Annotated in this window: 39 protein-coding genes, 2 pseudogenes, 1 riboswitch and 1 other annotated feature (1 of these 43 running past the window's edge); of the genes and pseudogenes, 21 read left to right on the top strand and 20 right to left on the bottom strand. The window is 59.1% G+C overall.

Annotated elements, in window-relative coordinates; translation table 11 throughout:
- Nucleotides 1-270 precede the first annotated feature (270 nt).
- Together BN1800_RS19480 and BN1800_RS19475 are read left to right on the top strand one after the other, a co-directional pair.
- Entirely contained in the window at nucleotides 271-510 is a 240-nt protein-coding gene (locus BN1800_RS19480) for a hypothetical protein (RefSeq protein ID WP_027513886.1), read from the top strand.
- Between the two features lie 257 nt (nucleotides 511-767).
- Entirely contained in the window at nucleotides 768-977 is a 210-nt protein-coding gene (locus BN1800_RS19475; protein ID WP_027513887.1) for a cold-shock protein, read from the top strand.
- A 121-nt stretch (nucleotides 978-1,098) separates the two neighbouring features.
- Here the strand turns inward: BN1800_RS19475 and BN1800_RS19470 are convergent.
- Together BN1800_RS19470 and BN1800_RS19465 are read right to left on the bottom strand one after the other, a co-directional pair.
- Nucleotides 1,099-1,464, bottom strand: a pseudogene (locus tag BN1800_RS19470) (SPW repeat protein).
- Nucleotides 1,461-1,955: a YciE/YciF ferroxidase family protein gene (locus BN1800_RS19465; protein ID WP_087000271.1), complete on the bottom strand. Its 495-nt coding sequence runs from the start codon at nucleotides 1,953-1,955 to the stop codon at nucleotides 1,461-1,463. Before BN1800_RS19465 ends, BN1800_RS19470 begins: the two are co-directional and overlap by 4 nt.
- Before the next feature lie 379 nt (nucleotides 1,956-2,334).
- Here BN1800_RS19465 and BN1800_RS19460 point away from each other — a divergent pair, with 379 nt between their 5' ends.
- Nucleotides 2,335-3,453, top strand: coding sequence for an MBL fold metallo-hydrolase (locus BN1800_RS19460; RefSeq protein ID WP_087000269.1), 1,119 nt, complete (start codon nucleotides 2,335-2,337; stop codon nucleotides 3,451-3,453).
- 113 nt (nucleotides 3,454-3,566) lie between these two features.
- Here BN1800_RS19460 and BN1800_RS43950 read toward each other — a convergent pair.
- The 4 genes and pseudogenes from BN1800_RS43950 to BN1800_RS19435 form a co-directional block, all read right to left on the bottom strand.
- Nucleotides 3,567-3,808, bottom strand: a pseudogene (locus BN1800_RS43950) (AbrB/MazE/SpoVT family DNA-binding domain-containing protein).
- 115 nt (nucleotides 3,809-3,923) lie between these two features.
- Nucleotides 3,924-4,130 (bottom strand): cold-shock protein, encoded by a 207-nt coding sequence (locus BN1800_RS19450; RefSeq protein ID WP_027511051.1) that lies wholly within the window; start codon nucleotides 4,128-4,130, stop codon nucleotides 3,924-3,926.
- A 921-nt stretch (nucleotides 4,131-5,051) separates the two neighbouring features.
- Nucleotides 5,052-5,492 carry a helix-turn-helix domain-containing protein gene (locus tag BN1800_RS19440; RefSeq protein WP_051336689.1) on the bottom strand — a complete coding sequence of 147 codons (441 nt, stop codon included), beginning with the start codon at nucleotides 5,490-5,492 and terminating at the stop codon, nucleotides 5,052-5,054.
- 222 nt (nucleotides 5,493-5,714) lie between these two features.
- Nucleotides 5,715-5,939 (bottom strand): hypothetical protein, encoded by a 225-nt coding sequence (locus tag BN1800_RS19435; protein ID WP_027511572.1) that lies wholly within the window; start codon nucleotides 5,937-5,939, stop codon nucleotides 5,715-5,717.
- 321 nt (nucleotides 5,940-6,260) lie between these two features.
- Here BN1800_RS19435 and BN1800_RS19430 point away from each other — a divergent pair, with 321 nt between their 5' ends.
- Nucleotides 6,261-6,731 (top strand): NUDIX hydrolase, encoded by a 471-nt coding sequence (locus BN1800_RS19430; protein ID WP_087000267.1) that lies wholly within the window; start codon nucleotides 6,261-6,263, stop codon nucleotides 6,729-6,731.
- 533 nt (nucleotides 6,732-7,264) lie between these two features.
- Nucleotides 7,265-7,320 (top strand) — a sequence feature (sul1 is cis-regulatory element that is thought to sense ions involved in sulfur or methionine metabolism; They are found in Alphaproteobacteria).
- A gap of 67 nt (nucleotides 7,321-7,387) precedes the next feature.
- Nucleotides 7,388-8,875: a SulP family inorganic anion transporter gene (locus tag BN1800_RS19425; RefSeq protein WP_087000265.1), complete on the top strand. Its 1,488-nt coding sequence runs from the start codon at nucleotides 7,388-7,390 to the stop codon at nucleotides 8,873-8,875.
- Between the two features lie 232 nt (nucleotides 8,876-9,107).
- Here the strand turns inward: BN1800_RS19425 and greA are convergent, their stop codons facing one another.
- Both greA and BN1800_RS19415 read right to left on the bottom strand, forming a co-directional pair.
- Nucleotides 9,108-9,590, bottom strand: a complete 483-nt coding sequence (gene greA, locus BN1800_RS19420) for a transcription elongation factor GreA (protein ID WP_027511570.1) — start codon at nucleotides 9,588-9,590, stop codon at nucleotides 9,108-9,110.
- Nucleotides 9,591-9,738: 148 nt separating this feature from the next.
- Entirely contained in the window at nucleotides 9,739-10,680 is a 942-nt protein-coding gene (locus BN1800_RS19415; RefSeq protein ID WP_087000302.1) for an MYG1 family protein, read from the bottom strand.
- 234 nt (nucleotides 10,681-10,914) lie between these two features.
- Between BN1800_RS19415 and BN1800_RS19410 the strand changes: the two genes are divergently transcribed.
- From BN1800_RS19410 to BN1800_RS19395, 4 genes are all read left to right on the top strand, one after another.
- Nucleotides 10,915-12,132, top strand: a complete 1,218-nt coding sequence (locus BN1800_RS19410; RefSeq protein WP_179213828.1) for a metallochaperone AztD — start codon at nucleotides 10,915-10,917, stop codon at nucleotides 12,130-12,132.
- 41 nt (nucleotides 12,133-12,173) lie between these two features.
- A riboswitch (cobalamin riboswitch) is annotated at nucleotides 12,174-12,407 on the top strand.
- 249 nt (nucleotides 12,408-12,656) lie between these two features.
- Nucleotides 12,657-13,697: an ABC transporter substrate-binding protein gene (locus BN1800_RS19405; RefSeq protein ID WP_087000263.1), complete on the top strand. Its 1,041-nt coding sequence runs from the start codon at nucleotides 12,657-12,659 to the stop codon at nucleotides 13,695-13,697.
- 11 nt (nucleotides 13,698-13,708) lie between these two features.
- Nucleotides 13,709-14,734 (top strand): FecCD family ABC transporter permease, encoded by a 1,026-nt coding sequence (locus BN1800_RS19400; protein ID WP_087000297.1) that lies wholly within the window; start codon nucleotides 13,709-13,711, stop codon nucleotides 14,732-14,734.
- The gene (locus BN1800_RS19395) at nucleotides 14,731-15,495 is read left to right on the top strand and encodes an ABC transporter ATP-binding protein (RefSeq protein ID WP_087000261.1); all 765 of its coding nucleotides are present in this window, start codon (nucleotides 14,731-14,733) and stop codon (nucleotides 15,493-15,495) included. Before BN1800_RS19400 ends, BN1800_RS19395 begins: the two co-directional genes overlap by 4 nt.
- A 672-nt stretch (nucleotides 15,496-16,167) precedes the next feature.
- Here the strand turns inward: BN1800_RS19395 and repC are convergent.
- The 4 genes from repC to BN1800_RS19375 all read right to left on the bottom strand — a co-directional run bounded on the left by repC (nucleotide 16,168) and on the right by BN1800_RS19375 (nucleotide 20,786).
- Nucleotides 16,168-17,427 carry a plasmid replication protein RepC gene (gene repC, locus BN1800_RS19390; RefSeq protein ID WP_087000259.1) on the bottom strand — a complete coding sequence of 420 codons (1,260 nt, stop codon included), beginning with the start codon at nucleotides 17,425-17,427 and terminating at the stop codon, nucleotides 16,168-16,170.
- Between the two features lie 149 nt (nucleotides 17,428-17,576).
- A complete protein-coding gene (repB, locus tag BN1800_RS19385; protein ID WP_087000256.1) occupies nucleotides 17,577-18,623 on the bottom strand; it encodes a plasmid partitioning protein RepB in 1,047 nt (348 codons plus the stop codon).
- Nucleotides 18,624-18,674: 51 nt separating this feature from the next.
- Nucleotides 18,675-19,889, bottom strand: coding sequence for a plasmid partitioning protein RepA (repA, locus tag BN1800_RS19380; RefSeq protein ID WP_087000253.1), 1,215 nt, complete (start codon nucleotides 19,887-19,889; stop codon nucleotides 18,675-18,677).
- A gap of 288 nt (nucleotides 19,890-20,177) precedes the next feature.
- The gene (locus tag BN1800_RS19375; protein ID WP_244564558.1) at nucleotides 20,178-20,786 is read right to left on the bottom strand and encodes a TetR/AcrR family transcriptional regulator; all 609 of its coding nucleotides are present in this window, start codon (nucleotides 20,784-20,786) and stop codon (nucleotides 20,178-20,180) included.
- Between the two features lie 255 nt (nucleotides 20,787-21,041).
- Between BN1800_RS19375 and BN1800_RS19370 the strand changes: the two genes are divergently transcribed.
- From BN1800_RS19370 to BN1800_RS19360, 3 genes are read left to right on the top strand one after another with little or no spacing between them, the layout of a single operon-like run.
- The gene (locus tag BN1800_RS19370; RefSeq protein WP_087000252.1) at nucleotides 21,042-21,518 is read left to right on the top strand and encodes a (2Fe-2S)-binding protein; all 477 of its coding nucleotides are present in this window, start codon (nucleotides 21,042-21,044) and stop codon (nucleotides 21,516-21,518) included.
- On the top strand, nucleotides 21,515-22,498 hold the full coding sequence (locus tag BN1800_RS19365) for an FAD binding domain-containing protein (RefSeq protein ID WP_087000250.1): 984 nt from the start codon (nucleotides 21,515-21,517) through the stop codon (nucleotides 22,496-22,498). The genes BN1800_RS19370 and BN1800_RS19365 overlap by 4 nt, the downstream gene beginning before the upstream one ends.
- On the top strand, nucleotides 22,495-24,789 hold the full coding sequence (locus BN1800_RS19360) for a xanthine dehydrogenase family protein molybdopterin-binding subunit (protein ID WP_087000248.1): 2,295 nt from the start codon (nucleotides 22,495-22,497) through the stop codon (nucleotides 24,787-24,789). The genes BN1800_RS19365 and BN1800_RS19360 overlap by 4 nt, the downstream gene beginning before the upstream one ends.
- Before the next feature lie 80 nt (nucleotides 24,790-24,869).
- Here BN1800_RS19360 and BN1800_RS19355 read toward each other — a convergent pair whose 3' ends face one another.
- Nucleotides 24,870-25,331: a helix-turn-helix domain-containing protein gene (locus BN1800_RS19355; RefSeq protein WP_087000246.1), complete on the bottom strand. Its 462-nt coding sequence runs from the start codon at nucleotides 25,329-25,331 to the stop codon at nucleotides 24,870-24,872.
- A 318-nt stretch (nucleotides 25,332-25,649) separates the two neighbouring features.
- Between BN1800_RS19355 and BN1800_RS19350 the strand changes: the two genes are divergently transcribed.
- Nucleotides 25,650-26,852: an MFS transporter gene (locus tag BN1800_RS19350; RefSeq protein ID WP_087000244.1), complete on the top strand. Its 1,203-nt coding sequence runs from the start codon at nucleotides 25,650-25,652 to the stop codon at nucleotides 26,850-26,852.
- Nucleotides 26,853-27,328: 476 nt separating this feature from the next.
- Here the strand turns inward: BN1800_RS19350 and BN1800_RS42525 are convergent, their stop codons facing one another.
- Nucleotides 27,329-27,577: a VOC family protein gene (locus tag BN1800_RS42525; RefSeq protein WP_244564563.1), complete on the bottom strand. Its 249-nt coding sequence runs from the start codon at nucleotides 27,575-27,577 to the stop codon at nucleotides 27,329-27,331.
- Complete coding sequence (locus BN1800_RS42520; RefSeq protein WP_280173963.1) at nucleotides 27,550-27,798, bottom strand: VOC family protein; 249 nt, start codon at nucleotides 27,796-27,798, stop codon at nucleotides 27,550-27,552. Before BN1800_RS42520 ends, BN1800_RS42525 begins: the two co-directional genes overlap by 28 nt.
- 88 nt (nucleotides 27,799-27,886) lie before the next feature.
- Here BN1800_RS42520 and BN1800_RS19335 point away from each other — a divergent pair, with 88 nt between their 5' ends.
- Nucleotides 27,887-28,420, top strand: coding sequence for a VOC family protein (locus BN1800_RS19335; RefSeq protein ID WP_087000240.1), 534 nt, complete (start codon nucleotides 27,887-27,889; stop codon nucleotides 28,418-28,420).
- Nucleotides 28,421-28,541: 121 nt separating this feature from the next.
- Here BN1800_RS19335 and BN1800_RS19330 read toward each other — a convergent pair whose 3' ends face one another.
- The 3 genes from BN1800_RS19330 to BN1800_RS43945 all read right to left on the bottom strand — a co-directional run bounded on the left by BN1800_RS19330 (nucleotide 28,542) and on the right by BN1800_RS43945 (nucleotide 31,337).
- Complete coding sequence (locus BN1800_RS19330) at nucleotides 28,542-29,024, bottom strand: GNAT family N-acetyltransferase (RefSeq protein ID WP_087000293.1); 483 nt, start codon at nucleotides 29,022-29,024, stop codon at nucleotides 28,542-28,544.
- 50 nt (nucleotides 29,025-29,074) lie between these two features.
- The gene (locus BN1800_RS19325; RefSeq protein WP_087000239.1) at nucleotides 29,075-30,802 is read right to left on the bottom strand and encodes an adenylate/guanylate cyclase domain-containing protein; all 1,728 of its coding nucleotides are present in this window, start codon (nucleotides 30,800-30,802) and stop codon (nucleotides 29,075-29,077) included.
- Nucleotides 30,803-31,214: 412 nt separating this feature from the next.
- A complete protein-coding gene (locus BN1800_RS43945) occupies nucleotides 31,215-31,337 on the bottom strand; it encodes a hypothetical protein (protein WP_425299046.1) in 123 nt (40 codons plus the stop codon).
- 421 nt (nucleotides 31,338-31,758) lie between these two features.
- Here BN1800_RS43945 and scpA point away from each other — a divergent pair, with 421 nt between their 5' ends.
- On the top strand, nucleotides 31,759-33,897 hold the full coding sequence (scpA, locus tag BN1800_RS19310) for a methylmalonyl-CoA mutase (protein ID WP_027511553.1): 2,139 nt from the start codon (nucleotides 31,759-31,761) through the stop codon (nucleotides 33,895-33,897).
- Nucleotides 33,898-33,941: 44 nt separating this feature from the next.
- Nucleotides 33,942-34,679 carry an MBL fold metallo-hydrolase gene (locus BN1800_RS19305; RefSeq protein ID WP_087000291.1) on the top strand — a complete coding sequence of 246 codons (738 nt, stop codon included), beginning with the start codon at nucleotides 33,942-33,944 and terminating at the stop codon, nucleotides 34,677-34,679.
- A 70-nt stretch (nucleotides 34,680-34,749) separates the two neighbouring features.
- Here BN1800_RS19305 and BN1800_RS19300 read toward each other — a convergent pair whose 3' ends face one another.
- Together BN1800_RS19300 and BN1800_RS19295 are read right to left on the bottom strand one after the other, a co-directional pair.
- The gene (locus BN1800_RS19300; protein WP_087000237.1) at nucleotides 34,750-35,907 is read right to left on the bottom strand and encodes a fumarylacetoacetate hydrolase family protein; all 1,158 of its coding nucleotides are present in this window, start codon (nucleotides 35,905-35,907) and stop codon (nucleotides 34,750-34,752) included.
- 139 nt (nucleotides 35,908-36,046) lie between these two features.
- On the bottom strand, nucleotides 36,047-36,691 hold the full coding sequence (locus tag BN1800_RS19295) for a ThuA domain-containing protein (protein WP_087000235.1): 645 nt from the start codon (nucleotides 36,689-36,691) through the stop codon (nucleotides 36,047-36,049).
- Nucleotides 36,692-36,866: 175 nt separating this feature from the next.
- Between BN1800_RS19295 and BN1800_RS19290 the strand changes: the two genes are divergently transcribed.
- The 5 genes from BN1800_RS19290 to BN1800_RS19270 form a co-directional block, all read left to right on the top strand.
- Nucleotides 36,867-37,304 carry a VOC family protein gene (locus BN1800_RS19290; protein ID WP_087000233.1) on the top strand — a complete coding sequence of 146 codons (438 nt, stop codon included), beginning with the start codon at nucleotides 36,867-36,869 and terminating at the stop codon, nucleotides 37,302-37,304.
- 124 nt (nucleotides 37,305-37,428) lie between these two features.
- Nucleotides 37,429-37,683: a DUF2934 domain-containing protein gene (locus tag BN1800_RS19285; RefSeq protein WP_027511548.1), complete on the top strand. Its 255-nt coding sequence runs from the start codon at nucleotides 37,429-37,431 to the stop codon at nucleotides 37,681-37,683.
- Between the two features lie 86 nt (nucleotides 37,684-37,769).
- Nucleotides 37,770-39,167 (top strand): c-type cytochrome, encoded by a 1,398-nt coding sequence (locus BN1800_RS19280; protein WP_087000232.1) that lies wholly within the window; start codon nucleotides 37,770-37,772, stop codon nucleotides 39,165-39,167.
- Nucleotides 39,164-39,655, top strand: a complete 492-nt coding sequence (locus tag BN1800_RS19275) for a (2Fe-2S)-binding protein (protein WP_087000230.1) — start codon at nucleotides 39,164-39,166, stop codon at nucleotides 39,653-39,655. The genes BN1800_RS19280 and BN1800_RS19275 overlap by 4 nt, the downstream gene beginning before the upstream one ends.
- Nucleotides 39,652-40,896 carry the 5' portion of a xanthine dehydrogenase family protein molybdopterin-binding subunit gene (locus tag BN1800_RS19270; protein WP_425299045.1) on the top strand. 999 nt of this gene lie beyond the right edge of the window, so the window shows 1,245 of its 2,244 coding nt (coding positions 1-1,245); the start codon lies at nucleotides 39,652-39,654; its stop codon lies off the right edge, out of view. The genes BN1800_RS19275 and BN1800_RS19270 overlap by 4 nt, the downstream gene beginning before the upstream one ends.

Below are 40,896 nucleotides of genomic sequence, written 5' to 3'. Positions count from 1 at the left end.
GCCTGCTCCCCGTCGGGGTAGATGCGGAATTTGTACGCCATGCGCTCTTTCATCGCAGACGACGCTACCGCGTTCACTTTATGTTCGCAAGCCGCCGACGGCGGAATGATGAACGGTTCCCGGATGTTGCCAGGAAGATGCCGTCCCGACCGCGCCTTACCCTCACCCGAAGGAAAAGGTTTGCGGCGCGAGTGTGATCAAACGGTAAATGAATCGCTTGACTCGATTCACCAATGGGAACATTTAAAGAACGAAATGAGAGGCACAACCATGTCAATTGCAGAGAAGTTCATCATCCTGCCTTATAAGAAGAACCGCGGGAACCTCGTGCCGGGGGAGATGCGCCAGGCTTCAAACGGTCAATCGGCTGAGAAGATTGCTGCCTCGATGGCTGTTCGCTTCGTCGGGGTCGCTGCCTATGCCGTGATGGTCGATGACGAGACTGGCGACATGACGTCGCCCCGCTTGCTTGCAAGGTATGGCGAAATAGCCGAGCTAAACGCTGCTTAGAGGTGATGTTGCTTCCCGAGCTGCGGACCTCTTCGTTTCAGATGAACACGCCCAGCCGTGGTGGGGCCGCTATAGCGCTTCCATGATGGCCTTTATGCAAACACAGTTCTCGCATAGGTGGACGATATCGAACTTGCCTGTTGAGCTTTGTTTTTGGCGCCCTTTGCGTTCAAGGCGATCTTTCCTCTCAAAATCGATCATCCGTCGTCGGCAATGTGGCCGAGCGACTAGTTCTATGCGATTGAAAGGAAATCGTTATGACAAGCGGAATCGTTAAATTTTTTAATTCGGCCAAGGGCTTCGGCTTCATTCAGCCAAGCGATGGATCAACGGACGTTTTCGTCCACATCTCTGCCGTGGAGCGCTCCGGCATGTCTGATCTAAGGGAAGGCCAGAAGGTCACCTTTGACATCGTGCGCGATAGCAAAAGCGGCAAAAATGCCGCCGAGAACCTTCTCGCCGAGTAAGCAACGGGAGATAAGTTCGTATCCACCGGATGCGCAAAGGCCCGCTGCTGTCGCAGTGGGCCTTTTCATTTCAGGACGCCGAATGCCAGCGTCTTTGGTTGTCGGCTAGGGCTGAGCCGCGCTACGCGGACTGTGTCGGCGGGTTCTGATGTATCAACCAGAGTTCCATCGCCGCAAGGACGGCGACGAGAACACCGATAATCAATGCACGGTCATGGCTGTGGTCGCTTGAAGGCCGAGCAGCCAGGGAGAGACGAGAGCCACAGTCCCACGATGAGATTGACCCACTCCTCCCAGACGGCATATGCCGCAAGCGCGGCGATCGAAAACACGACAATGACGATGCCGCTGGCAAATGCGTTCAGCGATTGCGGGCCTGCCGCAAAGGCGAAATCCACGGAGAGACGAACAGGATCGCTCCAAGGATCAGGTTGGCTACGTCGCAGAGCTTGGCGTTTGTCCACTGGTTGCTGCGCGGTTCGGTCAGGCGGCCACCGCGTGCGGGTTTATTTCGCGTTTGGCCAGTTGCGTCAGGAGAAGGTCCGTCTGCTTCTCTTCTTCAAGGCTCGTGTGCAGCGTTTGCTGATCGTCGCGCAGGTTCAACTGCCCGGCGAGAGCCGCAGCCGTACCGTATGCCGCGATCTCGTAATGTTCGAGCCTCTGGGCTGAGGCGATGAGACCCGCGTCACGAAGGTCGTTGCCCTTCAGCATGGTGACCATTTTTTCGGTTTCGCCGATCAGCGCCTGCATGGCCTGGTCGGTATGCGCCGTCGGGTCAGCTCCATGTTTTTGCAGGAGCGACACGAGACGTTCTTTCTGGACCTCTGTTTGTTCGCGGTGGCGGACGAGCGCCTCCTTCAAGGCCGGATGCGACGCCACCTCGGCCATTTGCAGCAACGATTCGGCGAGTTGCGCTTCGGTGCTTACAAGTTCCTGAAGTTCGGCAAGATACATGTCCTTGAAATTGCTGATCTGCATCGCAATGATCCTTTCGCCGGCCCGACTGGATTGTCTTAGCCCTTTAAACCGCATCAGAGGCTGAAGGTTCCGATAAAATTCCGAGGCAGGCGCGCGCACTCCAACATCGTCCAGTCGGAAGCTCGCCCGGCCCCAAATTGAGATCGAGGCGAACCGCTTCAGAGAACGCTCCGCTGCATGCCTGCAATCTCATCAGGGAACTTTTCTTAATGGATGCGGTTACGGATATCACCGAGAGAATGCCGCCTCGTCGCCCCGCTAACCGACAGCGGACTCCGCGAGGTGACGGACCAAGTCAGGTACCCGTCTCCGAATTGCTGGGTCCGTCCGTCCCGCCGGGTTCGGAGCCTTTCGGGTCGATGTTGCCGGTTTCAAAGCCATGGGCAGCGTCGAGACGAAAGTCATAAATCAGACGACGCCGAGGCTACCGAGTTCGCAAACGCTAAAGCAAGGTGCGTGCGGGAGACACGCACGCGAGCAACGAGGTCAAGATGAAGTTACGAAGTTGGTCCTGATGGTGCAGCCGCGTTTGGTGAATGACGTGTTCGGCGATCCCGGGCTGCTGCTCGACTTCAGCTTCGGGAAGCGTGCCCTTCTTTTTGATCTCGGTGATCTCACCAGCCTGTCAACTCGAGAAATCTTGCGCGTGCAGCACGTCTTCGTCTCACATATGCACATGGATCATTTTATTGGCTTCGACCATCTTCTACGCCTGTTTCTGCATCGCGACGCCGCTTTGACGATCTTCGGACCACTAGGCATCATCGATGCCGTCCAAGCCAAGCTTCGGGCCTATACTTGGAACCTCCTCGACGAAACTTCGCCCGATTTCATCATCCGCGCCGTCGAGTGGAACGCAGGCAATGCCGTCAAACAGCAAAGCTTCAAGTCACGTTGGCGTTTCGCGCCCGGCATTCCCTCCGATCTGCCAATCTCCTCGCACATTCTTTACGACGAGCCTAACTTTCACGTCGAAGCGGCGCGTCTAGATCACGGAATTCCATCCCTTGCCTTCGCGTTTCAGGAACGGCTCCGTGTCAATGTTCATAAGGTAGACTTGGAAAGGTGCCGGCTGCCCGTCGGGCCATGGCTGACGGAGGCCAAGCGGCTGGTGCGTGGGCGCGCTGATCCTCAAACGGCCATCTCCATTGACGGCGAACGGCAAGTTATCCTGTCAGATTTGCTAGCCTCTGGAGCGCTTGTCACGGCGCCCGGAATGCGGGTCGTCTATGCCACCGACTTTGCCTTCACACCGGCGAATGTGAATAAAATCGCAAGGCTTGCAAGAAACGCGGACTATCTCTTCATCGAAAGCGTCTTTCTTGAACAGGACATGCGCCTCGCGGAGTCCAAACGGCATTTGACAGCCCGCCAGGCTGGGCAGATCGCTGCTGCCGCAAAAGCGGCACGCCGGATCCCGATGCATTTTTCTCCGCGCTATCTCGGGCGCGAAGCGGAGCTACAAGCAGAGTTCGAGACAGCAGCCAGAGGCGAGTGAACGAGCCCGGACGCTCCCCGTCTCTCTCACCGCTTCAAGTCGTGCAATCGACCAATCCACCCACTCCGGGCCATCGGTGGCAACGTCTCAGAGGATATTGGTATCGATGAGGGTCAAGCGTCGCCACGTGTCAAGGCCATGATGGCGTCGGTGCCCGGGCACCTTACCCCATGGCTGCGCAACTGCGCAAACCGGCTTACAGGCTGCTTCTTGTCCGCTCGCACCACGACAATGCTGCCATCGGCGGCAGAGCGGAAATCAACCTTACTTCCGGGAACGAGCCGCAGCAGATCGCGGACAGGTTTCGGAACTTGCCCTTTGTTGTCACTGTCGTCGTATTGCGTTCCTCGGTAATGCCCGATGTTCGCAAGGTGTTACTCTGCCAGAGCGAAACCAACAAGGTGCCCAAGACATTGGCAACGAAAGGGCCGGGCGAACCCGGCCTTCCGGCTGTCGCATCGAAATCAGGCTCAAGCCTGCAGATTGTCCGCCGACATCTTGCCGGACTTGCGATCCTTCACCAGCTCATAGGTAATCTTCTGGCCGTCGTTCAGGCCACGCATGCCAGCCCGCTCGACCGCAGAAATGTGGACGAAGACGTCAGCGCTTCCGTCGTCCGGCTGGATGAAACCAAAGCCCTTCGTTGCATTGAACCATTTTACCGTACCGGTCGCCATATCGTCTTCCTTTGATCATTTAACCCTGCCGCACTTTCGTCCGGCAAATCGCATTTTGCGCCGACATAAATAGACGTTTCTGAATATGAGGCAAAGGCAAAATCCGGGTGGCGGCGTAGCGACAATGCTCACGACGCCCTTTTTATCCAGCCTCCCCCCATTTCAGGCGCATCAGCGCCATCAGCATTCGTCCGAGTGAAAACGCGCCACGCCGCGCCTTGGCTGTCCGATCCCCCAAATGGCCGCCGGCAGAGTTTATAGCCGAATTGTCTCACGAATGTGCAACCTAAGCGAAAAAGCACGTGCAACCAAAATGAGCATGGCCGTTATGGCCTTGAATAGACCTAAGACGGCGTCTTGCCGTAAATTCCGGTAAGGCAGCCGCGAAACGTATCCAGGGATGCGAGGGAACAGAATTTCTTCGGCTCGAGTCCGTCAGTATCAGCCGCGCAACAGCGGAAATTTGCTAATGAAATTCAACGAGGCAGATCGACGTCGAGGCCACTTACCGGGGTCAGCCACATTGCCGATGCTGGCAGTCCGGACACAGCTCGAACGTCTCGCTTAGCTCGCCGGTCCCCGTTTTGACGAGATCTCCACGTGCAAGGTTCTCACTGGTCAATCCTCCTCAGTTCGAAGCGGATGTCTCAACCAGCACGCTCACGGACAACGTTCCGGGCGGAAACATCACCAGTGGATATTTACCGGCCGTTATCCTTACGATTTCATTGAGGTGGCGCGACTCACCGACAGCAATCAACGTTGTCAGGCCGTGGGACCCCTACTGCGGCAAAAGAGACCCGGTGCGGCCGCAGGAAGCTGCCGCCGGGTCTCTGTCGCTGCGACGGCGGCCTGGCGGGTGCCTATGCAGCCGGCAATTAGCATCACCTCACGAGCGATCGAGGCGGTATGGGCGGCTCGTCATTCGTCGAGCTCGAGATCCTCATCGTCACCGCTTCCGGCCGCCGCCTGCAACAAGGCAACGATGCTGGCTTGAAGCTTTGGCGACGCGCGCTGGAAAACGCCAAGAAGCTTCTGTCCCCGCTTTGTCATCGCGAGATCGACCTGCCGTTCAAGCGCCTGATTTGGCGCGACGTCCGCTTTTCCTACGTCGTCGAAGAAAAACGTAATGGGCAGGCCAAAGATCAACGAGATGTTATGCAGTGTCGCAGCACTGATCCGGTTCGACCCTTTTTCGTATTTTTGGATTTGTTGGAAAGTCACCCCGAGCTGTTCCGCAACTATCGTCTGAGACAAGCCCGCATTAGCACGTGCGAGCCTGAGACGAGCTCCGATCACCGCATCCACGTCCGTTGTTCTGCGCGGATTGTGGGCCAGATGTACAGTATTCACGTTTTCCATATCGCTTCGTCGTTCCTTTCGGGGCTGTGCTTGCAAAGGACGGCGTTACATCGGTCTCAACCACGCAACACCGGATTAATCCTGAAGGCAAACGCGACACCAACACCCCGCAGAGTACCCAGTTCGTTAACCGCACGCGAGGCACTGATAAAGCACGACCGTCGTCCAAGCCAGCATATTGGCACCAAACGCGGATCCTAGTCCACTAGGCCCACTTTCCCATCAGTTGCTATTGGCTGCGATCCAGCGACGTGTCGGCTTGGTTGCCAGATAAACAATATAGCTTTCTGCTGCATCAGCGAGATGGAGAGCCACCTCCTCCTCGCGCCATCCTGCCGCCACGGCGCAGCGCACGACATCGGTAAGGGCTTCATAGCAGATCGCATCACAATCGCGCGAGCGTTCGAGCTGTTCGACACTGTATTGAGGAGGCCTGATGTTCGTCATGGCATCACCTTGTCACAGCCAATCAATCTTGCAAGCCCAAGGTGGCGTTAAGCTTAGCCGGTAAGGTTAAAGCGCAGGCGGGCGGCGCGATGCATCCGATGTTATCATCGGTGCGTTTCGGCAAGTTCATGATGCCATTGGAATGAGATGACCACGCGCATTATCGTGGCTGCCTGAGGAGACCAGTTGGACGACCTTACGAAGCGGAGCGGGAACATCGCCGCCGTTTTCGCAAAGGAGGAGCACACATTGGAACCTGTTGGGCAAGATCGGATTGAGGTTGCCATGGAGATGAGGCGGCAGCACAGCTAGGAGGCCAGGATGGCAAAGCGCAGTGCCGGTTTGTTAATATACCGCCAGGTCGATGGCCATCATGAAGTCTTGCTGGTTCATCCGGGAGGACCGTTCTGGATCAAGAAGGACGACGGCGCCTGGTCGATACCGAAGGGTCTGATTAATGAGGGAGAAGATGAGTTGATGGCAGCTCGGCGCGAGGTCAAGGAAGAGCTCGGTGTGGACATCGATGGATGCTTCGCTCGTCTCGGAGAGTACAAACAGCCTGGCGGCAAAATCGTGATCGCCTGGGCGGTCGAGGCCGACGTCTGCATCGATGTGAAAACAATCACCAGCAACACATTCCACATCGAATGGCCACCCAGATCGGGAACCATGAGGTCGTTTCCGGAAGTGGACAGGGCGAACTGGTTTTCGCTGCCGCAGGCCGAGCAGAAGATACTCAAAAACCAGCGGGCTATCCTCACTGATTTCTCACTGAGGCCAGATCCAAGATGATTTTCACCGGCGGCCGTCAAACGGCGCCCGGCGAAGCGGTGGAATTTACCTTGACCCAAGGCCGCCCGACCGGACGTGCCGAATGAGCGGCCATGATGTATGCTGAGGCCGTTGGTGTTTCAGGATTGTATGGTTTCGGACGCAACCATCGCGTTTCTTGGAATGCTAGACACGGATCGTGCAGCAGGGCAAGCTCATCCCATTGCCCCCTTTCATCTGCTGCGATCGCCTCACGTGCCTGCGCGAACAAGATCCAACCGCGGCCGATCCGGAAAGCGATGCCGCTGGCCTTCCCAACTCGAAATTCCGGCTTGGCAGATCATCCGGCACAGAACCGGTTTCAAGCCGGGCCGACCAGCGACGCAGATAGCCAGGTGTCGTCGCGGCGATAAGCGACATCCCCATCAGGTCGTGTTCCTCGAATTTCTCGTTGAAGCCCCGCTCAGTACGGCAACGTCAAACTTCCGAGAAGCACGGCTTCGCTGGCAGCATATTGCAAGGCAGCACGACTTCTGGCTATACGGGAGCATTCGCACGGACCCGGTGAAACTCCGGGTGGCTCTTCTGGCCGCCTATCCGCCAGACAACGCAACAACATCCTGATGTTGAACCGGCCCATATCGTCCGGTTAGTCCTGAACTTTTGCGGAATTCTCAATGAAAAGTCTCTCTTTTTACCGCCAGGAATGGTTCTCCAACATTCGCGGCGATATTCTTTCCGGCATCGTCGTCGCCCTGGCGCTCATCCCGGAAGCGATCGGTTTCTCTGTGATCGCAGGCGTTGATCCCAAAGTCGGCTTGTTCGCCTCCTTTGCAATCGCGTGTGTCTGTGCGTTTACGGGCGGTCGTCCGGGCATGATCTCCGCCGCGACAGCCGCCACCGCAGTCGTGATGGTGTCGCTGGTGAAAGAACATGGCATCCAATACCTCTTTGCCGCAACCATGCTCATGGGCGTACTCCAGATCATCGCAGGATTTCTGCAGCTCGGCCGTCTGATGCGGTTCGTGTCGCGCTCGGTCATCACTGGCTTCGTGAATGCCCTGGCTATCCTGATCTTCATGGCCCAGCTTCCAGAGCTGATCAACGTGCCCGTTCAGACTTATTGGATGATCGCTGCCGGACTCGCCATCATTTATCTATTTCCTCGTCTCACCAAAGCAATTCCCTCGCCGCTGGTGGCTATCGTCGCACTGACCGTTGCCGCTTGGTGGACCGGCATGGATCTGCGGACCGTCGGCGACCTTGGCGAACTGCCATCCTCATTTCCGACCCTCGCACTGCCGCAAGTGCCGTTTGCGCTGGAGACACTGCAGGTCATCCTGCCATACTCGATCACGCTCGCAGCCGTCGGGCTCCTCGAATCACTGTTGACGGCGCAGATCGTCGACGACATGACCGATACGGCCAGCAACAAGAGCCAGGAATGCATTGGACAGGGTACGGGCAACATCGCGTCCGCCCTGATCGGAGGCATGGGCGGTTGCGCGATGATCGGCCAATCGGTGATCAACGTCAGTTCGGGCGGTCGCGGAAGGCTCTCAACTTTCGTCGCCGGGGCATTTCTGCTCTTCTTGATCCTTGTGCTCGACGACCTCGTTAGGATCATTCCCATGGCGGCATTGGTGGCTGTGATGATCATGGTGTCTATCGGCACGTTCTCCTGGCGTTCAATCCTCGACCTGCGTCGCAATCCGCTCCCGTCGTCCGTTGTTATGCTGGTGACCGTTGTCACGGTGGTGTCCACCCAAGACCTCGCAAAAGGCGTCGTCTTGGGTGCGCTCCTGTCGGGTGTCTTCTTTGCTGGGAAGGTCGCAAGGATGTTTCGGGTTACCAAGACCACTAGCATGGACGGGCAGGAACGAACCTATGCTGTGGATGGACAGATATTCTTCGCATCCACCGAAAGCTTCGTTGCAGCCTTCGACTTCACCGATTCGGTGCGCAAGGTCGTCATCGACGTCAGTCTTGCCCACCTCTGGGATATCACCTCAGTGGCGGCGCTCGACAAGGTGGTCCTCAGGTATCGTCGAAGTGGCGTCGATGTTTCCGTCGTAGGTTTCAATCAGGCAAGCGCGACCATGGTCGACCGCTTTGCTATCCACGACAAGGCAGATGCGAGACCGGCCGCCCTCACTCCGTATTAAAACATGGGATGGCGCAGGTCTGCGGCCAGCGTTCCAATGCCGGTGGCATGTCAACCTTGGCTGATTGCATGGCACACCAACCAATCGAATATCGACCTTGGGCCGACTGGAGAAGGTGCGCGAGCATGCCTCCGCGACGAGAGAATGATCGATGCCCGACATCTCATATGGCCAGAAGCTGTTCGAGAAACGCTTGCAGAGCCGTCGCGTTCGCAGCGGCGAGATGTGCGCTCTAAGAAATCGCAATGATCTCGAGTTCTTGATCGCCCACGCTGACGATATCCCCAACCGCTTTGCCCCTGAGTGTCCCTGCGACCGGCGATACGAAGGACATCGATCCGGCCTTGGGATCCGCTTCGTCCTCTCCCACGATGCGATAGGTCTGGACGCGCCCGTCGTCACGGCTGAAGGTCACCGTGCTCCCAAAGGCAACCGTATCTGTTGAAGCCGGGTCGGGGACAAGTTGAGCCGTGCGAACTCTTTCCGAAAAGTAGCGCAGATCACGCAATGGGTTGGCTGATTGCCGTCGCCGTTCATTCACGTCTTCGATCGTGCTTGCGCCATCGTAGGCCTCGCGAGCTTGTTGAAGCTGCAACTCAAGAGCCCTCAACCCCGCTTCCGTAACAAGGTTCGGATGCGGTGAAATCGGACGGTCTGGCAAGAGGGTTTCCGAAGCCGTTTCGAAACTCTCTTCCTTGGTGAAAGCAACGGCCAATCTTGAACTCCGTCTAAGTGCGATGGGCTCTTGCAGCGCATGGGGCGATTGCCCACGGTGGTCGAAACATAGCATACACCGACAATGATCGGACCGCCAATCTTACCCATCGCTTTCCGGGCGTCCAAGCGACTAAAACGGCTCCGCTTTAGACGACTATCGATTTCTGCCCGATGGTAGCATCCTTTACCGCCAACTCCGCCATGGCGAGTGCGGCCTCACGGGTCTTGGCGGCGGCGATGAAGCGGCCGTTATGGCAAAAACTCGCACCATCGACGCCGCAAGCCGCCTCCAGATCACCGTTCGTCAGCCCAGCCCAGGCTGCAGGCAGATTTGCGCGCAGCTCAAAGCCTTCGTCCTCGCGTCGGATGCCCGTCAGGCACCAATCCTTTTCGCGCGGGTGAACGACAAACAGCAGGTGATCGGCGCCTGCCTTCATGATCGCGGGACGGAAGGGCATTCCCACTGGAAGTTCCAGAATGCGTCCTTGGCCCGTATTCTCGATTGCCTGATGGACAAGCGCCTCTGCCCGCAATTTTGCAGCACTTTGGGCTATCCTTGCCTCCACGAAACTCCGGGCGATGGCCAGCGCGGAGTGGAATCCGCGGTCTTCCGCCTCCGGGTCTGTCTCATCGAAAACGGGTTTCAAGGTTTCCAGCAACGCGGGCAGCGTCAACCCTGCCAGTGGTCCCGCAACGGATGGACTAACCGCGCCATTGTCCACCAGATCGACCGGCAGCACGAAGCTGGCATCGAAAGAGGCATGTATGGTCTCGATATGCGCTTCGGGAAGGCCCGAGGCATTAAGATAGTCACGGCCATAATGCTTCCAGATCAATCCGAACGAACTATACGGTCGGCCGTCCTCGCGCACCGGCGCGCCACGCTGATGGTGGTCGAAGATCTGCGCTGCTGCGTCATACGCGCCGCCCACATCGTAGATGATGCGGTCCACGCCGGGCGTGATCCATTCCGGCGCCCTGCTGCGGATGAGACGGGCCTGCGGGAAGAGCCGGGTCAGGATGACGCTGGACATTAGTTCGTCGGCATGGAAGCCACCGGAATGGGTGACGAGGAAACCTGGGATCATGCCGGAATATACCTTTTTGTTGCTTGGAGAGTCCGCTTGAAGCTGGCACCAGATAGTCATTGTTGGATGCCATCTCAACCGCATTCGCTCATTTGAATGCGTTGATGAGTTCATTTGAGAACCGCATCGGACCGTCTGGCTTCAGGAGCTTCCTGATTTCAGCTTCGGAGGCTGGACACTTTTTCAAAACATCCCTATTAACGTAATGTTATTACATATCAACGGAGATTTTCCATGATGCCCAGATTGACGATGGCCGGAGGGTTTGCAGTAGCAAGTATCCTGATGAACCCGGCTTTTGCTGAAGAGGAAAAGCAGACGTGGCGCTTGTTCGTCGCCGATCATACGGCTCCCATAGCGCGGTCATTCGACCTCATGACAGGAGAACGGATCGGCGAGTTTCGGTTGAAGGGCTATGCGGCACTTGCAGCCAGCAGTTCTGGCCAGACCATCTTCGCCATCCAATCGGAGGCCGATACCGTCGAAATGATCAAATCCGGTGTGGCGCTTTCTGATCATGGCGAGCATCGCGATCTGGAAACGTCCGAAGCTGCGCTGCTGCCAACCGCACTCGACGGAAAACGGCCGGTTCACGCCGTCATGCGTGGCGACGACGTGGTATTGTTCTACGACCGCGAAGGCAAAGCCAAGCTCGTTTCCGAAGAAGGCATCCTCGAAGGCAAGCCGTCCGAAAAGCTCATAGACGCGACGGCACCTCACCATGGTGTCGCCGTGCCCATGGGGCGGAATATGCTCGTCTCGGTTCCGGATACCACCCAGGAAACCAAAGCGGATGAACTGCCGCCACGGCTGGGATTGCGTGTTCTGGATGAAAGCGGTGCACAGGTCGGCGACGTCGCACCCTGCACGGCGCTGCACGGAGAAGCCTTCTCCGCAAAGCTCGTTGCCTTCGGCTGCGAGGAAGGTGTCCTGATTGCGCGTCCCGGCAAAGAGCAGACCGTGCAACTTAAGATGCTGGAATATGGCGACAAGCTGCCGAAGGGAAAAGTGACGACCTTGCTTGGCAGCAAGGCGATGCAATTCTTCCTGGGAAACTATGGCGAGGACAAGATTGTGCTGATCGATCCAGACAGCACCGAACCCTACCGCCTAGTAGACCTGCCGACCCGGCGCATCGATTTCGCGCTCGATCCTGCGCGGGTTAAGAACGCCTATGTGTTGACCGAAGACGGGCAACTGCATCTCGTCGACATCCTGAGCGGCGAAATCACGACATCGACAACCGTTACCGAGCCATACAGCAAGGATGGGCACTGGCGCGATCCGCGCCCCAGGCGTGCGGTAGCTGGCGATCAGATCGCTATCAGTGATCCTCGCCATAGCCTCGTCCGGATCATCGATATTGCGACCATGAAAAAGGTTCGAGCCATTCCGGTTGAGGGTCAGCCATTCAGCGTCGTCGCCGTCGGCGGATCGGGCGCCGTCCATTAATCGCTTTTGCCTTGGCGCAGCTTGACGCGGCCGTCGCGCTCGGCATAACTGAGCGGGACGGTTCCCCGAGGAAGACTCCAAGGGGATTAATAGGGAACACGGTGCGGACGACCCAGAAGGGACCAAGACCGTGGCTGCCCCCGCAACTGTAAGCGGATTGCCGATCATCCTCGTGGCGCCAAGCGCCATGCCACTGTGGGCTCGTTCCCATGGGAAGGCAGATGGTCCGGCGCATATCCGCGAGCCAGGAGACCTGCCGTCAAAGAGAGATCCAATTGAACGGGCGGGGTTGCCCGGAACAGGAGACGAGATGATTTCTTTTGACGCCGCCATCAGGCGCAGGCCCTTCCGCACAAGACGGAACGGATCGCTCTTTTCAATACAACGCAATCGCTAAGACGGACACCAGTCATTCCGGCGGCACGCCCGCAGACATGGCCGGTGAACACCTACGCGTTTCCCATCAGCATCGGAGCGATCGCGGCACCGCGCCGACGCCTCCCCAATTCTTCGTGAGCATTTCCATGTCAAACAATTTAGACTTTCGGCGATATCTACTGCACTTCGCTTTTGCGGCACTGGCGGTCTGCGGTATTTCTGCGTCCGCTTTCGCCGCGCCCACCGCCTACCCTTTGACGATTACAAATTGCGGACGATCCGTCACTTTTGAGAAAGCACCGGAGAGAGTGGTATCGGTCGGGCAAGCGATGACCGAAATCCTGTTATCGCTCGGCCTTGCGGATCGCATCACCGGCACGGCGGTCTGGTTCAGCCCCGTGCTGAAGCCGTTCGAAGCCGAAAACAACAAGATCAAGCGTCTTGCCGACAATGATCCGAGCTTTGAGTCGGTGGTCGAAACCGATCCTGAACTTGTTACTGCCGAGTTCGAGTGGCATGTCGGCCCGAGCGGTTCCGTCGGAACCTACGACCAGTTCTCGAAGGTTGGAATCAACAGCTATGTCGCGCCGGCCGATTGCGCGGCCAAGGACAATGCCACCGGCGGCGATGGCGTCCGCAAGGAGATGCTGAAGACGGAGGTGATCTATCGGGAGATCGCCGAGCTGGCCGCGATCTTTAACGTTCAGGACCGCGGCGAGGCGCTGATCGCAAGGCTGAAGGAACGCGAGGCAAAAGCGATCGCCTCCGTTGCCCGTGTCAAGGTTAAGGACATTCCCGTCATCTTCTGGTTCTCCAGCAAAGAAATCAACGGCGAAGCCTTCATGGCCGGCCGCAACGGAGCGCCGGCCTATATTATGCAAGCCCTTGGGGCGAAGAATGTGATCACCACCAACGAGGAATGGCCGTTGGTCGGCTGGGAAACAGTCGCAGGCCTCGATCCTGCGATCATCGTCATCGCCGGCATGGATCGGCGCCGCTATGCCGCCGACGATCCGGCCGTCAAGCTGGAGTTTCTTAAAACCGATCCTGTCGCAAGCAAGATCGACGCCGTTGAAAGAAAGCACCTCGTCGTGATGGACTCGCAAGCAATGAGCCCGTCGATCCGCCTTGTCGACGGGATCGAGACGCTCGCGGAAGCCATTCGGCAGTTTGGACTGGTTCAGTGACCACCGGCGCCATGCAACGCAACGGGCGGGGCGGCTTTGCCGCCTTGTTCCTGCTATCGCTAGCTGCTCTGATGCTGGCGATAAGCCTCGCCGTGTCGATCGGCGAAATCGTCATTCCGTTGCAGACGATTGCGGAAGCGATTGCCAATCGCATCTTCGGTGCCTCCTTCGCGATCAAGCCGGTTCATGAAGGTGTCATCTGGGACTATCGACTGAGCCGTGCCCTGGTCGCTGCAAGCTCCGGCGCGGCTCTTGCCGTAACGGGCTCCATTCTGCAGGCCCTGCTCCGCAATCCGCTTGCCGAACCTTATGTGCTTGGCATTTCGGCGGGTGCCTCGACCGGCGCGGTCGCCGTTATGATCCTCAACCTCGGCTCAGGCGTACTGACGCTTTCGGCCGGTGCCTTTCTCGGTGCAGTGGCAGCCTTCGGTCTCGTCTCCCTTTTGGCCGCAGGCGCAGGAGGCGGCACCGATCGGATCATCCTGGCAGGTGTAGCCGGTTCGCAGCTCTTCAATGCGCTGACATCCTACATTGTCACGACCTCGGCCAACGCCGAGCAGGCAAGGGGTGTGATGTTCTGGCTGCTCGGCAGTCTCGGCGGCGTGCGCTGGCCGGACGTTTTTCTCGTGGCCCCCGTCGCCGGCGGCGGCTTTGTCATCTGCATGTTTCATGCGCGTGCGCTCGACGCTTTCACTTTCGGAACGGATTCTGCCGCAGCGCTCGGCATTCCGGTCAATCGCGTGCGCCTCATCCTCGTTGGGCTGACGGCCGTGATGACCGCTGCCGTTGTCAGCATCGTCGGCTCAATCGGCTTCGTCGGCCTCGTTATTCCGCACGCGGCCCGGTTTCTGGTCGGCCCCGCGCACCGGCGGATACTGCCGGCAACAGCGTTGATCGGCGCGATCTTCATGGTGCTTGCCGATATCGTCTCGCGCACGATCATCCCGCAGCAGGTGCTTCCGATCGGCGTAGTCACTGCGCTTTTCGGTGCTCCTGCCTTCGCCTTCATCCTCTACAAGGCAAGGAGGCCGGTATGAGCATATCGATCCAGAATGTCTGCTGGTCCGCCGGCGACACAATGATCGTCGACGGCGTGAGCCTTAATGTCGCGGCAGGCAAGACGCTTGGTCTGCTCGGGCCCAATGGCTCAGGCAAGTCAAGCCTGTTGCGTCTCATCTGCCGGCTGCGGCAGGTCAAAAGCGGCGTCATCAAACTTGGCGAGAGCGATATCAGCACGATGGCGCGTCCCGAGATTGCCCGGCGTCTCGCGCTGGTCGAACAGCAAGCGACAACCGATGCGGAAATCACGGTGAAGGATGTTGTCCGCTTAGGGCGAACGCCGCATCGGGGGCCCCTCTCCCCGTGGGATGCGAGGCACGAGGCCGCCGTCAATGCTGCACTGGGACAGGTCGGCATGACCAGCAAGGCCACGCAGCTATGGCGGACGCTGTCAGGTGGCGAGCGCCAGCGCACGCACATCGCTCGCGCGCTTGCGCAAACGCCGACGGAACTGCTGCTCGACGAACCGACCAATCATCTCGATATTCAGCATCAGTTGGAGCTGCTGGATCTCGTCACGAGACTGCCGGTCACCAGCGTCATCGCATTGCATGATCTCAATCTGGCGGCAATGTTCTGCGACAGCCTGGCCGTCCTGCAGGGTGGTCGTGTGGTCGCCGTCGGTCCGCCCGAGACGGTTCTCACTGAGACGCTTGTTCGCGATGTATTCGGAGTTCGGGCTCGCATTGAAAAGTCCGCGGTGCACGGCCGGCATCACATTCAGTATTTTGTCGGTTAGGAACGTCTGACTTCAAATCAGACATCAGCGAGTAGTGGCCGCGCGAAGAGGAGCCGTTGGGTCGATTTATGGCAACGAGCCGGAAGACTCGGGGCACTCGCCAGGCTGGTGCTGCCGCGTCCCCTCTCAGGTTTTGCCGGAAGCGTGTCAACACGTTGCTGTTTTGCGGTTCTCCGCAATTCAACGAGACCTTTCCTTGACCAAATGCCCCTGTTTCTCTATCATGATGACATGATTTCCGGGAGGTCAGATCAAATTTATCGGATCTCTAACAGTTTGTTATCATAGACCATTCGACGTCTAACGGAAATAATCTCCCTCTTCCTTTCAGTCACTGCAGATGGGTCGTTTACAGGCCGCGTAAGGTAGCATATCGCGGCATTGAACCGGTGATGCGCGTCCTGAGGGTTCCTTGCTTACCAAAGCCACTAACTTCGATCCGATCTTGAGCGCTCGCGGTACGCACGCGATGTGAGTCACAAAAAACCCATGACACAGCAAGCGTCCGTGTATGTCGGAGGACTGATCTGTTCCATTGAACCGGCCATAGTTCCTCCAGACAACGATGTCTTGCCGGAGTTTGACAATCGGCCAGTTCGTGGCGGGTGGCCTAGGAATGCTGTACCGTTAATGTTTCGGGGGCTGGCTAGTGGCGAGTTTACTGCAGTCAACTCAGTGCGGGGCATCATGTTCCCTTGCCCTTGCCAGGGCCGATAACATCGATCCGATCGCAAACTCGCCACGTTGGGCACGCCGTGTCAGGTCGCGTAAGTAGCCCCCGGCTGAATTGATCGTCCCAGCCCGTTCTAAAATACAGGCGAGAACGGCCGACGCTATTTGCGGGCCCATGACGCGGTAGGCGTTCTTGTAGGCGGAAGGACTGATCTGCAACATTGAGCTGACGACAGTTCCCGCGGCAATGAGGTCCTGCCAGGATCCGACAGTTCCGGCAGGACCGTAATTGCGCACCTCCGGGCATGCCTGCAGGACGAGGGAGAGTGGAAATATCGTGGATGCCGCGTTGGTTCCTGTTGCGTAGCGGGTGAGTTCAGTGCGGCTGACGTTTGCGGAGTTGGCCAACGGCGAGTTTACTGCGGTCAACTCAGGGACGTTTGTTTCGACAGCAGCTTCAGAATCAAGATTAGATTCAGATTCTGTTATCTGTATGTGCCGCTCATTTTGTGAGTCATTGCCGCTCAAAGTTTGAGTTTTAATCTGTAATTCCAGTCGCTTGAGGATTTTATCCCGCAACGTTTCCAGAAGATGCAAGGTGGATGCAATCGCATGGGGGGCCGCGGCACGGGGTAATTGGTTCAGGATATCGTGAAAGCGGCCGTTGACCGCTTGCCAGTCTCCCGGAAGCTCTTCGCTGATCGCTGCGTGGACAAGCTTTGAGATGTCGCGGCGGGTGAGCGTGAGCCGTTCCTTGAGTGTTTGGATGTAGAGACGGTCGGCGGCGACTTTTGCTGCCAGGCGTTCGATTTCTGCGGCGCGGGCAAGCAGGGGCGCGAGCGAGAATCCGTAAGCGTCGTTGATCTCGCCATTGCGGGTCTTACGAGCGTAGCGCTTTCCGTTGGGACTGTCCTTGCGGATCACGAGACCGGCAGCGACGAGTGCCGCCATATGCCGGCGGATCGTCTGCTCGGCCATCCCGTGGCAGCGGAGTGAAAGCTGCGCGTTGGAGGGGAACACTACGAGATTTTCACCCGCAGCAAGCTCGCTTTTTGGGTAGAAGCTCAAAAGCGCGTTCAATACCGTAAGGGCCCTGTCGGATATATCGAGCAGGGGCTTGGCTTCACAAAGCGCGCGATAGATTTTCCATTTATCGGTTGAGGCGCCTGCCTCGATTTTTTGGCTGTTGACTTGACTTGCGAGCATGCCAAGTGTCATCGGCCGCCGCCCAAAAGGCGTCGTCACACTTCCGCTTTCCATTTTCTTCGCCTTCTTCAAGGCAAAAGATATCAGCTCACCGAAAATAGGTGCCGGAGACTCTTGACTATGTTGTGCGGAAATGTGATTCTCTGGGTGTCTAGATCAGAGAGGGCTTCCGCTACGGCAACGTTCGGGGGCCTTTTCTTTTGCTATTGATCTCCGTTCTTTCCGATATTCCTGCTGTTCTCGAACGCCTCGTAGAGACGATCCAGGTTGTCCGCGATATAGGTGCCGAAGGCCGATGCCTTCCCTGCCCTCAGCGCGATAGTGAATTGTTTTCCGTCGTCCTTGATCTTCGCCTTTACGGAGCCATCTCTCAGCTGCCACTGGCTCACTGCCGAGGTGGGCATTGTGGTCTGGGCAGTTGAGGCGGGCTTCTTGCTGAAGAAAGCGACGAGCATCTCGAAGCGGGCATCCGGCTCGGCGGCTTCGAAGGCCGGTGTCTCGATGAACAGCATCGCCCGCTCAGTGGCGTTCTCTTCTTCGAATTTCACCGAAAGATCGTGCCAACGGTCGCGGCCGGTTGCGCGTGCTGCTCCGATGGCCGAAAGAACCCCTTCAGGGATACGCCGGGTGACGGACAGCATCTTGGAGATCGTCGTCTTGTCGGCGCTGAGTGCTGCCATGATCGTCTCCCGATCGAAGCCGAGCTTGTCGAGTTTGTCGGCGAACATCGTACGCTCGATAAAGGAGAGATCCGCGCGTGCAGAGTTTTCTTGACCCTGGGCAATCACATGGTCGCGATCGGCAAGCTTCTTGACGACGGCGCGCACCGGCCGTCCAAGCTCCTTGGCGGCGCGCGCCCGCCGATGGCCGAAAGCGATCTGATATTTTCCGTCCTTTTCCGGATGCGGACGGACGAGAATGGGCGAATCCTGCCCTCGCAGGCGGATAGCTTCTACCAATTCCTGAAACTGTTCGTCGTTGTGCGCGAGGCGGTCGCTGACGAAGGAATCTTCGATGAGCGCGGTGTCGAGATCAATCACGGTTTCGCCGTGAGCCAGCTTCTCTTCGATCGCGCGCGCAGCATCGGCCCTTGAAGCAAGGGCATCTATGCTGCGGGTAACTGCACCTAGCGCGCCAATACCCTTGAAACTGATCGGCTGTCTGTCACCGTCGCTCGCAGGCTCGCTGTTTACGGCGGTAAACTTCTTGGAATCATCCATCAGGCCCGAGAGGATATTCTTACGTGCCATTCTTTCTCCTCCTGGCGGCTGAGCGGTTTATCGCGATCAATCGGTGCGCCTTCATCTGCGCCCCCATGCCCTGTGGATCAGTTCGGTGATTTCACCGTTCACTGCACTCATGGCCTCCATGGCGCGGTCATAGGTCGCGCGGGTAAACTGATTGCGCTCCACCTCGTAGAGGGTCTGGTTGGTCATCGCCGCATCCGAAATCGCCACGCTTCGAAGCATAGGATTGGTGAGCACGTGGTTGCGGAACATGGAGCGCATGAAGGCGACCATTTGCGTCTGCGGGCCGTCCTGCGGGTCGTAACGGGTGACGAGATAACGCAGCCAGTCGAGATTCATGTTGCCGCCGGCGCCTTTCAGCGTGTTCAGTACCTCGCCCAGCATCTGCAGGAACTGGCACATGGACATCACGTCGAGCATTTGCGGGTGAACGGTGATGAGCACGGCGGTTGCGCTACAGATGGCGCTCATCGTCAGGAAGCCGAGCTGAGGAGGGCAGTCGATGACAACCACGTCATAATCGCCGGCGACGGAAGACAGCGCCTCGTCAAGGCGGGCAAAGAAAATGCGGCCGTAGTCGCTCGCTTTGCCCTGGGCAAGAACGCGCGGCGTATCGTGCTCGAACTCCATGAGTTCCAGATTGCCGGGTACGAGATCGAGATTGGGGAAATTGGTCTTGCGGATGATTTCCTTCAGCGGTCGCCGCTCGTCGTCATAGCGGATCGCTGCGTAAAGCGTCTCGTTCTCGTCGACGTCGAACTCCGGCTGGAAGCCGTGGATTGCCGAAAGCGAGGCCTGTGGATCGAGGTCGACGGCAAGAACGCGGTGGCCGGTCAGCGCCAGATGCTGGGCAAGATGGGCCGCACTGGTGGTCTTGCCACTGCCGCCTTTGAAATTCACGACGGCGATGACCTGCAGGTGTTCATTGCCCGTGCGGTGAGGGACGTAGCGTGTGCTGCCTCTGGCATTCTGATCCAAAAACAGTCGCATTTCATCCATCTGCCTCGCCGTGTAGGACCTGCGTCCCGATGGCGTCACTTGAGGCAGGGGGCCCTTGCCCTCCAGCGAGAGATTGCGAAGATAGCCACTTGTAACACCAAGGAAACGCCCGACTTCTGCAAGCTGGAATTCGCGCAGACTCTTCATAGAGCGGGGCGGAAACATTTCCAGGCGATGCTGCTTCAGTTTGTCGGACAGTTCCTGTGCCTGGCCGATGATCAGCTGATCGACATCAGAAATTGCTTTACCAATTGTAGGTGCCATATTCATGGAAATCTCGAAAATGCGATTTTAACGCCGCGATGGCTATGAAACCGCATTTAGCGCCGATTCTCATTTTCTTGCAAGGCCATTAGACTTAACAGCGGGTTAAGGCCTCTTTCTTAGAGGTTTTCGCACAATTCTCGGTCGCCGCCGCACGCATTTGGCACTCTGCCCAAAAATATGGCTTACAGAACTGAACCGGCCTTTGACTTCAGTAACGAGACGAAGACTAATGATATCATCGTATTACCTTGAAGAGCGAAGCGTCCGAACAGGCCGAATCGCACGGCCCAATCAACCAGACTTATTCGCACCCCATTTAAGTCCATCCATCAGCAAGCGGATTAGCCTGCCTGTGCGCTCACGCCATTCCGGCGAGTCGGGCATCGAATAGATGCTGGAAAGCGCATGCAAAAGGTCGGTGCTCTCCACGTCGTTGCGGATCATGCCCTTTATGGCCGCGTTGTCCACCAACTGTCGAAGGGCACCGGAGATGATGCCAGAGCTTTCGGCAAAGAGCTCCGAGTTGGAATTGAGCAAAATCCGCAGGCTTCGTGCCATGCCGCGCTTGGCGGCGATGTAGTTGACGAAACGGTGCATCCATTCCTCAAGTGCCTGGTCGGCCGGATGCGTGGCCGCAAGATCGCTGGCGGCTGTCGCCAGATTCTGCAGTTCCCGCCGATAGACAACCTCGACCAGATGTTCGCGCGTCGGAAAGTGGCGGTAAAGCGTGCCGATGCCGACACCGGCGCGCCGGGCGATCTCCTCCAGCGAACCTTCGACGCCGTGGTCGGCGAAGACGACAGCCGCAACGGCGATCAGCTTGTCGCGATTGCGCAGCGCATCGGCACGCGTGCGCCTTTCGGTTTTCGTCTCGCCTCCGGCTATTGCCTTTCCGGTCAAAAGCCTCTCCTGCGGATAGGGGCTTGACGCTGCCGCGCGAGCCGCTAGTTTAATCGGAGGCGCCTCCGTTTAAGTAGAGTGCCTTGCACCTGTTATCGCAGAAAGAGGCGGAAAGTCATGTCTCAATTGCGCAGGCGCCCTAGATGAAAGCGAATCCCGCAGAGGCCAGGCTTTAGCTGGTTCACGCACTTTGCGGTTCAAGACCGGCAACTTTCGATGACGATGCAAATTCTTCCGTCAAGGCAGGAGAACACCATGACCCGGACAATCAAACTCAGGCTTGATATCAACGGCACGTCACACGCGCTTGCTGTCGAACCGCGTGTGACGCTGCTCGATGCCCTGCGTGAACATCTGGTCCTCACCGGCACGAAGAAAGGCTGCGACCAGGGGCAGTGTGGCGCCTGCACCGTCCATATCGATGGCAAGCGCGTGCTTGCCTGTCTTACACTCGCGGCTCAGGCCGAAGGGCGGCAAGTCACGACGATCGAAGGTCTGGCTGGGGCGGATGGCGGCCTTCATCCGGTCCAGGCGGCATTCCTTGAGCATGATGCTTTCCAGTGCGGCTATTGCACGCCAGGCCAGATCATGTCGGCGGTTGCCTGCATTCGCGAGGGTCATACGGGTTCCGATAGCGAGATCCGCGAATATATGTCCGGTAATCTTTGTCGGTGCGGAGCCCACAACAGCATCGTTGCGGCGGTGCGTGAAGCTGCGGAGATGGCCCGATGAAAGAGTTTTCCTATCTCCGCGCGTCGTCGACTGACCAGGCCCGTGAGGCAGCCGTCCGACATGGCGCGATGCTGATTGCCGGCGGCACCACGCTGCTCGATCTTGCTAAATGCGGTATTGCCGAGCCGGAAACGGTCGTCGATATCACCTTTATTCCCGGCTTGAATTCAATCTCATCGACCGAGACGGGCGTTACGATCGGTGCGCTTGCCAAGATGGCCGAGGTTGCTGAGCATCCAGTCATAATGGAAGCGTTCCCAGCGGTTTCGGAATCGCTGTCATTGGCGGCATCCGCCCAGCTTCGCAACATGGCGACGATTGGCGGCAACCTCCTTCAGCGCACCCGCTGTCCGTATTTCCGCGATCCGGCAGTTTTTAAGGCCTGCAACAAGCGCGAACCGGGCTCGGGATGCTCGGCAATCGGCGGGATCACCCGCAATCACGCAGTCCTGGGTACCAGCGCGCATTGCATCGCCGGCAATCCAGGCGATCTCGCGGTAGCGCTCGTCGCTTTCGACGCCGTGATCCATCTCGGCGAGCGGCAGATTGCTGTCGACGACTTCTTTGTGGCTCCGGGCAACACGCCGCATCTGGAACACAGTATTGAACGCGGTGAACTCATAACCGCCATTTCTATCCCCGCTTCGCAAGCGGCCCGGTGTTCCACCTATCTCAAGGTCCGCGACCGACAATCCTACGAGTTCGCCGCAGCCAGCGCTGCCGTCGGCCTCGCGCTGGAAGATGACGGCCAAACGATCCGTGACCTTCGCGTTGCACTCGGAGGGGTTGCGACCAAGCCGTGGCGCGCCGGCGCGGTCGAACGTGCCTTGATCGGCAAGACGCTCGATGCCGCCGCGATTGCAAAAGCAAGCCTGCTCGCGATGGAAGGTGCCGTAGACCATGGCGCCAACCGCTACAAGATCGATCTGGCGCCGCGGGTCGTTGCCCGCGCCATAGAGAAAGTGGGAGGTCTCGCATGACCGTCATGGAAACGAAGATCAAGCGCGGCGATGCCGCCGATGGCGTGCTCGGCGGGCGCCTATCGCGCATGGACGGACCTACGAAGATCACCGGCAAGGCAGTCTACGCGATTGAAAACCAAGTCGACGATGTCGTCCATGGCGTGACGATCCAGAGTACGGTGGCGGCAGGCACCATCACATCCATGGACATTTCCGCGGCTGAGGCCGCCCCTGGTGTGCTGCTCGTGCTGACGCCCGACAACATCATGCAACTCAAATCGGCCACCACCTGGGCCGGCACGCCTGGTCCCGAAGGTCCCTATCTCGCGCTGACGAAGGAGATTACCTTCAGCGGACAGCACGTGGCGGCCGTGATCGCCGAAACGCTCGAGCAGGCAACCGCGGCAGCGGCGCTGATCGACGTCAGCTACGACGAAAAACCGGCAATCTTCGGCTTTGATGATCCACGGGCAGGGGACGGCATTGCCGTCGAGCAAATGACGATCGAATGGGGCGACGCGGAAGGCGCGCTGGCTGAAGCCCCCGTTCGGATCGAACACGAATATAAGACACCCCGTGAATACAACGTGCCTATCGAACCCCATGGGCTGATCGCCAAATGGGACGGCGACGTGCTGACGCTTTGGGAGCCGAGCCAATGGGTGGACGGCATGGCGCGCAGCTATGCCGAGTGGTTCGGATTGCCGTTCGAGAATGTCCGGATCATCTCCCCTTATATCGGCGGCGGTTTCGGCTCAAAGGCGCTTTCGCTTCCGCATGCGGCGCTTGCAATCATGGCGGCAAAGAAACTTGGCCGTCCCGTCAAGCTCGCGGTCACCCGTCCGCAGACATTCACGGCCTTCGGCGGCCGCCCCGCCACCCGGCAGACGCTGGCGCTCGGCGCAACGAAGCAAGGCAGGCTGCTTTCGATCGTCCAGCGCGGCGCCAACGAAACCGCGATGACTGGTGTTGCCCTCGAGCCGCTCGGTGCCGTTACCTCGATCATGTATGATGTTCCGAACTTCAGCTCGAAGCAGAATATCATCCCGGTGAATACGGTTCTGCCCGGCGCGCTCCGGGCGCCCGGCGAAAATCCCAGCGCATGGGGCCTGGAGTCGGCGATCGATGAACTCGCCTATGCAGTCGGCGTCGACCCTGTCGAAATCCGCCTGCTGAACTATGCCGAGCGCGACCCGCATGCCAAGATCCCATGGTCGACGAGACAACTGCGCGAGGCTTTTGCCGCAGGTGGGGAAGCCTTTGGCTGGCCGAAACGCTCGCCTGAGCCTCGTTCGATGCGGGACGGCAAGCAGCTGATCGGCTGGGGCGTGGCAGCCGGCACCTATCCGGTGCGCCGCACGCCTGGCGAGGCGCTTGTCCGAATCCTTGCCGATGGTACAGCCGAGGTTGCAAGCAGTGGCATCGACATGGGCCAGGGAACCTATACAATCCTGGCTCAGACGGCCGCCGAAGTCCTCGGCATCCCGGTCGAGCAGGTCCGCGTCAAGCTCGGCGACTCGGCCTTGCCGCGTGCGCCCGTCGCCGGCGGCTCGCAGCTCGCGAACCTGATGACAGGTGCTGTCCATAAGGCCGCCCTTGCCGCGCGCGACGAGTTGATCGGGCTTGCCCTCAACGACCCGAACTCGCCGTTCCGGGATGCGCAGGCCAATACGCTGACGATCTCCGAAGGGCGGATCTTGCCGCCGAGAGGAGAAGGAGATGGCGTTGCGATCATAGATTTCATGCGGCAAATTGGCCGCGAAAAGGTCGAGACGCTCCGCGATACGCTGCCGGAAGACAAGCGGGAGGGAAAAGATCGCTACGACAACTTCACGACGATGATGACGATGAAAGCGCCTACCGAAGGCGGCTATTCGCTTCACAGCTGGTGTGCGCATTTCGTCGAAGTCCGCGTCGATGAGGATTTCGGCACCGTTCGCGTGTCGCGCATGGTTTCAGCGCTCGATTCAGGCAGGCTCTACAACCCGAAGCTCGCCGAAAGCCAATGGCGCGGCGGTATCATCATGGGTATCGGGCAGGCGCTTTTGGAGGAGGGTATTGTCGATGAACGCTATGCCCGCGTCATCAACAACAACCTGGCGGATTATCTCGTGCCCACCAATTCGGACGTGCCGGATCTTGAGGTCATTTCCGTCGGCATTCCCGATCACCATGCATCCGTGCTTGGCGGCAAGGCTGTCGGCGAATTGCCGATCGTCGGGGTAGCGCCCGCGATCGCCAACGCGGTCTTCCACGCGACCGGCAAGCGCATTCGCGAGCTGCCTATCACGCTCGAAAAGCTGATTTAAGCGGCGATGCCTTTACGGCGGCCGTCACTTACCCCAGCAAAAGCCGGGGTAAGGACTTCATGAGTTGCGCGGCGTTCGCATCAGCCGTTCAGCGGAACACCCGTTTCCGATTTTGTGGTGCCGGCATCCATATCCTGGCGGTCTCCGGCTTGGGCCATCGCCTTGACCAGCGAAAGCACCTTTTCGCGCACGGTGGCGTCCGTAATTTTCAGGAACGCGCGATTGAGGGCCAGGCCCTCCTTCGAATGCAGGAATTCGCCGACCGGATCGGCATTCCCGGAAAGCTCCAGTCCGTCGAGGCTCAGCGGCTTGGAAGGATCCTGCTGGAAGAAGAAGCTCGGCGGTACGGCGAGCACTTCGGCAATCCTCTGTAGCCGGCTCGCGCCGATGCGGTTCATGCCCTTCTCGTATTTCTGCACCTGCTGAAAGGTAACGCCGATCTGATCTGCCAGCCGCTCCTGGCTAAACCCCAATAACAGTCTGCGCATCCTCACGCGCGAGCCCACATAGATGTCGATTGCATTTGGAGCTTTTGCATTCATTTCGTTATTTCCATGGACTGTGTTGAGGGGGCGCCTTTTCGAGGCAGCATCGCGGGCGAAGTGATTGTGTATGAGCATATAGGAAAATTCAATTGATACTTTCGTGTGGCATGTCCATTCGCGCAGCAATAAAGGCGTTCCAGTGAAAAATTAAGGCACCGGCGTACCGATCTGGCAAAAACTGGGCTGTAACTGACGCCTAGGTTGCGATAAATGCATCCCCAGGCGGCCGTTGCCGAAAGCCTTGGCTCCGTTCGTTAGAATCTTCTTCATGAAAAGTGATAGCGGCATCAGAAGCGAGCCGCGGGAGTAATGCCTATGGCCGTATTGAGCGAGACCGCGCCCCGTTTCGAGAAGACGACAATGTCGATCCTCGTGGCAGTCAGCTTCTGCCATATGCTGAACGATATCATGCAGTCGCTGCTTGCCTCGCTTTATCCGCTCTTCAAGGCGAATTACGATCTCGATTTCGTCCAGATCGGACTTCTGACGATGACGTTCCAGGTCACAGCTTCCCTGTTGCAGCCCTTGGTCGGGATCGTCACCGACCGCTGGCCGATGCCCTATTCGCTGCCGGTCGGCATGGCGAGCACCTTCTGCGGCCTCATTCTGCTTGGCAACGCAGGAAGTTTCGAGCTGCTGCTGGTCGCCGCCAGCCTCATTGGTTTCGGTTCGGCCGTCTTCCATCCGGAAAGTTCGCGCGTCGCCCGCCTTGCCTCCGGCGGCCGTCACGGTTTTGCGCAGTCCTTCTTCCAGGTCGGCGGCAATGCCGGGCAGGCGATCGGCCCGCTGATTGCGGCCTTCATCGTGTTGCCGTTCGGCCAGCATAGCGTCTCCTGGATTTCTGCCATCGCCATGGTCGGTATTGTCGTGCTCGGCTGGGTCGGCAACTGGTACATGAGCCACCGCCGGCAGAATGCCGGGAAGCACGCCGTAAGCCGCACTCTGCCCTTGCCGCAGAACAAGGTGGTCATCGCACTCACTATTCTCGTCCTGCTGACGGCAACGAAGAACGTCTATATGGCGAGCGTGTCGAGCTACTTCACATTCTACGTCATCGAGAGGTTCCAGCTCGATGTGCAGCAGGCGCAGCTCATGCTCTTCCTCTTCCTCGGTTCGGTCGCCGTCGGCACCTTCCTCGGCGGCCCGATCGGGGATCGCTTCGGGTCTCGTTTCGTCATCTGGTTCTCGATCCTTGGCGTCATCCCCTTCGCATTGCTGCTCCCTTATGCAAACCTCCTCTGGACCGGCGTGCTCAGCGTCGTCATTGGCCTCGTCTTTGCCTCTGCATTCTCGGCGATCGTCGTCTTTGCGCAGGAACTGGTGCCCGGCCGTGTCGGCCTGATTGCCGGTGTGTTTTTCGGTTTCGCCTTCGGGGCAGGAGGCCTGGGTGCTGCCTTCCTCGGTGATTTCGCCGACAGTCATGGCATTGAATTCGTCTACCGGATCAGCTCGTATCTGCCGCTGCTCGGCCTGCTCACGGTCTTCCTGCCGCGCATTCCGAGGCGCAACGCTGCCTGAGCCGGCCGCCCACGCACCCTATATAATCTACAGCTGCCCTTCCGGCCCAACGACATGCTTCCGGTGATGCCCGCAAGTGTCATCATCTTCCCCGGTTGCGGCATCACCGGCAACCTGGCCGATAAGGCACACCGCCCCAGCATTCCCGTCTGGCGCTTGGCGTCGAGCCGTCGTGTCGAAGTAGACCCCTCCACCGCCGGAATGTCGTGGGTGGGGCGGAAGATTGACGTTCCTGTCCTCTACTGGAATGAGCAAGGAGCGCCAATTCCGGTCATTCGGCGGGCTCCTCCACTGCCGACCTTCGCTCAATCGCAGAAATGTGATCGCGGAGTAATGCTCGAATAGCAGACACTCCCGGACAGCCAGAACCAGTCCATCTCCGAATTGGAAGATCGTCGCGGAGGCGGCACTAAGCTATTCTTAGGGTCAGCCCGATGCGGACCTTAGCAATTTTCCGCCGGAAGTTCTGATCATTGTTAGTCTTGCCAAGTCTCCTGGTTGCGTTCATGAAAGCCGAGCACGCGTTTGCTATCGGTCCACCGTGCGACCTCACCTTCCATTCCATCCGGGTCCTTGAAGCTGACAAGACGGATAGCGCCGAAATCCGTAATGGTCCCATCGGAAGCGCCGGCCCTCACTAGACGTCGCCTGACTTCCTGCAAGCGCTCTTCATCGTCTACCTTCAGTGCGAGATGATCTATGTGACCTCTCTTCCCCATCTCCATCGAGCCACCCTCATGCCCCGTCGGTTCCGGCATTTGGAACGGATGAAGGGCAAGCCGCCTCCAAGGTCGATAAGCGAGTGACGAAGAGTGCCGCCACCCGGACCGGGCTCAGAAAGATCGAACGTCGTATCCGCGTCGAAGATCTCTTCGTAGAAGCGAATGAAACGGTCCATGTCGTGTGTGAACAATGCCAGATGGTGCGCTCCAATGGTTACGGGCATACCGAACCTCCCTTGCCGACGACACGAAGAGCATACCATTTCGCATTGAACCGGGCGACCTGGAGCCGCGATTCATCACTGAACGCAAATGGCCGGTCTTCGCAATCTGCCGGTCGCCGACCTTGCTAAGTCTAAAGCCTTTTACGAGGCGATCGGCGCGGTGAACCAGCCCAACTTCACGGACGAGACCTCCGCGTGCATGGTGTTCTCCGAAACGACCTTCATCATGCTGCTGACGCACGACAAGTTCAGTCAGTTCAGGTCCAAGCGGATTGCCGATGCATATTCGCCAAGCGAAATGCTGCTCGTCATTTCGCAGGAGAGCCGCGAGGTGTGGATACGATCACCGACAAGGCGGTCGCGGCCGGTTGACGCGAGGCGCGTGATAAGGCGCAGGGTACGGCTTTCATGTACAGCCGCAGTCCGCCGCCAGCCATCTGCGGCCTTCTTGCTGGTCGTCGATCCTCTGCGGTATCGACCGGCCCAAGTGCCAATTGTGTGCGGACCGCTGTTTCATGTTGCGTTGTTGATGGCGTTTGCCGGGAGCACGGTTGTCTGCGCGGTCGATACTTGGTCGCCGCATGAAGGGTTTTCGCTGGAGGGATCTTCCAATGTCCCATAAAGCAGCGACCTCAGCGTCGACTGAGGACAGAAGCAAGCACTCGGCGAGGGGTTAAGCTCGTAAGGGATTGACTCGGGAGGGCCTGTTACAGAAGCGGCCGCTATGCGCCTGCGCATGCCAGTCAGAGCGATCGGTGCATTACCAGGGTGTCCACGAATCCCACAATCGGATGCTCGAAACCGTGCGGAATCGTTCCGACAACGTCGAATCCAAGATGACGCCAAAGCTTGACCGCGCGTTTGTTGGTACTGACCACGCAGTTGAACTGCATGGCCCGGAAGCCTCGCGCAGCCGCGTGTCTCAGAGAGTGCTGACACATCGCCGTCGCGACGCCCTGGCCGACCGAGTCCGGCGCGGTCATATAGCCGCAGTTGGCGACGTGGGCACCGCCGCCCCGATGATTCGCATGCAGATAATAAGTTCCTATCACCAGTTCGTCCGTCTCTGCGACGAACACCTCGTAATCCGGGGAAAACCAGTATGACAGCGCGTCGGATCTGCTCCAGTCACGCGGCAGCGCGTAGGTTTCGCCTGCCCGCAAGATGGGCTCGACTATGCTCCAAATCGCGTCTGCGTCGGCAAGTGTGGCTGTGCGAATGGTCAGCAAGGCTAGATATCCAAGTTTGCACGGGTGGGTTGCGGCCACGTCCGGCCCTACGGTGGCAGGCCGGCGCCTTCGTAGCCATCGATGAAATGCTGTCGATCAGCCTGGTGCCGGAACGGTTGTGTGCTTGCCCAGTGCTGGATTGAAAAGTCCGGATTCAAGGCGAGGAATTCCCTTGCTTCTTCCTTGGCCTCTTCCATATACCCCAGCCGCGCCAGACTTGCAGCCAGGATGCGTTGCGAGCCGAGCCGGTGCGTTGCCTCATGCCGAAGCGTTTCGACGGCATCGGCGTATTGACCCGCTGCGTATTGGGCGAGCCCGAGAAGCCAATAGTACCACCCCGGCGGGTGCGGATTGAGGCGAATGGCGTGGCGCAAATGTCCGATGCCCTCGATAGCCTCTCCCTCGAACGCCTTCAGTTGCCCCAGGAACGCCCAGGCATCGGCATGATTGGGGTTGATCCGAAGGGCCATGGCCAGTTCCGCCGCGCCTTCATCCGGCTTGCCATCGTAGATCAGCACGTCGCCGAGGATTGCATGGGCCACTGCATTTTCCGGGTCAAGCGATACGGCGCGCCGGGCGGCCGCCAGAGCCAGCGAATGATGTCGCTCTGGAGCATCCAGCCAATAGGCCCACGCGAAATGGTGGCTCATCGAGAGCCATGCGTGAGCATCGGCGAAGCCGGGATCAAGCTCGATTGCCCTTTCCAAGAGCGGCGGCGCGGCCCTGTTGCTTTCGGGAGACTGAATCACCAGCACTCGGCCGCGGACGAAGAGATCATACGCTTCGAGACTTGCCGTCCTACGTGTGCTGAAGGTCACAGCGCCCGGCAACACGCCGGACAGGGCACTTACAATCGTATGGACGACCTCGTCCTGCAACAGGAAGACGTCCGCCAAATCTCGGTCGAAGCGATCAGCCCAGAGATGACTGCTGTCCGTCGCGTCGATTAGCTGGGCATTGATCCGCACCCTTGCCTTCTCCCTGCGCACACTTCCTTCAAGCACATAACGCACTCTCAGATCCCTGGCGACGGAGCGGACATCGACTGACCTCCCCTTGTAGGCGAATGTAGAGTTGCGTGCGATCACCAACAGACCGGGCACCTTCGACAAGTCAGTGATCAGGTCTTCCGCCAGACCGTCAGCGAAGTACTCCTGCTCGGGATCGCTGCTCATGTTCGTGAATGGCAGAACGGCAATCGAAGGCTTGTCGGCGATGGTCTTGAATGTGGAAATCACAACAGGCGGCGTGCCGGAAACGCGGTAGATGCGCACTGGCAGGGCAATGTTCTTCACGGCTTGGGCCCCGAGATCCTCGAAGCCAACCTCGATCTTATTTCGAACGTGGTCGTAGATCGTTCCGGAGATAAGGATGCCGCCTGGCTCGGCGGTGGTTTCCAGTCGCGCAGCGATGTTGACGCCATCGCCATAAAGGTCACTGCCCTCGACCATCACATCACCTAAATTGACGCCAATGCGCAGCACGATACGGAGCTTCTCAGGCAGAGCGGCATTGGCGGCAGCCATCGCATGCTGCACGTCTACGGCGCATTGCAAAGCATTGACGGCGCTGGCGAACTCCACCATCACGCCGTCGCCAGTCACCTTAAAGACCCGGCCATGGTGCCTGGCGACCAACGGCTGCAGCACTTGCTTACGTCGGGACTTGAGCGCGGCCAGCGTGCCGGCCTCATCCGTTTCCATGAGGCGGCTGTAGCCAACGACATCGGCAGCCATTACGGCGGCGAGTCGACGCTGGATGTGTTCGTCGGTCATGTTCGGCGATTACTCACATCAGAAAGCAGTCCGGCAGTGTACCGACGCTTCATGACCGAGTCTATCAGTCCGACCCCGGACCTACCTCGTAGGAAAGGTCAGGAACGGATCATGAGCACTGGTCGCGGCCAATGTCTGCTTTCTGGCAAGAGCAACGGCTCAAGAAGGTCAGCAAGGGTCATGGGAGGCGGTCGCGCGAATGTCGCTTATCGGGCAGCGAAAATGGGTCGATAAAGGGCGAGTTTAGGTTATGACCATTGGTTGCACGCAATGTCAGTTATCGGGGAAGGAAATCGGCGTAAAAAGGTCCGGATAGGGTCATGGCTTGCTGTAAAACTTCCCCGAACCAAGGTACGAGATGGGGTCGTCGAGAGCGGCCGGAGAAGGGGGGACGCTGTCTGCCTCGCATGCTTCAGGTTTCCCGCTTGCGACGGCTGAGCAGCTTTTCACCATCGGCTCTCAATTCACCGTTCGATCCGACGAAGCCGTAGAGCGTCTGCCGGGTAATCCCGAGTTCCTCACAAAGATCGCGCACACTGGTTTCCGGTTTCCCAATTGCTGCATGCGCGAGACGCATCTTGGCCGGGGTCATCTTGAAGCGACGACCGCCATGTCGTCCTCGTGCACGGGCTGACGGCAGACCGGCTTTGGTCCGTTCAATGATCAGTTCTCGTTCGAACTCCCGGCGCGCTGGTCATCGCCGGGCTGCAAGCGTTTCGACATGGCCCTCGTCATGATCGGTGTGTTCGTTCTCGGCTTAGCCGGCTTCACTCTCAACGGTCACGCCTATGCGCTCGAATCCTACCTCCTGCGCTGGCGGTCGAGACAGGCGCGATAGGCGTCACGCTGGCCATGGAAATCGCCGGCTTCCTGCGTAAATTATCCTAAGGCCCTATCGCGTCGCATGCGCTTCGAGTGATAGCGTACGGTCAAAACCAAAAATGCCGGAGGAAAACATGGCCAAGAAGACGACTGCGGATTGGGCGGCATTAGCGGAGAAGGAACTGCGCGCTCCGCTCGGGACGTTGACCTGGCGCACACCGGAAGGCATCGACGTCAAGCCGCTCTACACGGCCGCAGATCTGGAAGGCGCTGGGCATCTCGACTCCCTTCCGGGATTTGCGCCTTTCACCCGCGGCCCGCGCGCCACCATGTATGCCGGCAGACCTTGGACGATCCGGCAATATGCGGGGTTTTCGACGGCTGAGGAATCCAATGCCTTCTATCGCCGCAATCTCGCCGCCGGCCAGAAAGGTCTCTCCGTCGCCTTCGATCTCGCCACCCATCGCGGCTACGACAGCGACCATCCGCGCGTCGAGGGAGATGTCGGCAAGGCCGGCGTGGCGATCGACAGCGTCGAAGACATGAAGATCCTCTTCGACGGCATTCCGCTGAGCGAGATGTCCGTGTCGATGACCATGAACGGTGCGGTGATCCCGATCCTCGCCTCCTTCATCGTTGCAGGCGAGGAGCAAGGCGTATCGAGGGCAGAGCTTTCCGGGACCATCCAGAACGACATCCTCAAGGAGTTCATGGTCCGCAATACCTATATCTATCCACCCGAACCCTCGATGCGGATCGTCGCAGACATCATCGAATATACGGCGAAGGAAATGCCGAAGTTCAATTCGATCTCGATCTCGGGCTATCACATGCAGGAAGCAGGTGCGACGCTGGTGCAGGAGCTCGCCTTCACGCTGGCCGACGGCCGCGAATATGTGCGGGCCGCCATCGCCAAGGGCCTGAACGTGGACGATTTCGCCGGACGTCTTTCCTTCTTCTTCGCGGTCGGCATGAACTTCTTCATGGAGGCGGCAAAGCTGCGCGCCGCCCGCCTGCTCTGGACCCGGATCATGGAGGACTTCAAACCGCAAAAATCGGCATCGCTGATGCTGCGCACCCATTGCCAGACCTCCGGCGTGTCGCTGCAGGAACAGGATCCCTACAACAATATCGTCCGCACGGCCTTCGAGGCGATGTCGGCGGTGCTTGGCGGCACGCAGTCGCTGCACACCAATTCCTTCGACGAGGCCCTCGCGCTGCCCACGGAATTTTCCGCCCGCATCGCCCGCAACACACAGCTCATCCTGAGCCACGAGACCGGCGTCACCAAGGTCGTCGATCCGCTTGCCGGCTCTTACTACGTAGAAAGCTTGACCAAGGAACTTGCCGACAAGGCATGGAGCCTGATCGAGGAGGTTGAGGCGCTTGGCGGCATGACGCGCGCCGTCAACGACGGCCTGCCGAAGCGGCTGATCGAGGAAGCCGCTGCCCGCCGCCAGGCGGCGGTTGACAAGGGCGACGAGATCATCGTCGGCGTCAACAAATACCGTCTCGACAACGAACAGCCGATCGACATCCTCGATATCGACAACAGTGCCGTGAGAACGTCGCAAATCAAGCGGCTCGAGGAGACGAGACGGCGGCGCGACGGCGCCAAGGCCGCTGAAACGCTCGCAGCCCTCGCGGAGGTGGCGCGCAGCGGCAAAGGTAATCTGCTCGAAGCCGCCATCGAGGCGGCGCGGTCGCGGGCCACCGTCGGCGAGATAACGGATGCGATGCGCCGGGCCTTCGGCGATCATGTGGCGACACCCGAGGTCGTCAGGGATGTCTACGGCGAAGCCTATCGCGGCGAGCCGGAACTCGCCGTTTTGAAGAACCGCATGTCGACGGTAAGCGAGGCGCTGGGCCGCAAGCCGAAGATCATGGTCGCTAAACTCGGCCAGGATGGGCACGACCGCGGCGCCAAGGTGATCGCGTCGGCTTTCGGCGATATCGGCTTCGACGTACTGACGGGCCCGCTCTTCCAGACACCGGAAGAGGCCGCCCAAATGGCGATCAGCGAGACTGTCAACGTCATCGGTGTCTCGTCGCTTGCCGCCGGCCACAAGACCCTGCTGCCGCAGCTCGTCGAGAGCTTGAGAGCCAAGGGCGGCGGCGATGTCATCGTCATCTGTGGCGGTGTCATCCCGCGCCAGGACTATCAGTTTCTGGCCGATCACGGCATCTCCGCCGTTTTCGGCCCCGGCACGAACGTCCTCGATGCCGCCAACTCCGTTCTCGATCTCCTGCAGGGGATCCGGCGCAACCGGTAGCGGTTAAACAAACGGCTACATTCGCGTTGGAGAATAATATGACGGTGCAACTGCAATTCGTCGGATGCGGCGATGCCTTTGGCAGCGGCGGACGCTTCAACACTTGCTTCCATGTCACAGGCGAGCGCACGAACTTCCTGATCGACTGTGGAGCTTCGTCACTCATTGCGATGAAGAAGCTGGGGATCGGCCGAAACGATATCCAGGCGATCTTCGTGACCCATTTCCACGCCGATCACTTCGGCGGCCTGCCGTTCTTCATTCTGGATGCGCAGTTCTTTTCAAAGCGGACGGAGCCTCTGCTCATTGCCGGGCCTCCAGGGCTGCCGGACTGGTTCGTCAGGGTGATGGAAACGGGATTTCCAGGGTCTGCAAAAACAAAACAGCGTTTTGATCTGCATTTGCGGGAACTCGAGCCCGGGATGCAGGCAGATTTCGGCAATGTGAAGGTGACGCCCTTCCTTGTCAGGCACGGGCAGCCGGAGGGGTCGTTCTTCGCGCTTAGACTCGAGATTGGAAAACGCATCGTGACCTACACGGGTGACACCGAATGGACCGACACCTTGGTCGCAGCGGCTGAAGGCGCCGATCTCCTGATCGCCGAGGCGTACTTCCGGCGAAAGCCGGTGCCGCTCCATCTCGATCTGGCGACGCTCGAGAACCATCTTCCGGCGATCTGTGCGAAGCGTGTCATCTTGACCCACATGAGCGAGGATATGTTAGCTGAGCGACCGACCGTAAATTTCGAGACTGCCGAAGACGGCCTGATCGTGCAGATTTGAGTGCTCGCTGGATGACAACGGCATCGCTTCGCAACGGCTTGAGCGAGAGCAGCCTGTGGGCGCTCCCAAGCTAGAGCAGCCCCCGCTTTGCGAGGTTGGTCATCAGCGCCGAAATGCCAAACGTCCATGGAGAGCATTCGGTTGAGAGACGAACCGTATTTGTAAGCGTTCCGAGCCCAACTGAAGAGATCTCGACTACATCGCCGATTTTGTGCGTAAAGCCTTGATTGGGTGCGTCGCGGTCCTGTGTCGGGGCAAAAAGCGTGCCGAGGAAGAGCATGAAACCGTCCGGATATTGATGATGGGCTCCGCAGGTCTGCCTGACGAGATCGGTCGGGTCGCGGCTGATCTTCGACATTGAACTCTTTCCGTTAAGCACGAAGCCGTCCTCGCCGGTGACCTTCAGGTCGAGCTCGGCCTTGCGGACATCGCCGAGGCCGTAAGAGTCGTCGAATAGCCGAACGAAAGGGCCGATGGAGCAGGAGGCATTATTATCTTTCGCCTTGCCAAGCAGCAGTGCCGAGCGGCCTTCGATATCGCGAAGGTTGACGTCGTTTCCGAGGGTCGCGCCCTTGATCTCGCCGCGGCTGTTCACCGCAAGCACGATTTCCGGTTCCGGATTGTTCCAGGTCGAAATCGGATGCAGGCCGACATCGGCCCCCCAGCCGACGGAGGACAGCACCGGGGATTTGGTGAAGACCTCGGCGTCCGGCCCGATGCCGACTTCGAGATACTGCGACCACATGCCTTCATCGATCAGCGCCTGCTTGACCCTTGCCGCTTCCGGAGAGCCTGCCTTGATGTTGGCGAGGCTACCACCAATCAGCGCACCGACGCGGTCGCGGATCGACGCCGCACGATCCGGATTGCCGGCAGCCTTCTCCTCGATCACCCGCTCGATCATCGATTGCGCGAAGGTCACGCCGCAAGCCTTCACGGTCTGAAGGTCTGCTGGTGCCAGTAGATAAGGCCTAGCCGCATCGGGTCGGCCGACACTATTTGCCGCCACTGTTTCGAGCGAAGCGAGTGTTTTGCCGGTTACAGCGCGCGCAAAGGCGACCGGATCATCCTTCTCCAGAAGCGCGCTCAATGTCGGCGCTTCCCTGGACGTTATGTCGATAATCTCTCCGTTACGGATCGTGACAATGGCCGGACCGGCTGCCTGCGGATTCCAGACGCGGCCGACAAACAGGCCGCCCGATGAGGCGTCGTCGAGAAGCTGAGACATGATGACCTTCCGTCGCGGTCGAGCTTGCGCTCATGTGATTTGAAATTTGCCGCCCTCCAGCAGCGCCCGAAATCGATCACATCTGTCCCGGCGGGGCAAGGTCAAATTATGACTGGACAGGCCGCCGCCGGGCGAAGAGCTACCGGCGTGAAGCCCAGGCAAGGCCACGGCGAAGAATGAGAGGCATGTACGGATGGTCGAATTCGGCCGCAACATGGCCGAGCGCGGAATAAAAGACACGGCCCGCACCGAAATGGCGCTTGAAGACCACCGGCATCACGACATTGCGTGCGGCCTCGTCATACTCGCCGGTGAATGTGGTTGTCGCCAGGATTTCAATCGACGGATCGTAGTGCAAGTAGTACTGCTCCGAGTGGTAGTCGAAGTCCGGAATGCCTTGCATCAGCGGATCGTTTTGCCGGCTCACGGTCACGCGGAAGTCGATGATGTTGCCTGGATGCGAAACCCAGGTGACGCCCGAAACATAGCGGAATGGCGCACTTTCCTTGAAGGATGTGGCAAGCGCGCCGTGATGTCCGCCAAGGCCAAGGCCGCCGCGAACCGCCGTCACTAGCGCATTGGCATGCTCCTTCTCCAGCTTTTCCCCGGTAATGATCGGAACAAGCAGATCGGTGTTGGCAATCACCGGCGAGCCGAAGATGTCGAGATCGGCGGTAATCTCGACCGAAAAGCCGTCTTCCCGCAGCAGTTCGCCGACGGCGTTTGCGCATGCCTCCGGCTCGTGGCCCTGCCAGCCGCCCCAGACGATGATCGCTTTTCGCATGCCCTGTCTCCCGGCTTTCGATGGTTAAGTCGTGATTTAGCGGCCCCAGTCAGATAGCGTCCGATTTCATCGACCGCAAGCCGAATGGTCGCTTCGATTGCCATCACACGATTCTGTCTTGACGGCGGCAAGCCACGGCAGTCAGTTCGAGCGTCATCTCCGGGAGGAATTTTGAATGCTGAAATCCTTCGAACATATCGGCATGACGGTAAGCGACATCGACCGTGCCGTCGCCTTTTATTGCGACCTGCTCGGGCTTCGGCTGCATCTGCGCAAGACGATGCCGGACGGCTCGCACGTTGCTTTTCTCGATGCCGGCGGCGGCATGCTGGAAATCTTCGCGCCCGCGAGCGGTGCCGTGCGGGCAACCGACGTGCCAGAAGGCGCGGCCGGTCTCCGCCATCTGACATTTCTGTTCGGCAGCGTCGATGAAACCTTCGCGAAGCTCGAAGCGGCCGGCGTCGAGATGAAGGAGCGCCCGCGTCTCGCTTACAATTCCGAAGTTCTGCACAAGGTTGCTTTCCTGCGCGATCCCGACGGCATCCTCATCGAGCTTGCTGAGCGGAGGGTTGAGGCAGCGGGTTTCGTGGCTGCTTCGGCAGGCGGAATTTAGAGAAGATCTGAAATGGCGCATTTGCAAAGAATTTCTGGTCAAATTCGCGGGCTGAAGTAACAACTCCGTAAGCGAAATCTGGCAACCTCCAACCCGATATTTTTTCTCGTTTCAGCTGGGTGTCATGTTTCGCAATAAGGAAGATTGGATCAGCCAGCGCGCCTATGCCATCTGGGAGGCGGAGGGACGCCCCTATGGGAGCGATGCGAAAAACTGGCGGCAGGCGGCGGCCGAGTTTGAACAGCTCGAAATGACAAAGGCGTCCAGCGATGGCACTGACCTGATCGAGATGCTGCGCGCCACCGGGCGTCTTATGCGCACCTGCGACGATGACGCCCGCGGCGACCTGAAGCTGGCCCGCACGATCGCCAAGCGCTAGCGATACCAGCGCGTATTTCGGGAACAAATCCCTGTCCCTCGCGTTTTGTGAAGTTCGGTTTGCACTCCGGGAGGGTCATATCGGCAATGCGAGCCATCAGCCTGCTCTCAACGATCCTTACCCTCTTCATCATTTTCGGTCTCGCATTCTTCTTTCTTGCCTGGCGCCCAGAAATAAAGCCTGGGAACCCGTCGGAGAACGCGCGCTTCGATGACGCGCTGATCGCCAAGGGAGCAAGCCTCGCGGCGGTCGGAAACTGTATCGCCTGTCATACGGTCCCGGGAAAGGAAGCTTTCTCCGGGGGTCTTAAACTCCCGACGCCTTTCGGGAACATCTATTCGACGAACATCACGCCGGATGATGAAACCGGCATCGGGCGCTGGGGTGAAGCTGCCTTCCAGCGCGCCATGCGCGAAGGGGTGGATCGGGAAGGCAATCACCTTTACCCGGCTTTCCCTTATGAACACTTTACCCGCGTCACCGATGAGGACAACAAGGCACTCTATGCCTTCCTGATGACGCGTACGCCGATCAAGGCAACGGCACCGGAAAATGAGTTGCCGTTCCTGCTCCAAGTGCGGCCGATCCTTGCCGGCTGGAAGCTGCTCTTCTTCACCAAGGGAGCTTTCGCGCCCGATCCGCAGAAAAGCGGCGAATGGAACCGCGGTGCCTATCTTGCGGAAGGCCTCGGCCATTGCGGCGCCTGCCATACGCCGCGAAACGCCCTCGGCGCCGAAGATCGCAGCAGACACCTCGGAGGCGGTGAGGCGGAAGGCTGGCAGGCTTATGCAATCAATGCCGAAAGCCCGTCGCCGATCCCGTGGGACAAGGAGTCGCTCGCCTTTTATCTTCGCCACGGCTACCACGCGTTCCACGGTGTTTCGCGTGGTCCGATGGCGGAAGTCACGGGCAATCTCGGTGCGCTTCCCGATAGCGATATTAACGCGATTGCAGTCTATGTCGCCTCGATTATGGGCGAGCCGGCTCCCGAGCGTGTGCAGAAGGCCGAGCAGCTGAAGAAACAGTTCGTCCCGGACCAGGACGGGATGCTTACTGCGTCGATCGATGAGAACCGAGCCTCGGCCGATCTTGTCGCGCATCCGGGTGCCGCTATCTATGGTGCGGCTTGTGCCACCTGTCATGAGTCCGGCCGCGCGGCGCCGTTTGGCGGGTTGAACTTCAATCTCAGCACCGCCGTCAATGCCGCCAACCCGCAGAACATAGTCAATGTCGTGCTTTTCGGCCTGCCGCCTGCCGATGGTCAGACAAGTGCTGTGATGCCCGGCTTTGCTGGCGCATTGAACGACCGGCAGGTCGCCGATCTGCTGGATTTCATGCGCCGGCGCTTCACGAGACGCGACGCCTGGCTCGATCTGCAGCAGCTCGTCAGCCGCACACGTTCCGGCGAATATTTCGTCGCCGTCCGCCCCTCGGAAGGAATTGAGAGAGCGCCGGCCAATGTCGGCGCGAAGGAGGCGAAATGACAACGCTCAACGTCAACGGACAAATCCATGAAGTCGACAGCGAGCCCGACACACCACTGCTTTATGTACTTCGCAACGATCTTGAACTCAACGCCGCGAAATTCGGCTGCGGCCTCGGCCAATGCGGAGCCTGTACCGTCGTGGTTGATGGCCAGGCCGTGCTTTCCTGCGTGACGCCGCTCATCGTCGTCGAAGGCAAGGAAATCTTGACCGTAGAGGGGCTTGGAACCGCCGAAAAACCCGGCCCGCTGCAGGCGGCCTTCATCGAGAAACAAGCGGTGCAATGCGGCTTTTGCATTCCCGGCATGATGATGAGCGCAGCAGCGTTGCTGACGAAGAACACTAAACCGACCGACGAGGAAATCCGGTCGGCGTTACGCACCAATCTCTGTCGCTGCGGCACGCATATGCGCATCCTTGCCGCCATCAGGCGCGCTAGCGAATTGATGGAAGCTTCCGGGCTGGCTGCCGATGGGAGTGCAGGATGATGGATATTCTTACCAAGCATGAAATCACCCGGCGTGGCCTACTTGCCGGCACCGGAGCACTCGTTGTCAGCTTCTCTGCAATCCGCGCGCTGGCGCAGGATAGGCCGGCTGCGGCGCACGAAAAACCCAAGCTGCCGGGCAGCCTGGACGACGACCGTTATCTCGATAGCTGGATAAGGATCGATTCTGACGGCAAGATCACGGTATTCACAGGCAAAGCCGAGCTTGGGCAAGGTATCCGCACGCCGCTGATCCAGGTCGCCGCCGAGGAACTGGAAGTCGAGCCCGGCGACATCACGCTCGTGACAGCCGATACCGGACGCACGCCTGACGAAGGCTTTACGGCCGGCAGCCAGTCGATGCAGAACAGCGGCACCGCAATCCGCAATGCCGCCGCGCAGGTTCGCGAACTGCTGATTGCCGGGGCGGCGCGGCGCTTTAACGTGCCGCCTGAACAGCTCAAGGCGGAAAAGAAAAGCGTTTCGGCTCCGGACGGCAGATCGGTGACCTATGGCGAACTGGTCACGGGCCAGTTCCTGCATCTCGAAGCCCAGCCGCAATCGAAGCTGAAACCGCCGGACGCGCTGAGCATCATCGGCCGCGATGTGCCGCGCATCGACATTCCCGGCAAGGTCACCGGTGCGGTGGCCTATGTGCAGGATTTGCGCCTCGAAGGCATGGTGCACGCGCGCGTTATACGCCCGCCGAGCTACGGCGCGGTGCTGAAAGACATCGATTCCACTGCGGCCGCTGCCATGGCCGGTATCATTTCCGTCATCCGTGACGGCAGTTTCCTTGCCGTCGTGGCGGAGAAAGAATGGCAGGCGGTGAAGGCGATGCGCGCCATCGAAAGGGCGGCCCATTGGGACGAGCCCGCGACGCTTCCTGACCAGACCGATCTGGCCGCCGTTCTCGTCGCCCTGGAAAGGGATGTCGGAACCGTGGCGGAATCCGGCATTCCGAGCTTCCCGGACGGCGCGATCTATGAGGCAACCTTCACGCGCCCTTATCAGATGCACGGTTCGATCGGCCCCTCCTGTGCGGTGGCGCTTCTAAAGGCCGAGGGCAACCTCGATATCTGGTCTCACACCCAGGGCGTTTTCCCCGATCGTACGGCGATCGCGCAAATGCTTGGCCTGCCGGAAGACACGGTGCGGGTCATCCATATGGAAGGCTCCGGCTGCTACGGGCACAATGGCGCGGACGACGCGGCAGCCGACGCAGCACTCATCGCCATGAAA

Source organism: Rhizobium sullae, from assembly GCF_900169785.1.
Lineage (GTDB): Bacteria > Pseudomonadota > Alphaproteobacteria > Rhizobiales > Rhizobiaceae > Rhizobium > Rhizobium sullae.
The sequence above is the reverse complement of the archived record's forward strand: the minus strand, read 5'-3'. Positions and strand labels throughout refer to the sequence as shown.

Coding starts and splice junctions, on each gene's coding strand:
- BN1800_RS19395 (WP_087000261.1), top strand. CDS start 14,731: ATGAGCATATCGATCCAGAATGTCTGCTGGTCCGCCGGCGACACAATG.
- BN1800_RS19480 (WP_027513886.1), top strand. CDS start 271: ATGTCAATTGCAGAGAAGTTCATCATCCTGCCTTATAAGAAGAACCGC.
- BN1800_RS19280 (WP_087000232.1), top strand. CDS start 37,770: ATGCGAGCCATCAGCCTGCTCTCAACGATCCTTACCCTCTTCATCATT.
- BN1800_RS19460 (WP_087000269.1), top strand. CDS start 2,335: ATGGGCAGCGTCGAGACGAAAGTCATAAATCAGACGACGCCGAGGCTA.
- BN1800_RS19430 (WP_087000267.1), top strand. CDS start 6,261: ATGGCAAAGCGCAGTGCCGGTTTGTTAATATACCGCCAGGTCGATGGC.
- BN1800_RS19435 (WP_027511572.1), bottom strand. CDS start 5,939: ATGACGAACATCAGGCCTCCTCAATACAGTGTCGAACAGCTCGAACGC.
- repA (WP_087000253.1), bottom strand. CDS start 19,889: ATGAATATGGCACCTACAATTGGTAAAGCAATTTCTGATGTCGATCAG.
- BN1800_RS19415 (WP_087000302.1), bottom strand. CDS start 10,680: ATGATCCCAGGTTTCCTCGTCACCCATTCCGGTGGCTTCCATGCCGAC.
- BN1800_RS19335 (WP_087000240.1), top strand. CDS start 27,887: ATGGCCGGTCTTCGCAATCTGCCGGTCGCCGACCTTGCTAAGTCTAAA.
- BN1800_RS19450 (WP_027511051.1), bottom strand. CDS start 4,130: ATGGCGACCGGTACGGTAAAATGGTTCAATGCAACGAAGGGCTTTGGT.
- BN1800_RS19400 (WP_087000297.1), top strand. CDS start 13,709: ATGCAACGCAACGGGCGGGGCGGCTTTGCCGCCTTGTTCCTGCTATCG.
- BN1800_RS19355 (WP_087000246.1), bottom strand. CDS start 25,331: ATGAATGCAAAAGCTCCAAATGCAATCGACATCTATGTGGGCTCGCGC.
- repC (WP_087000259.1), bottom strand. CDS start 17,427: ATGGAAAGCGGAAGTGTGACGACGCCTTTTGGGCGGCGGCCGATGACA.
- BN1800_RS19295 (WP_087000235.1), bottom strand. CDS start 36,691: ATGCGAAAAGCGATCATCGTCTGGGGCGGCTGGCAGGGCCACGAGCCG.
- BN1800_RS19300 (WP_087000237.1), bottom strand. CDS start 35,907: ATGTCTCAGCTTCTCGACGACGCCTCATCGGGCGGCCTGTTTGTCGGC.
- BN1800_RS19440 (WP_051336689.1), bottom strand. CDS start 5,492: ATGGAAAACGTGAATACTGTACATCTGGCCCACAATCCGCGCAGAACA.
- BN1800_RS42520 (WP_280173963.1), bottom strand. CDS start 27,798: ATGCCCGTAACCATTGGAGCGCACCATCTGGCATTGTTCACACACGAC.
- scpA (WP_027511553.1), top strand. CDS start 31,759: ATGGCCAAGAAGACGACTGCGGATTGGGCGGCATTAGCGGAGAAGGAA.
- BN1800_RS19285 (WP_027511548.1), top strand. CDS start 37,429: ATGTTTCGCAATAAGGAAGATTGGATCAGCCAGCGCGCCTATGCCATC.
- BN1800_RS19365 (WP_087000250.1), top strand. CDS start 21,515: ATGAAAGAGTTTTCCTATCTCCGCGCGTCGTCGACTGACCAGGCCCGT.
- BN1800_RS19360 (WP_087000248.1), top strand. CDS start 22,495: ATGACCGTCATGGAAACGAAGATCAAGCGCGGCGATGCCGCCGATGGC.
- BN1800_RS19275 (WP_087000230.1), top strand. CDS start 39,164: ATGACAACGCTCAACGTCAACGGACAAATCCATGAAGTCGACAGCGAG.
- BN1800_RS19410 (WP_179213828.1), top strand. CDS start 10,915: ATGATGCCCAGATTGACGATGGCCGGAGGGTTTGCAGTAGCAAGTATC.
- repB (WP_087000256.1), bottom strand. CDS start 18,623: ATGGCACGTAAGAATATCCTCTCGGGCCTGATGGATGATTCCAAGAAG.
- BN1800_RS19325 (WP_087000239.1), bottom strand. CDS start 30,802: ATGACCGACGAACACATCCAGCGTCGACTCGCCGCCGTAATGGCTGCC.
- BN1800_RS19475 (WP_027513887.1), top strand. CDS start 768: ATGACAAGCGGAATCGTTAAATTTTTTAATTCGGCCAAGGGCTTCGGC.
- BN1800_RS19405 (WP_087000263.1), top strand. CDS start 12,657: ATGTCAAACAATTTAGACTTTCGGCGATATCTACTGCACTTCGCTTTT.
- BN1800_RS19350 (WP_087000244.1), top strand. CDS start 25,650: ATGGCCGTATTGAGCGAGACCGCGCCCCGTTTCGAGAAGACGACAATG.
- BN1800_RS19465 (WP_087000271.1), bottom strand. CDS start 1,955: ATGCAGATCAGCAATTTCAAGGACATGTATCTTGCCGAACTTCAGGAA.
- BN1800_RS19425 (WP_087000265.1), top strand. CDS start 7,388: ATGAAAAGTCTCTCTTTTTACCGCCAGGAATGGTTCTCCAACATTCGC.
- BN1800_RS19290 (WP_087000233.1), top strand. CDS start 36,867: ATGCTGAAATCCTTCGAACATATCGGCATGACGGTAAGCGACATCGAC.
- BN1800_RS19370 (WP_087000252.1), top strand. CDS start 21,042: ATGACCCGGACAATCAAACTCAGGCTTGATATCAACGGCACGTCACAC.
- BN1800_RS42525 (WP_244564563.1), bottom strand. CDS start 27,577: ATGGAGATGGGGAAGAGAGGTCACATAGATCATCTCGCACTGAAGGTA.